Source organism: Aeromonas sp. R4-3 (assembly GCF_040908275.1).
GTDB lineage: Bacteria > Pseudomonadota > Gammaproteobacteria > Enterobacterales > Aeromonadaceae > Aeromonas > Aeromonas rivipollensis.
Genome location: NZ_JBFODK010000047.1, coordinates 1 through 56,293, shown reverse-complemented (window position 1 = coordinate 56,293; position 56,293 = coordinate 1). Strand labels below are relative to the sequence as shown.

The 56,293-nt window shown below is 62.2% G+C and carries 53 protein-coding genes, 1 tRNA gene and 1 riboswitch (1 of these 55 cut by a window edge); of the genes, 18 read left to right on the top strand and 36 right to left on the bottom strand.

From position 1 onward, the window contains the following. The 13 genes from ybgF to ruvA all read right to left on the bottom strand — a co-directional run. Positions 1–438, bottom strand: partial view of a tol-pal system protein YbgF gene (gene ybgF / locus AB5Y91_RS14470; protein ID WP_162520034.1) — the 5' portion only. 369 nt of this gene lie to the left of the window's left edge; only the first 438 of its 807 coding nucleotides appear in the window; it begins with the start codon at positions 436–438; the stop codon falls past the left edge of the window. Between the two features lie 158 nt (positions 439–596). Beyond that, on the bottom strand, positions 597–1,121 hold the full coding sequence (gene pal / locus AB5Y91_RS14465; RefSeq protein ID WP_005331552.1) for a peptidoglycan-associated lipoprotein Pal: 525 nt from the start codon (positions 1,119–1,121) through the stop codon (positions 597–599). Between the two features lie 50 nt (positions 1,122–1,171). Then, positions 1,172–2,497, bottom strand: coding sequence for a Tol-Pal system beta propeller repeat protein TolB (gene tolB, locus AB5Y91_RS14460; protein WP_041206742.1), 1,326 nt, complete (start codon positions 2,495–2,497; stop codon positions 1,172–1,174). A 93-nt stretch (positions 2,498–2,590) separates the two neighbouring features. Then, positions 2,591–3,724, bottom strand: a complete 1,134-nt coding sequence (gene tolA / locus AB5Y91_RS14455) for a cell envelope integrity protein TolA (RefSeq protein WP_368170116.1) — start codon at positions 3,722–3,724, stop codon at positions 2,591–2,593. Positions 3,725–3,729: 5 nt separating this feature from the next. Continuing rightward, on the bottom strand, positions 3,730–4,176 hold the full coding sequence (gene tolR, locus AB5Y91_RS14450) for a protein TolR (protein WP_005331545.1): 447 nt from the start codon (positions 4,174–4,176) through the stop codon (positions 3,730–3,732). After that, a complete protein-coding gene (tolQ, locus tag AB5Y91_RS14445) occupies positions 4,177–4,866 on the bottom strand; it encodes a protein TolQ (RefSeq protein WP_025325802.1) in 690 nt (229 codons plus the stop codon). Beyond that, on the bottom strand, positions 4,856–5,263 hold the full coding sequence (gene ybgC / locus AB5Y91_RS14440) for a tol-pal system-associated acyl-CoA thioesterase (protein WP_005331541.1): 408 nt from the start codon (positions 5,261–5,263) through the stop codon (positions 4,856–4,858). The genes tolQ and ybgC overlap by 11 nt, the downstream gene beginning before the upstream one ends. A 208-nt stretch (positions 5,264–5,471) precedes the next feature. Next, positions 5,472–5,783 (bottom strand): cyd operon YbgE family protein, encoded by a 312-nt coding sequence (locus AB5Y91_RS14435; protein ID WP_111913291.1) that lies wholly within the window; start codon positions 5,781–5,783, stop codon positions 5,472–5,474. Then, positions 5,770–5,886 carry a cytochrome bd-I oxidase subunit CydX gene (gene cydX / locus AB5Y91_RS14430; protein ID WP_005331536.1) on the bottom strand — a complete coding sequence of 39 codons (117 nt, stop codon included), beginning with the start codon at positions 5,884–5,886 and terminating at the stop codon, positions 5,770–5,772. The genes AB5Y91_RS14435 and cydX overlap by 14 nt, the downstream gene beginning before the upstream one ends. A 14-nt stretch (positions 5,887–5,900) precedes the next feature. Continuing rightward, on the bottom strand, positions 5,901–7,037 hold the full coding sequence (cydB, locus tag AB5Y91_RS14425) for a cytochrome d ubiquinol oxidase subunit II (protein WP_042650005.1): 1,137 nt from the start codon (positions 7,035–7,037) through the stop codon (positions 5,901–5,903). A gap of 12 nt (positions 7,038–7,049) precedes the next feature. Further along, the gene (cydA, locus tag AB5Y91_RS14420; protein ID WP_171275470.1) at positions 7,050–8,606 is read right to left on the bottom strand and encodes a cytochrome ubiquinol oxidase subunit I; all 1,557 of its coding nucleotides are present in this window, start codon (positions 8,604–8,606) and stop codon (positions 7,050–7,052) included. A gap of 938 nt (positions 8,607–9,544) precedes the next feature. After that, complete coding sequence (gene ruvB, locus AB5Y91_RS14415; RefSeq protein ID WP_025325798.1) at positions 9,545–10,555, bottom strand: Holliday junction branch migration DNA helicase RuvB; 1,011 nt, start codon at positions 10,553–10,555, stop codon at positions 9,545–9,547. Positions 10,556–10,630: 75 nt separating this feature from the next. Then, on the bottom strand, positions 10,631–11,245 hold the full coding sequence (gene ruvA, locus AB5Y91_RS14410; protein ID WP_043128860.1) for a Holliday junction branch migration protein RuvA: 615 nt from the start codon (positions 11,243–11,245) through the stop codon (positions 10,631–10,633). Positions 11,246–11,470: 225 nt separating this feature from the next. Here ruvA and AB5Y91_RS14405 point away from each other — a divergent pair, with 225 nt between their 5' ends. The 5 genes from AB5Y91_RS14405 to AB5Y91_RS14385 all read left to right on the top strand — a co-directional run bounded on the left by AB5Y91_RS14405 (position 11,471) and on the right by AB5Y91_RS14385 (position 16,547). After that, positions 11,471–13,480, top strand: a complete 2,010-nt coding sequence (locus tag AB5Y91_RS14405; RefSeq protein WP_368170115.1) for a methyl-accepting chemotaxis protein — start codon at positions 11,471–11,473, stop codon at positions 13,478–13,480. Positions 13,481–13,613: 133 nt separating this feature from the next. Further along, positions 13,614–15,338: a proline--tRNA ligase gene (locus AB5Y91_RS14400; RefSeq protein ID WP_368170114.1), complete on the top strand. Its 1,725-nt coding sequence runs from the start codon at positions 13,614–13,616 to the stop codon at positions 15,336–15,338. A 195-nt stretch (positions 15,339–15,533) separates the two neighbouring features. Next, positions 15,534–16,016, top strand: coding sequence for a PolC-type DNA polymerase III (locus AB5Y91_RS14395; RefSeq protein ID WP_368170113.1), 483 nt, complete (start codon positions 15,534–15,536; stop codon positions 16,014–16,016). Beyond that, entirely contained in the window at positions 15,899–16,162 is a 264-nt protein-coding gene (locus AB5Y91_RS14390; RefSeq protein WP_368170117.1) for an exonuclease domain-containing protein, read from the top strand. Before AB5Y91_RS14395 ends, AB5Y91_RS14390 begins: the two co-directional genes overlap by 118 nt. Before the next feature lie 253 nt (positions 16,163–16,415). Then, positions 16,416–16,547, top strand: a complete 132-nt coding sequence (locus tag AB5Y91_RS14385) for a hypothetical protein (protein ID WP_289986906.1) — start codon at positions 16,416–16,418, stop codon at positions 16,545–16,547. A gap of 95 nt (positions 16,548–16,642) precedes the next feature. Here AB5Y91_RS14385 and AB5Y91_RS14380 read toward each other — a convergent pair whose 3' ends face one another. From AB5Y91_RS14380 to AB5Y91_RS14370, 3 genes are all read right to left on the bottom strand, one after another. Next, positions 16,643–17,323 carry an SDR family oxidoreductase gene (locus tag AB5Y91_RS14380; protein WP_106884923.1) on the bottom strand — a complete coding sequence of 227 codons (681 nt, stop codon included), beginning with the start codon at positions 17,321–17,323 and terminating at the stop codon, positions 16,643–16,645. Between the two features lie 65 nt (positions 17,324–17,388). After that, entirely contained in the window at positions 17,389–18,018 is a 630-nt protein-coding gene (locus AB5Y91_RS14375; RefSeq protein WP_106884924.1) for a TIGR04219 family outer membrane beta-barrel protein, read from the bottom strand. Between the two features lie 92 nt (positions 18,019–18,110). Further along, on the bottom strand, positions 18,111–18,551 hold the full coding sequence (locus AB5Y91_RS14370; RefSeq protein WP_368170112.1) for a copper chaperone PCu(A)C: 441 nt from the start codon (positions 18,549–18,551) through the stop codon (positions 18,111–18,113). Between the two features lie 89 nt (positions 18,552–18,640). Here AB5Y91_RS14370 and AB5Y91_RS14365 point away from each other — a divergent pair, with 89 nt between their 5' ends. Beyond that, positions 18,641–19,396: an enoyl-CoA hydratase-related protein gene (locus AB5Y91_RS14365; RefSeq protein WP_368170111.1), complete on the top strand. Its 756-nt coding sequence runs from the start codon at positions 18,641–18,643 to the stop codon at positions 19,394–19,396. On the opposite strand, the gene AB5Y91_RS14360 is transcribed toward AB5Y91_RS14365, so the two are convergent. After that, entirely contained in the window at positions 19,389–19,817 is a 429-nt protein-coding gene (locus AB5Y91_RS14360; RefSeq protein ID WP_106884927.1) for a DUF2753 family protein, read from the bottom strand. The genes AB5Y91_RS14365 and AB5Y91_RS14360 overlap by 8 nt on opposite strands. Positions 19,818–20,112: 295 nt before the next feature. Here AB5Y91_RS14360 and AB5Y91_RS14355 point away from each other — a divergent pair, with 295 nt between their 5' ends. Then, positions 20,113–20,778 carry a CatB-related O-acetyltransferase gene (locus tag AB5Y91_RS14355; protein WP_163138179.1) on the top strand — a complete coding sequence of 222 codons (666 nt, stop codon included), beginning with the start codon at positions 20,113–20,115 and terminating at the stop codon, positions 20,776–20,778. A gap of 36 nt (positions 20,779–20,814) precedes the next feature. On the opposite strand, the gene AB5Y91_RS14350 is transcribed toward AB5Y91_RS14355, so the two are convergent. Next, the gene (locus tag AB5Y91_RS14350; protein WP_368170110.1) at positions 20,815–21,522 is read right to left on the bottom strand and encodes a ParB-like protein; all 708 of its coding nucleotides are present in this window, start codon (positions 21,520–21,522) and stop codon (positions 20,815–20,817) included. 173 nt (positions 21,523–21,695) lie between these two features. Between AB5Y91_RS14350 and AB5Y91_RS14345 the strand changes: the two genes are divergently transcribed. The 4 genes from AB5Y91_RS14345 (at position 21,696) to AB5Y91_RS14330 (ending at position 25,919) form a co-directional block, all read left to right on the top strand. Continuing rightward, positions 21,696–23,300 (top strand): ABC transporter substrate-binding protein, encoded by a 1,605-nt coding sequence (locus AB5Y91_RS14345; protein WP_368170109.1) that lies wholly within the window; start codon positions 21,696–21,698, stop codon positions 23,298–23,300. A 109-nt stretch (positions 23,301–23,409) separates the two neighbouring features. Continuing rightward, positions 23,410–23,709, top strand: coding sequence for a hypothetical protein (locus AB5Y91_RS14340; protein ID WP_025325786.1), 300 nt, complete (start codon positions 23,410–23,412; stop codon positions 23,707–23,709). A gap of 167 nt (positions 23,710–23,876) precedes the next feature. Continuing rightward, positions 23,877–25,436, top strand: a complete 1,560-nt coding sequence (locus tag AB5Y91_RS14335; protein ID WP_368170108.1) for a methyl-accepting chemotaxis protein — start codon at positions 23,877–23,879, stop codon at positions 25,434–25,436. A gap of 150 nt (positions 25,437–25,586) precedes the next feature. Continuing rightward, a complete protein-coding gene (locus AB5Y91_RS14330; RefSeq protein WP_368170118.1) occupies positions 25,587–25,919 on the top strand; it encodes a hypothetical protein in 333 nt (110 codons plus the stop codon). 51 nt (positions 25,920–25,970) lie between these two features. Here the strand turns inward: AB5Y91_RS14330 and AB5Y91_RS14325 are convergent, their stop codons facing one another. Continuing rightward, a complete protein-coding gene (locus AB5Y91_RS14325; protein ID WP_368170107.1) occupies positions 25,971–27,191 on the bottom strand; it encodes a DEAD/DEAH box helicase in 1,221 nt (406 codons plus the stop codon). 188 nt (positions 27,192–27,379) lie between these two features. Beyond that, positions 27,380–27,880, bottom strand: coding sequence for a thiol peroxidase (gene tpx, locus AB5Y91_RS14320; protein WP_042044238.1), 501 nt, complete (start codon positions 27,878–27,880; stop codon positions 27,380–27,382). 223 nt (positions 27,881–28,103) lie between these two features. Between tpx and AB5Y91_RS14315 the strand changes: the two genes are divergently transcribed. After that, positions 28,104–30,536, top strand: coding sequence for a zinc/cadmium/mercury/lead-transporting ATPase (locus AB5Y91_RS14315; RefSeq protein ID WP_368170106.1), 2,433 nt, complete (start codon positions 28,104–28,106; stop codon positions 30,534–30,536). A 194-nt stretch (positions 30,537–30,730) separates the two neighbouring features. On the opposite strand, the gene pulA is transcribed toward AB5Y91_RS14315, so the two are convergent. Beyond that, positions 30,731–34,798 carry a pullulanase-type alpha-1,6-glucosidase gene (gene pulA, locus AB5Y91_RS14310; protein WP_368170105.1) on the bottom strand — a complete coding sequence of 1,356 codons (4,068 nt, stop codon included), beginning with the start codon at positions 34,796–34,798 and terminating at the stop codon, positions 30,731–30,733. A gap of 266 nt (positions 34,799–35,064) precedes the next feature. On the opposite strand from pulA, the gene AB5Y91_RS14305 reads away from it, so the two are divergent. Then, on the top strand, positions 35,065–35,478 hold the full coding sequence (locus AB5Y91_RS14305; protein WP_111913645.1) for a hypothetical protein: 414 nt from the start codon (positions 35,065–35,067) through the stop codon (positions 35,476–35,478). A gap of 27 nt (positions 35,479–35,505) precedes the next feature. Here the strand turns inward: AB5Y91_RS14305 and dmeF are convergent, their stop codons facing one another. Beyond that, positions 35,506–36,477, bottom strand: coding sequence for a CDF family Co(II)/Ni(II) efflux transporter DmeF (gene dmeF, locus AB5Y91_RS14300; protein ID WP_368170104.1), 972 nt, complete (start codon positions 36,475–36,477; stop codon positions 35,506–35,508). A 69-nt stretch (positions 36,478–36,546) separates the two neighbouring features. Here dmeF and AB5Y91_RS14295 point away from each other — a divergent pair, with 69 nt between their 5' ends. From AB5Y91_RS14295 to AB5Y91_RS14285, 3 genes are all read left to right on the top strand, one after another. Beyond that, on the top strand, positions 36,547–36,822 hold the full coding sequence (locus AB5Y91_RS14295; protein WP_106884936.1) for a metal/formaldehyde-sensitive transcriptional repressor: 276 nt from the start codon (positions 36,547–36,549) through the stop codon (positions 36,820–36,822). A 183-nt stretch (positions 36,823–37,005) separates the two neighbouring features. Continuing rightward, positions 37,006–38,202 (top strand): amino acid aminotransferase, encoded by a 1,197-nt coding sequence (locus AB5Y91_RS14290; RefSeq protein WP_234677326.1) that lies wholly within the window; start codon positions 37,006–37,008, stop codon positions 38,200–38,202. A 113-nt stretch (positions 38,203–38,315) separates the two neighbouring features. Continuing rightward, entirely contained in the window at positions 38,316–39,242 is a 927-nt protein-coding gene (locus AB5Y91_RS14285) for a LysR family transcriptional regulator (RefSeq protein WP_171275449.1), read from the top strand. A gap of 15 nt (positions 39,243–39,257) precedes the next feature. Here AB5Y91_RS14285 and AB5Y91_RS14280 read toward each other — a convergent pair whose 3' ends face one another. The 7 genes from AB5Y91_RS14280 to AB5Y91_RS14250 all read right to left on the bottom strand — a co-directional run bounded on the left by AB5Y91_RS14280 (position 39,258) and on the right by AB5Y91_RS14250 (position 46,060). Beyond that, on the bottom strand, positions 39,258–39,581 hold the full coding sequence (locus tag AB5Y91_RS14280) for a DUF1820 family protein (RefSeq protein WP_368170103.1): 324 nt from the start codon (positions 39,579–39,581) through the stop codon (positions 39,258–39,260). Between the two features lie 118 nt (positions 39,582–39,699). After that, positions 39,700–40,587: a YjjW family glycine radical enzyme activase gene (locus AB5Y91_RS14275; protein ID WP_368170102.1), complete on the bottom strand. Its 888-nt coding sequence runs from the start codon at positions 40,585–40,587 to the stop codon at positions 39,700–39,702. After that, positions 40,577–42,103 carry a YjjI family glycine radical enzyme gene (locus AB5Y91_RS14270; protein ID WP_368170101.1) on the bottom strand — a complete coding sequence of 509 codons (1,527 nt, stop codon included), beginning with the start codon at positions 42,101–42,103 and terminating at the stop codon, positions 40,577–40,579. Before AB5Y91_RS14270 ends, AB5Y91_RS14275 begins: the two co-directional genes overlap by 11 nt. 115 nt (positions 42,104–42,218) lie before the next feature. Beyond that, a complete protein-coding gene (locus AB5Y91_RS14265) occupies positions 42,219–42,560 on the bottom strand; it encodes an AzlD domain-containing protein (protein WP_106884948.1) in 342 nt (113 codons plus the stop codon). Between the two features lie 2 nt (positions 42,561–42,562). Beyond that, positions 42,563–43,276 carry an AzlC family ABC transporter permease gene (locus AB5Y91_RS14260; RefSeq protein WP_368170100.1) on the bottom strand — a complete coding sequence of 238 codons (714 nt, stop codon included), beginning with the start codon at positions 43,274–43,276 and terminating at the stop codon, positions 42,563–42,565. A gap of 120 nt (positions 43,277–43,396) precedes the next feature. Beyond that, positions 43,397–43,873, bottom strand: coding sequence for a murein L,D-transpeptidase family protein (locus AB5Y91_RS14255; RefSeq protein ID WP_106884950.1), 477 nt, complete (start codon positions 43,871–43,873; stop codon positions 43,397–43,399). Positions 43,874–44,209: 336 nt separating this feature from the next. Next, a complete protein-coding gene (locus tag AB5Y91_RS14250) occupies positions 44,210–46,060 on the bottom strand; it encodes a M3 family metallopeptidase (RefSeq protein WP_368170099.1) in 1,851 nt (616 codons plus the stop codon). 293 nt (positions 46,061–46,353) lie between these two features. On the opposite strand from AB5Y91_RS14250, the gene AB5Y91_RS14245 reads away from it, so the two are divergent. Continuing rightward, on the top strand, positions 46,354–48,027 hold the full coding sequence (locus AB5Y91_RS14245) for a methyl-accepting chemotaxis protein (protein WP_368170098.1): 1,674 nt from the start codon (positions 46,354–46,356) through the stop codon (positions 48,025–48,027). Positions 48,028–48,290: 263 nt separating this feature from the next. Continuing rightward, a riboswitch (cyclic di-GMP riboswitch) is annotated at positions 48,291–48,376 on the top strand. Between the two features lie 65 nt (positions 48,377–48,441). Continuing rightward, positions 48,442–49,860 (top strand): N-acetylglucosamine-binding protein GbpA, encoded by a 1,419-nt coding sequence (gene gbpA / locus AB5Y91_RS14240; protein ID WP_368170097.1) that lies wholly within the window; start codon positions 48,442–48,444, stop codon positions 49,858–49,860. 66 nt (positions 49,861–49,926) lie between these two features. On the opposite strand, the gene cbl is transcribed toward gbpA, so the two are convergent. From cbl to AB5Y91_RS14205, 7 genes are all read right to left on the bottom strand, one after another. Further along, a complete protein-coding gene (cbl, locus tag AB5Y91_RS14235) occupies positions 49,927–50,874 on the bottom strand; it encodes an HTH-type transcriptional regulator Cbl (protein ID WP_025325756.1) in 948 nt (315 codons plus the stop codon). Positions 50,875–50,991: 117 nt separating this feature from the next. Beyond that, positions 50,992–52,059: a sulfate/molybdate ABC transporter ATP-binding protein gene (locus tag AB5Y91_RS14230; protein WP_163147409.1), complete on the bottom strand. Its 1,068-nt coding sequence runs from the start codon at positions 52,057–52,059 to the stop codon at positions 50,992–50,994. 74 nt (positions 52,060–52,133) lie between these two features. Beyond that, positions 52,134–53,027, bottom strand: a complete 894-nt coding sequence (cysW, locus tag AB5Y91_RS14225; protein WP_111913669.1) for a sulfate ABC transporter permease subunit CysW — start codon at positions 53,025–53,027, stop codon at positions 52,134–52,136. After that, a complete protein-coding gene (gene cysT, locus AB5Y91_RS14220; RefSeq protein WP_025325753.1) occupies positions 53,024–53,863 on the bottom strand; it encodes a sulfate ABC transporter permease subunit CysT in 840 nt (279 codons plus the stop codon). Before cysT ends, cysW begins: the two co-directional genes overlap by 4 nt. Before the next feature lie 279 nt (positions 53,864–54,142). After that, positions 54,143–54,718 carry an RBBP9/YdeN family alpha/beta hydrolase gene (locus tag AB5Y91_RS14215; RefSeq protein WP_368170096.1) on the bottom strand — a complete coding sequence of 192 codons (576 nt, stop codon included), beginning with the start codon at positions 54,716–54,718 and terminating at the stop codon, positions 54,143–54,145. Positions 54,719–54,757: 39 nt separating this feature from the next. Continuing rightward, the gene (locus AB5Y91_RS14210; RefSeq protein ID WP_139439621.1) at positions 54,758–55,759 is read right to left on the bottom strand and encodes a sulfate ABC transporter substrate-binding protein; all 1,002 of its coding nucleotides are present in this window, start codon (positions 55,757–55,759) and stop codon (positions 54,758–54,760) included. Between the two features lie 279 nt (positions 55,760–56,038). Further along, positions 56,039–56,115 (bottom strand) — tRNA-Asp (locus AB5Y91_RS14205). Between the last annotated feature and the right edge of the window lie 178 nt (positions 56,116–56,293).

Below are 56,293 nucleotides of genomic sequence, written 5' to 3'. Positions count from 1 at the left end.
GTCCTGATTGGTCGAGTAGTTGGCCGCGGCGGCTGGCGTCGTGGCGCCGGCTGCAGGAGTCGCGGGCGCTGCGGCGGCAGGCTGGCTGTTGGCCACCTTGTCGAGCTCCTGATAGAGCTGGCGCTGACGCTCTTGCGACTGCTCCATCTGGTAGGTCTGCTGCTCCAGCTGACCACGCAGTTCGGAGACTTCCCCTTGCAGGGAGTCGACCTGTTGCTGCAGCTCGGCCTGCAGGCGCAGACGGGCGTTCAGGGTGCGCTCCAGCAGGGCGACTCTGTCTTCCAGGCTGCCCGTGGGCACTATGGCACCGTTGTTGCCGCTAAGGACAACCCCACCACCCGAGTCACCGCCCAGATCGCTGACAGGAGCCGCCGCATGCGCATTCAGAGCAACCAATACGGCCAGCGCAACAACAGCTTGCTTGTACACAGATTTCATTCGGATCAAACCTTAGCGTTTAGTGCAAATAAAACGGCCAGCGCCATAGTCGCTCGCTTATACAGATTTCATTCGGATCAAACCTTGGCGTTTAGTGCAAATAAAACGGCCATCGAAATGGCCGCTTGCATATAAACGAACTTCGTTCGGTTCAAACCTTAGTAAACCAGAACCGCACGGCGGTTTTTGGCAAAGGCGTCCTCGGTGTGGGACAGATCCAGTGGCTTCTCTTCGCCATAGCTGACGATGGAGAGCTGTTCGGCCTGCACACCCAGGGTTTGCAGATACTTGGCAACGGCCTTGGCACGACGCTCGCCCAGGGCGATGTTGTATTCCGGAGTACCGCGCTCATCGGCGTGGCCTTCGATCAACACCTTGACGCTCGGACGCTCACGCAGGTAGCTGGCATGGGCATCCAGCAGGTCGGCGTACTGACCCTGAATGTCGTAACCATCGTACGGGAAGTAGATCACGTTATCGCGCTGCAGAGCTTCGAACTTCTGACGCATCTGCTCTTCCGGGGACAACATGCCGTTGGCGCCACCGGTTTGTACACCGCCCATGCCGTCGGTCATGCCAGACTCGGCGCCAGCGGCGTCGGAGTCGGAAGAAGAACTACAGGCAGCCAGGGTGAACAGTGGCAGTGCGATGGCCAGACCCTTGAGCAGTTTATTGAGTTGCATGCTATTTCCTTAAACCTTTATAACAAAACAAAAAACAATCGATTTTTTTATCAATTCAAGAAGGGCGACCAAGCTGGTGCACGAATTTCACCGCTACTGGTCGGAAGCACTGCCTTGAAGCGACCATCGGTCGACACCAACGCAAGACTCTTACGACCCTGATAGATGGTGGCATAAATGATCATGCTGCCATTGGGAGCCACACTTGGCGACTCATCGAGAGCACTCTGGGTCAGTACCAACATGGCTCCGTTTTCCATATCCTGGCGAGCGATGCGATATTGTCCCTGAACCCGGGTCACCACCACCATGGACTTGCCGTCCGGCGTGATGGATGCACCCTGGTTGGAATCCCCTTCCCAGGTCATCCGGCGAGTGACGCCAGTCGCCAAATTTACGCTATAAATCTGGGGTTTGCCACCACGTTCAGAGGTGAACAGCAAAGTTTGACCGTCCGGCATCCAGGAGGGTTCGGTGTCTATGGTACGGTTATTTGTGACTCGAGTGAGTTGCTTGCTAGCAACATCAACAACATAGAGATCAGGCTGCCCATCTTTGGACAAAACAATAGCCAAACGGCGACCATCTGGTGACCACTCGGGGGCACCGTTGATGCCACGGAAACTGGTGATCAGACTGCGTTGCTGGGTATAGATGTCCTGCACATAGATCTCGGACTTCTGGTTCTCGAAGCTAACATAGGCCAGCTTGCTGCCATCCGGCGACCAGGCCGGTGACATCAACGGCTCGCGGGAGCGCAGCAGGGTCTTCTCGTTGTAGCCATCGTAATCGGAGATACGCAGCTGGTACGGGAACTGGGTGCCCTGCTGGACGGAGACATAGGCCAGTCGGGTCAGGAAGGCACCACGCTCACCGGTCAGGCGCTCGTAGACAATGTCGGAGATGCGGTGGGCGAACTGGCGCATCTGGGCACCCGGTATGGTCGCCATGCGGCTGTCGAGGATGTAACCATTCGCTTCGCCGCCCTGGGTCTTGGCCAGCTGGCCCTTCAGAACGTCGACCAGCTCGAAGTTGATCTTGTAGGTGCCATCACCTACCGCCGCGATGGAACCGACCACCACGGCCTCCACACCCTGGGACGCCCAGGGGGCGAAGTTGATCTCGCCACTGCTGCTCGGAGTCTGCGGCATCTGACCACGGGCCAGCGGCTTGAACTTGCCGCTGCGCATCAGGTCGTTGGAGACCACCTCGGCGATGTCCTGTGGCAGTTGACCATTGCCCTCCCACTTGAAGGGGGCTATGGCGATGGGGCGCGCACTGTCAATACCGCCGGTGATGACGATGTCCAAGGCCGCCTGAGCGCTCTGGCCTAGCAGAAGGCAGCCAACCAAAGCAAAAAACACTTTTCTTATCATGGCTTAAATACTCTGTTCCAATAAAAATGAGAGGTGAAATTCCTTTATCAGCAGATGCTGCCAACCACGGTCAATGACCCCGTTTTATCACGTCTAGATGCTAGGTTCTAACTTGAGGTTAAGTTCCTTCAACTGCTCGAATACCGCCGGATCCTTCGGCACCGGCAACTGATTCGCCTTCAGCACAGCCGCCTTGCCGGAGCGGCAGACCGCAGGGTCACCCTGGCCGTTGTCCACCGAGATGACGAAGCCGGTACTGGCCAATTTGACACCGATAGTACAGGTTTTGCCCCGCATGGTGGGATCCAAAATCATATAGCGCTCCACCGTGGCGGCGATGAGGGCGGCATATTTCTGGGCTTCCCCCTGAGCCGCAGCCGATGCAGCCTGGCTGCGGGAATTGGCCTCGGCCTCCAGCTGCTGCTGCATCATGGCTTCCATCTCTTTCTGCAACTTGGCCTCCTCGGCCGCCTTGCGCTTGCGCTCTGCCTCTATCTTGGCCTTCTTGTCAGCCTCGGCCTTCGCCTTCTTGTCTGCGTCAGCTTTTGCCTTCTTGGCGGCTTCATCTGCAGCCTTTCTCTCTGCCTCAGCCTTGGCCTTCTTCTCGGCTTCCGCCTTGGCTTTCTTCTCAGCCTCGGCCTTGGCCTTCTTGTCGGCTTCAGCCTTCTTGGCCGCATCCGCCTTCGCCTTGGCTTTCTCTTCGGCCTGCTTCTTCTCCAGCTCTTCTTTCTTTTTCTTGAGCGCCAGCGCCTTGGCAAGTTCCTCTTCCTGGCGCTTGGCTTCGGCCTGCTTGGTCTTCTGCGCCTCCAGCTTGCGGGCTTCCTCGGCCTTCTGGGCCTGCTCTTCCGCCTGCTTCTGCTCGGCTACCTTCTTCTGCTTCTCGGTCTCGGCCTTGCGGGTGGCCTCCTCGGCCTCCTTGCGCTTGGTCTCGGCGATGCGCAGACGCTCCTGCTCCTTCGCCAGCTCGCGCCGGGCCTGATCGGCGTCTTCCTTGTCCTTCTCTTTCTGCTGCTGGGCAGCCTTGGGCTGAGCTTTCTGCTGCTGGATCTGCTGTGCCTGTTGCTCCAGGAACTCGCTGTCCAGCATCACTGCATTGACGATCTGTCCCTTCGACTCGGGGCGCTTGGGCTTGCTGAAGTCGACACCGACCAGCAATATGATGCCGATGATCAGATGCAGCAGCAGCGACGCGACGAGATAACCGGAAATACCACGCTTCACATCCATCTCCGTCAGTTCACCGGATCCGTCATCAGGCCAACCTGAGGCACACCGGCTTTCTTGAGGGCCACCATCAGCAGGATCACCTCTTCGTAACGCACGGACTTGTCACCCGCCACCACCACGGGAGCGTTCTGGTTGATGGCCAGATAACCCATCGCCTTCTCGGTGATGTATTGCTGCATCGCCTCGGGCGTGCCACTTGGCACTGGCTCATCATCCGCCTCACCGGCCTTGATGACGTACTCACCCTCGGTGTTGACGCTGACGATGAAGGGGGGCTTGGCGTCCTCGGGCAACTGCTCGGACTCGGCCTGGGGCAGGTCCACCTTGACCCCTTGCGTGATCACCGGCGTCACCGCCATGAAGATGATGAGCAGCACCAGCATGACGTCGATATAGGGCACCACGTTGATCTCGGCGACCTTCTTGCGCCGGATCCGCTGATAGGTTTGCATTTACTTGTCACCCTGCTGCTGTGCAATCTGACGGTTCAGTATGGTGGTGAACTCGTCCATGAAGTTGGCGTAGGCGTTCTCCAGCTTCTCTACCTTGTTGGTGAATCTGTTATAGAAAATAACCGCGGGAATGGCCGCGAACAGACCCATGGCGGTGGCGATCAGCGCCTCCGCGATGCCCGGTGCCACCATCTGCAGGGTCGCCTGCTGCACCTGACCCAGTGCAATAAAGGCGTTCATGATGCCCCATACGGTACCAAACAGGCCGATATAGGGGCTGATGGAGCCGACGGTCGCCAGCACTGGCAGGTTGGATTCCAGCTCGTCCACCGCACGGGACAGCGAGACACGCATGGCACGATAGGTACCGTCCATCACCGCATCCTGGCCACGAGCGCCGGCCTTGAGCAGGCGGGCATACTCCTTGAAGCCGGAATAGAAGATGTCTTCCATGCCTTCGATGTCATCGCGGCGGGAAGAGGACTCCTGATAGAGACGGTTGAGGTCGACGCCGGACCAGAATCTGTCTTCAAACTGCTCCGAGGCGAGGTTGGCCGCCTTGATGACCTTGGAACGCTGGATGATCAGCGCCCAGGAGACGACCGACATGCCCATCAGGGTCATCATGACCAGTTTCACCAGCAGACTGGCTTGCCAGAACAGACCAATAAACGAAATTTCAGCGTGCACTTAACAGCACTCCCTTGATTTTTTCAGGTATTGCAACAGGTTTCATTTGCGGATGACTGACACAGGCAATCTGTACCATGGCCTGGGTGATCAGTCGTCCATCAGCCGCCAGGATCTGCTGTGAAAAGCGCATGGAAGCACGTTTCACTTCAGTCACTTGCGTCAATACGGTCAGCAGTTCATTGAAGCGGGCCGCGGAGCGGAAATCGATCTCGGTGCGACTCACCACGAAGGCGATCCCCGCCTGCAACAGGACATCTTGCTCGATGTCGCCGGCGCGCAGGAACTCGGTGCGAGCCCGTTCCATAAACTTGAGATAATTGGCGTTGTAGACGATGCCTCCGGCGTCTGTGTCTTCGTAGTAGACACGTACCGGAAACTCAGAGACTTCCCCCATAAAAATCTGTGATCCATTCGACAGTCAGATGGGGGGCTATCATAGCGCAGGGCTGAATAGGAAAGAAGCAGGGGGAGACAGGGAAATCCCATCTCCCCCTGTTTTTTATGGCAGGCAATAACGGCCGATCCGCCGGGGGCAAAACCACGGCCGCACTGCGGGGTACAAAAGCAGAGGGAGGCAGAAAATGTCTGGCCTCCCTCAGTGTTTATGGCAGGTAATACCCGCTGGTCAGCCAGAGCCCGTACAACAGGCTTGGCAAGGCGAGCCAGGGGAAAAACAGCAGGCGGCCAACCAGGCTGCGGGGGTGGAACCCCAGTCCGTGCATGACGCCGCAGCAGACCGCCCACATCAGCCAGGGGGCCAGCCAGAGACCGTGGTCACTGGTGTTGGCGGCCACCAGATTCGGTGCCTGCAAGATGGCGACGCCCAGCAGGGCCGCCGCCAGCAACATCAGACCTTGCCATGGCTGGCGCTCCAGGGGAGCGGCCAGCCGGGCGAGCCTGTCACTTGTCTTCATCGATCTGACGATCCAGGTTCTCGGTGTGCTCCAGCCAGAGCGCATTGATGATCCCAAACGCACAGGCCAGCAACAGCCCCAGGATCCAGGTGAAATACCACATATCAGGGCACCTTCTTAGTAGAGCGATTGTTGGTTGTCTTCGATGTGCTTGTTACTCACCCGGCCAAACATCTTGATGTAGGTCCAGATGGTGTAAGCCAGCACTGTCGGTACGAAGACGACTGCGACTACCGTCATCACCTTGAGGGTGTTGAAGGAGGCGGTGGCATCCCACATGGTCAGGCTCTGGGACGGCTCCAGGCTGGAGGGCATCACGAACGGGAACATGGAGAAGCCCGCGGTCAGTATGATGCCGGCAATGGCCAGGGAGGAGAACAGGAACGCCATCCAGCCCTTGCCCAGCTTGGCCGCAAGCGCGGTCAGCAGGCTCATCACCAGACCCAGCACGGGGGCGGCAATCATCCAGGGGTAGAGGTTGTAGTTCTGCATCCAGGCACCGGCCTGCACCACCACTTCCTTGTGAAGCGGGTTGGTGACGGCGTCGGTGGCGACGGCGCCCACGATCACATAGCCATCCATGCCGCTCACCCAGACACCGGCCAGGGCAAACAGCACCAGGGTCAGCAGGGAGAAGATCATGGCGGCGGTACGGGAGCGGGCCAGCACTTCACCTTCGGTCTTCATCATCAGCCAGGCAGCGCCCTGGGTCACTATCATGAACAGGCTCACCAGACCGGCCAGCAGGCCGAACGGGTTGAGCAGGCCGAAGAAGTTGCCGTGGTAGGTCAGCATCAGGAACTGGTTGAAGCTGAACGGTACCCCTTGCAGCAGGTTGCCGAAGGCCACCCCGAAGATGACGGGGGGAATGGCACTACCGGCGAACAGCGCCCAGTCCCAGCTGGTGCGCCACTGGGCGCCTTCCTGCAGGGAGCGGTACTTGAAGCCGACCGGACGGAAGAAGAGCGCCATCAGGGTCAGGATCATGGCGATGTAGAAGCCGGAGAAGGCCGCCGCATAGACCATGGGCCAGGCTGCGAACAGGGCACCGCCCGCGGTGACCAGCCAGACCTGGTTGCCTTCCCAGTGCGGCCCCATGGTGTTGAGCATCACTCGACGCTCCACATCCTTCTTGCCGACGAAGGGGAGCAGGGCACCGACCCCCATATCGAAACCGTCGGTGATGGCGAAGCCGATCAGCAGCACGCCGACCAAGACCCACCAGACCAGACGCAACATTTCGTAATCAAACATGGGTTACTCTCCTTATGCCTTGCTCTGTTCGAAGTGGTACTTGCCCGTCTTCAGGCTGCTTGGGCCCAGACGCGCATACTTGAACATCAGGTACATCTCGATGATCAGCAGTACGGTGTAGAACAGGCAGATCCCGATCAGGGAGAACCAGATCTCGGACGCAGGGATATTGGATGCGGAGACTGAGGTCGGCAGCATCTCGGCTATGGTCCAGGGTTGGCGACCGTACTCGGCGACAAACCAGCCCGCCTCGATGGCGATCCAGGGCAGCGGGATGCCGTACAGCAGCGCCTTGAGCAACCACTTGCGCTCACCGATCTTGTGGCGAGTGCTGTCATAGAAGGCCAGACCGATCAGCACCAGCATCAACATGCCGCAGGCAACCATGATGCGGAAGGCGAAGAACAGCGGCAGTACCTGCGGGATGGAGTCATCCACGGCGGCCTTGATCTGATCGTCAGTCGCGTCGGTCACGTTGGCGGTGTAACGCTTGAGCAGCAGACCGTAGCCCAGATCCTGCTTCACTTCGTCGAAGCGAGCGCGGGTCTCTTCTGACTTGTCGCCGGATTGCAGCTTGGTCAGCAGATCGTAGGCTGTCATGCCGCTGCGCACGCGCACTTCATGCTCGCTCTTCAGATCCTTGAGACCGGTCACCTGACCGTCCAGGGAACGGGTCGCTATGATGCCGAGGGCATAAGGGATCTTGATGGCGTAGTCGGTGCGCATCTCTTCCTGGTTCGGAATGCCGAACAGGGTGAAGGATGCGGGAGCCGGCTCTGTGTTCCACTCGGCCTCGATGGCCGCCAGTTTCACCTTCTGCACTTCCCCCGTCTCGTAGCCTGACTCGTCACCCAGCACCAGCACGGAGAGGATGGAGGCCATGCCGAACGCGGCCGCGATGGCGAAGGAGCGACGGGCGAAGGCCACATCACGATTCTTCAGCAGGTAGTAGGAGGAGATGCCCAGCACGAACATGGCGCCCGTGGTGTAGCCCGCCGCCACTGTGTGGACGAACTTGACCTGAGCAACCGGGTTGAACACCAGATCGGCGAAACTCACCATCTCCATCCGCATGGATTCGAAGTTGAATTCGGCACCGACCGGGTTCTGCATCCAGCCGTTGGCGACCAGGATCCAGAGGGCGGAGAGGTTGGTCCCAAGAGCCATCAGCCAGGTTGCCGCCAGATGCTGGCGCTTGGTGAGGCGATCCCAACCGAAGAAGAACATGCCGACGAAGGTGGACTCCAGGAAGAAGGCCATCAAGCCTTCGATGGCCAGCGGGGCCCCGAAGATATCGCCGACATAGTGGGAGTAGTAAGCCCAGTTGGTACCGAACTGAAACTCCATGGTGAGCCCGGTGGTAACCCCAAGGGCGAAGTTGATACCAAACAACTTGCCCCAGAACTTGGTCATGTCCCGGTACACTGTGTTGTTGGTCATCACATAGACAGACTCCATGATCGCCAGAATGAAGGCCATTCCCAGCGTCAGGGGTACAAACAGGAAGTGATAAAGGGCCGTCGCAGCGAATTGGAACCGCGATAGGTCTACCACATGCTCAGCAATCATGATGTTTCCTCACCGATTATTGGCACGGCTATTTTAAGTTTTAAGGACAAAGCTTCCATTGGAAGTCCCCGAATGGTCGATCACCCCTCGCGGACTGACCGGATTCGACTGCCACCACATTAACAACAAGGCAATATAGAGGAACAAAAAAAGCTAATGTTTAACATCTGGTAAACATTAACTGCAGTTCTATTCTCGCCTATAATGATGGCTGTTTTATATCATCTTTATTTGATTGAAATCAATGTAAACCCATCATCAATACATGCCTTTTCAAGGTAACTTACAAGCCGTTTCCCATTAATTTTGGGAGCTTGCTCACAAAAAACATTAAACCGTAAATACTTGATTTAAATCAATTTTAACTCTCGTCAAAATAGTTTCAATTCTGTTAATCAAATAGACAAGGTGAGCAGGCTCACCCTTATCAATCCGGTATTTCAAGAATGATGCAGGCCATCATGAAATCAATTTAAAACCAGCAAAAACACATGTTTATGCGGATTGGCCCGCCTCGCAAAATCATTAATTTATCTAATCCGAAACACATAGATTTTCTTGTTTGTCCGGCCCGGCAAGAGCTCCTACAATGCGCCTCGCAGTGAGGGCACACCTCTGGATACAGGCCGGTCATTCCGGGTTCCCGGTACGTATTCGATGAACATTTCGAACCTGTTTGTTGGGATTAATGATGAAAAAGTTTGTTGCCAAGACCATCCGTTACTACAAGCTTTCGTTCGTTCAACTCTATCAAATGAACCGACTCTGAGGCCTCGCGACGGCTCCTTTGTGTTTTCCCGACCGGTCTGCAGACGCACTCACTGTCTGTGAACATCCATCCTGAATTGTCTTTGCCCACCGCATCCGCCGTGGGCTTTTTTTTGCCCGGACAATAAAAAACCGCCCTTGGAGGCGGTTTGTCGTTCAAAAGGCTGCTTTTACTGCTCATCTGGCCGTTGCAGGCCAAAGTGCGCATAAGCTCTCGGTGTCGCGATCCGCCCTCTGGGTGTACGTTGCAGATAGCCTTGCTGGATCAGATAAGGCTCCAGCACGTCCTCTATGGTGTCCTTCTCTTCCCCTATGGCGGCGGCCAGGTTGTCGAGACCCACGGGCCCCCCCATAAACTTGTCGATGACGGCTAACAATAGCTTGCGGTCCATGAAGTCGAACCCCTCGTTGTCCACATCCAGCATGTCCATGGCACGGGCCGCTATGGGTCCATCAATGCGGCCATCGGATTTCACCTGGGCGAAATCCCGCACCCGTCTTAACAGACGGTTAGCAATCCGCGGGGTCCCCCGGGAGCGGCGAGCCACCTCCAGCGCACCGTCTCCCGACATGTCGAGCCCGAGGCAGCGGGCGCTGCGGGAGACGATGTCGGTGAGATCCTTGACGTTGTAGAACTCGAGACGTTGGACGATCCCGAAACGGTCACGCAAGGGGCTGGTCAGGGAGCCGGCCCGGGTGGTGGCCCCGATCAGGGTGAAGGGAGGCAGATCGAGCTTGATGGAGCGGGCGGCAGGCCCCTCTCCTATCATGATGTCGAGCTGGTAATCCTCCATGGCCGGATAGAGCACCTCCTCCACCACAGGGCTGAGGCGGTGGATTTCATCGATGAAGAGCACATCGTTCGGTTCGAGGTTGGTGAGCAGCGCGGCGAGATCCCCCGCCTTCTCCAGCACGGGGCCCGAGGTGGTCTTGATGTTGACCCCCATCTCGTTGGCCACTATGTTGGCCAGCGTGGTCTTGCCGAGCCCGGGCGGGCCGAAGATCAGCAGATGATCGAGGGCCTCCCCGCGCTGGCGGGCGGCCTCGATGAAGATCTCCATCTGGTCGCAGACATGATCCTGCCCGGTGTAATCCGCCAGCTTCTTGGGCCGGATGGCCCTGTCGATGACCTCGTCCTCGCGGGCGGCACCGGCCGAGATGAGACGATCCGCTTCAATCATGCACTACCTCACGCTCTGCATCCCCGTGGTCACAGTAGAGTGACCCGGGATGGTCCGCTTGCTTCATTGTCATCCTCACACCAGGCTGCGCAGGGATTCACGGATGATGGCTTCCACCGACATGCCCTCGCTGGCCACCTTGGCCACGATCTGGCTCGCCTGCTGCGGCTTGTAACCGAGCGCCACCAGGGCGCTGGCAGCCTCTTCACTGGCATCGGGGGCGCGCAGCTGGCTCTCCTGGGCGGGCAAGCTGATGGCGGCAGGGGAGAAGAGATCGTGGCTGACCCAACCCTTGAGGCGGTCCTTCATCTCCACTACCAGCCGCTCGGCGGTCTTCTTGCCCACGCCGGGCAGCTTGACCAGGGAGCTTATCTCCTCGCGCTCGACGCTCATCACGAACTGGGTGGCCGTCATGCCGGAGAGGATGGCCAGCGCCAGTTTGGGGCCGACCCCGTTGGTCTTGATCAGCTCGCGAAACAGCGCCCGCTCCTGCTTGTGGTTGAAGCCATAGAGCAGCTGGGCATCTTCGCGCACCACGAAGTGGGTGTGAATGACAGCTTCCTTCCCGAGCTCGGGCAGATCATAGAAGCAGCTCATGGGCATGTGCACTTCATAACCCAGGCCCCCCACTTCGATCAGCACCTCAGGGGGTTGTTTCTCGATGATGACGCCTCTCAAGCGACCGATCATGTTCTCTTCCTCGCCACGCAGACTCTTGCAAATTGGGTCATAGCATAAAGAATAACTGGATAAGTATCCAGCATAGGGCCATGGAGGACAGCAAGGGAGGCTGTCTACCCTGATACTCTCTGCGCAGATATGGGCAGTCACTTTATTTCCCACCGGGAATGGCGCATCTTGGCCATTGAGCGAACACTCAGTGGGCTTGTTCGGAACCAGGGAAGGTCCTGCATCATGAAAATTGTCACGACATCGAATCTTGGGCTCACTATCTTGCTCGGCTGCACACTGGGCATGGGGGTGATCGGCTGGTATGGCAGCCAGCGGCTGGCCGATTTGCTCTCCTATGTGCTGGGTGCCGCCTGGCAAACGGCCGATGGCGCCATGGAGGGATCCATCGAGCTGGGCAATCAGTCGCTCTATATCCAGAAAATGCTCAGAGGCATGCCCCTTGACGAGCCCGAGCTGCAACGGGCCAGACAGGCAGCCACCGACGCCTTGCGACGGGTGGAGCAAGGCAAGCTCATCGATGCGACTGCGCTCGGCACCCTGAACTTGCATGAGCAGGCCTATCAGCAACAGCAGGAAAAACTGCTGACGCTCTACCGCACCTTTACCGGTGTTGATCGGGCGCTGCGCGCCAGCTCGGAGCGCATGTCACGCCTCTCGACCCAGCTGGAAGTGATCGGTGATGGCGCGGTGGAGAGCCTCACCCGGTCACCGGATGAGGCCATCAGCTGGAATGGCGGCCTCGCCACCCGCTGGCAGGCGGCCGACGGCGGTATGGAGGCCAACATAGGTTTCCTGCGTCAGCTCTATGCCCTGGAGAAGATGCAGAGTGAAGGCCCCACCCCCGCCATCCAGGCCGAACTGGCCGAGGCCACCCGCTTCTACCAGGAGGCGGTCGACGGCATGCTGGCGACCGGCCTGTTCGATGTGCCCGGTGAAGGGGAGTTCGCCGGCCAATCCCTCGCCACCCAGTATCGCGCCCTGCTGGCCGACAACACCCGCCTTAACCGTGAATGGATCTCCGCCCTGACCGATTACCAGAGCCAGCTGGCTCGTTACGACAGCAGTGCCGAACAGCTCAAGCAGGCGCTGGTCGAGGTCGAGGCCAAGGGGGATGCCACTGTCGAGGATCAGGTAAATCAACTCAATACCATCATCGGCCATACCAGGAACCTGATCCTGGGCGCCCTGGTGTTGAGCCTGCTGATTGTCGCCCTCTGCGGCATCTGGCTGGTGCGCACCATAGTCCGCCCCCTGTTGCAAGTTGACCGGCGCATGCAGGACATAGCCGCGGGCGATGGGGATCTCAATGCCCGCATCAACCTCAAGCGAAACGACGAGCTGGGCTCGCTGGCCGGCAGCGTGGATCGCTTCATCGAGAAACTGCAGCAGATGATCAGTGCCACCATGGACAACAACCAGCACATCAACCAGCACGTGCACACCTCGGTCAACCGAGTCGAGGCCATCAGCCAGAGCAGCCGTCAAACCGCCAAGCATGCCCAGGCGCTACACCATGACAGCGAGCAGATGGTGCGGGTCGCCACCTCTATCTCTGACAACTGCGGCCTGGCCGCGCACAATGCCAACGAGGTCCGCCAGCTCACCGCAGAAAGCAGTCAGTACGTGACCTCCGCCAGCAACGGCATGCAGCGCGTGGTGGTGGAAGTGGGCGAGTGCGCCACCGCCATCAATGCCCTCAAGGAGCAGGCTGGCCAGATTGGCCAGATCATCTCCACCATCAGCAACATCTCGGAGCAAACCAACCTGCTGGCCCTCAACGCCGCCATCGAAGCCGCCCGGGCTGGTGAGATGGGTCGCGGTTTTGCCGTGGTGGCCGACGAGGTGCGCACCCTGGCCAACCGCACCGCCGCCTCCAGCGCCGAGATAACCGAGGTGATCAGCAGCATCCAGCAGCAGACCGAACAGGCCTATCTGATGATGCAACGCAACCTGAAAACCGTGGAATCAGGCATGGCGGATTCCGACAACACCAGGCAGATCCTGTTCAAGGTAGAGGAGGCCATCGACCAGTTGGCGGACATGGTGCAACAGGTAGCGGATGCCACCAGCCAGCTCTCCCACACCCTGAGCCACACCACCGACAAGGTCTCGGACATCAGCCTGCAGGCCCAGACCGGTGAGCAGGAGGCGCAGGAGTGCCTGCAGCTCGCCTCCTCCCTCCATCAGGCCAGCTTGCAGCAGCAGCGACTGCTGTCACAGTTTCGGGTCTAGCGCAGGCGGGGGCCCGCCCCCGCTTTCTCCCGCTGTGCAAATTTAGCCCTTGGGCAGCAACGCCCGGCCTGTTAAAATTCCGCACTTGAAATTTTCCAGGGCCCCGCGCCCGTTCTAGCTAAGGTCTACCGCGATGCGTACCAGCCAATATCTGCTTTCCACTCTCAAGGAAACCCCCTCCGACGCTGAAGTCATCAGCCACCAGCTGATGCTGCGCGCCGGGATGATCCGTAAACTGGCCTCCGGCATGTACGCCTGGCTGCCAACCGGTCTGCGGGTACTGAAAAAGATCGAGAACATTGTTCGCGAAGAGATGAACAATGCTGGTGCCATCGAAGTCTCCATGCCGGTGGTGCAACCCGCCGAGCTGTGGCAGGAGTCCGGCCGCTGGGATGACTACGGTCCCGAGCTGTGCCGCCTGACCGACCGCCACAACCGCCCCTTCGTGCTGGGCCCGACCCACGAAGAGGTGATCACCGCCCTGGTCCGTTACGAAGTGAACAGCTACAAGCAGCTGCCGCTCAACCTCTACCAGATCCAGACCAAGTTCCGTGACGAGGTGCGTCCCCGTTTCGGCGTGATGCGCGGTCGCGAGTTCCTGATGAAGGATGCCTACTCCTTCCACATCGACAAGGCCTCGCTGATCGAGACCTACGAGAAGATGCACGCCGCCTACTGCGCCGCCTTCACCCGCATGGGTCTGAACTTCCGTCCGGTGCAGGCCGATACCGGCTCCATCGGCGGTACTGGCTCCCACGAATTCCAGGTGCTGGCCGAGAGCGGTGAAGACTTGATCGCCTTCTCCGATACATCAGATTACGCCGCCAACATCGAGATGGCCGAAGCCCTGGCACCCGTTGGCGAGCGCGCTGCCGCAACCAAAGCTCTGACCAAGGTTGCCACCCCGGCGGTGCACACCATAGACGAAGTGGCCGCCTTCCTGGCCGTGGCCCCGACCGCCATCGCCAAGACCCTGCTGGTACTGGCGGAAGCGGATGAGCACGGCAAGCAGGCTGTCATCGCCCTGGTACTGCGTGGCGACCACGAGCTGAACGAGATCAAGGCCGAGAAGCTCCCTGGCGTGGCTAACCCGCTGACCTTCGCCAATGACGAGCAGATCAAGGCTGCCGCCGGTTGCGATGCAGGTTCCATAGGCCCGGTCGGCTTTGCCGGTCGCATCATTGCCGATCGCAGCGCCGCCCATCTTGCCGATTTTGTCTGCGGTGCCAACGAGACCGGCTTCCACCTGACCGGTGCCAACTGGGATCGCGACATCGCCACTTATGAAGTGGCCGACCTGCGCAACGTGGTGGAAGGCGACCCCAGCCCCTGCGGCCAGGGCAAGCTGCTGCTCAAGCGCGGTATCGAAGTGGGCCACATCTTCCAGCTGGGTACCAAGTACTCCGAAGCCATGAAGGCCAGCGTGCTGAACGAGGGCGGCAAGTCCGTCACCATGGAGATGGGTTGCTACGGCATAGGTGTGTCCCGTCTGGTGGCGGCCGCCATCGAGCAGAACAACGACCAGTACGGCATCATCTGGCCGGAAGCCATAGCCCCGTTCGAAGTGGCCATAGTGCCGATGAACATGCACAAGTCCGAGCGCGTCGCCGAGCAGGCACAGCAGTTCTACGCCGAGCTGAAAGCCGCCGGTGTGGACGTCTTGTTCGACGACCGTAAAGAGCGTCCGGGCGTGATGTTCGCCGACATGGAGCTGATCGGTATCCCGCACGCCATCGTCATCGGCGACCGGGGTCTGGACAACGGCGTGGTGGAGTACAAGTGCCGCCGCACCGGCGAGAAGCAGGAAGTGGCCATTGGCGACATCATCGCCATGCTCAAGGCCAAGCTGGGTCGCTAATAGCGCCTGCTAATTCTGCTTTTCGTTTTCGATAAAAAGGCCCCGGGTGTGAATTGCACTCGGGGCTTTTTATATGTTGCCTGTCTCTGCTGTTCATCACAAAAGCAAGGGTCCAGCAGCATCTCGATATTGCGCTGTACATGAAGTAGCAGATTTTCTAGACTGACGTTCTTTATCCAGATTGCCCGAGAGATTATGTCCACTGCCTTAGCCAATACCGTCGTCGTGCTCGATTTCGAGACTACCGGGCTCTCACCAGGACAAGGTGATAGAGCGATCGAAATTGGCGCCGTCCGGATTGAAAACGGCCACATCAGTGAACGTTTTTCGGCGTTGATGAATCCTGGCTTTAACGTAAGCAGCTTTATTGAGCAATATACCGGGATCAGCAATGCCATGCTGAAACAGGCGCCACCTTGCGGCGAGGTGATGGCGGACTTCGTCGAGTTTATCGGTGATGATAATCTGGTTGCCCATAATGCCTCCTTCGACAAGCGCTTTCTGGATGCTGAAATAGAGGACTGTCGGCGCACTATCCTGGGCAGTTCGCCTGCTCCTTGCTGCTGTCGAGACGGTTATTCCCCGAGGCGCCGAACCATAAATTGGCTACCTTGGTGCAATACCAGAATTTACCCAATGACGGGGTATTTCACCGCGCCTTGGCCGATGCTGAAGTGACGGCGCATCTGTGGCTCGCTCTGTTAAAGGAATTAGAGTGCCGGCATGGCATTTTCAACCCTGATTTTGAATTGCTGCTAACCCTTGGTAAAAAATCAAAGCATGCAGTTCAGTCTTTCCTGCAGGGATATGCGACTAAAAAATGATTCACTCAGGTACGATTAACCCCACCAGAATTTAAATATGATTCCGTATGGGGCTGGATGAAACATTAAATGTTGGAGTGGTAAGTTGCGATAACGCATTATAAAAACAGGTGCTTTTGTCATTTCACTCTAAACGTTTATTTTTACACCTTGATAATGCCAACCTTAATTAATACATTACAATGCCGGCCTTAAAATATATCAATCATTCCCACATCCCATTGCACGACATATTACCCATATCCCGCTGGCGATGCCCCAGAGCATCGGCGATCGCAGCCTGGACAACGGCGTGGTGGGGTACAAATGCCGCCGCACCGGCGAGAAGCAGGCAGTAGTGATCAAAGAGATTATCGCCATGCTCAAGGCCAAGCTGGGCCGTTAATTCCACTCCCTTGCCACCATAAAAAAGCGCGCCTGATGGCGCGCTTTTTGTTTCTGCTTTCGTGAACGACGGGAGCCGGATGGCAGGACACTGCCTCAGGCGTTGCGACCGATAAAGAGATCGGTCACGTGGCAGCTGCTTCTCGCCTCCAGTGCATCCAGCATGTAGGCCGCCGCGTCTTCCGGTGTCATGAAGCTGCTCGGGTCCACATGGTCCGAGTTGTCCCAGAATTCGCTGCGGATCCCGCTCGGGTAGAGGTTCACCAGCCGCAGGGGCGAGCCCTTGAGCTCGGCCCGCAGGGACTCCAGAAAGCCGCGCATCCCCCATTTGGAGGCGCAGTAGAGGCTCTCGTTGGCCTTGCCGGTCTGGGCAGCGGAGGACAGCACATTGGCCAGCACCCCGCCTTGTTCGCCGATGAGGCGCACCGTCTGCTGGGCCACCAGTATGGTAGAGACGAGATTGCTCTCCACCACCCGGCGCACCTGCTCGGCGGTGTAGACACCGACAGGGCCGAATTCCCCGACGCCGGCACAGTGGATCACAAGGGAAGGCAAGCCGCCCCAGGCCACGGCGGCCCCGAAGGCCATCTCCACCTCTTCGTGGTGGGCCAGATCGGCGGCGATGCCGACCACGGCGCTGCCGAGCCGCTGCTCCTGCTCCTGCAACTTGTGATAACGGCGCCCCATCATGGAGACTCTATGACCGCGCTCAACCAGTCCGATTGTCAGAGCGCGCCCAAGGCCGGAGCCCGCGCCAGTCACTATGATATGGCCCATTATCTCTCCTCCTCACCCTTGCCCGTCAAACACGCCCGAGTGGCGCATCGCCACCCTTCGTCAGATTAGAAGGTGAATTCGCCACCGATGAACCAGCCGTCGATGGTCTGGTCGACGCGATCGAAGTCCATCTCGGCTTCACGCCAGCCGGCACGGATCTTGAGCGGCACTGTGGAGAACTTGTAGGAACCACCCAGGCGGTAGTCATAGTTGTCGGCATCCTGCACCCGCAGATCACCAAAGGCGGCAAAGCCGGTACCCGGGATGCGCACTTCACCACCGGTGTAGGCCATCAGCACGTCCTTGTCGTAGGAGTAGTGCTGGGTGTTGAAGTCGCCATCGTAGCGACGACCGGTCAGACCCAGATCGAGCTGGAACAGGTCGTTGTTCATCAGGCGGTAGTAGAGGCTCAGATCATAGGCCAGCAGATCGTTGCTGAAGGAGCCGCCGCTGGTGCTGAAATCGGACATCTCGAACTTGGCGTTCGGCAGCAGGAAGATGCCGTGTTCCAGTTGCAGGTAGCCGCTCCAGTTGTAGTTGTCGTCGTAGCTGCCATCGGCACCGACGCCGCTGACCTGGCCGCCCCCCTGGGAGTTCCACATATCGGCACCCGCCGCGAAACGCCAGTCATCGGCGGCCATGGCTGCATGGCTGAACAGGGCAATCAGGGTGCCGGCAATCAGGGTCTTCTTCATTACATAGCTCCATTATGGACTGGAAAGACCATCATTTTACCCGGTGAGCAAGGAATACCTAGAGTAAAAAGCTGAACAAGCGTCCATTAATGTCAGTGCTGCATGCCCTTCATCGGCTCGACCGGCTTCACCGGCAGGCTCAGGCTCAGGGTTTGACCATCGTCCAGGGTCAGGGTCAGGGGGAAGGGTTTGTCCTCTGAGAGAGCCCCCACCTCGAACAGCATGATGTGGAGGCTGCCGGGTTTGAGGACGGCTTCCCCCCTGGCCGGGATTTCGATGCTCTCCACCTGGCGCATCTTCATGACGCCGTTCTCGTGCAGATGGGTGTGCAGCTCGGCACGGCCCGCGTCAGAGGAGGCTGCCGCAGTCAGGGTCACAGGTTTGTCCGCGTCATTCTTGAGCACCATGAAGGCCGCCGTGTTGGGCGACCCCGGGGGGAGCAGGCGCACATAACCGTCGACGGCCTCGACCTTGGCCAGTGCGGGAGCAGCCAGGAGCAGGGCCAGGCTGGAATAAAACGCACGTTTAAACATGGTTGAAATCCTTTTATGATGTTGTTAAACGAAGCAAAGCTTACCCCTGTGGCAAGCTTTTGGCAGCCCCCGAACACAAGGATTCAGACATGGCCCTCACAATTCTGGCCGAGCAGCAGGATGGCTTGCTCCTCCTGACCCTCAACCGGCCGGACAAGCGCAATGCCCTCAACACCGAGATGTACCTGGCCCTCACCCTGGCCTTTCAGCAGGCCGCCCTGGACGAGAGCGTGCATGTGGTGTTGCTGCAAGGGCAGCAGGAGTGCTTCACCGCAGGCAATGATCTCGCGGACTTCATGGGCAAGAGCAGTCTGGAAGCGGATGACCCCATCTTGCAGTTCCTCCACACCCTGGCCGACTTCACCAAGCCGGTGATCGCCGCCGTGGGCGGCCCGGCGGTGGGCATAGGCACCACACTGCTGCTGCACTGCGATCTGGTCTATCTGGGAGAGAACGCCCGGCTGCAACTGCCCTTCGTCGAGCTGGGGCTGGTGCCGGAGTTTGCCTCAAGCCTCTTGCTGCCCCGCGCCGTGGGCCACCTGAAGGCAGCTGAGCTGCTGTTGCTGGCGGAGGCCATAGACGCCGGGGAGGCGCTACGGCTCGGGCTGGCCAACCGGGTGCTGGCGGTGGAGGAGCTGCTCCCCTTCGCCCGGGCCCAGGGGGTGAAGCTCGCGGCCAAAGCGCCCAAGGCCCTGCTAAAGAGCAAGGCGCTGCTCAAGCAGGAGCTCAGGCAGGCGGTGCATTTCGTCATCGATCTGGAGGCCCGCGCCTTCTCCCTCGCCCTGCAAGGGGAGGAAGCCCAGAACCGCATCGCACGGCGGCTCGGGCGCACAACCGCTAGTTGAGGCGGAAGCGGCCTATCAACTCGCAGCCCTGCACCTTGTCCTGCACCTGGATCAACCTGGCGATCTCGGGGTTGGGGTGGCGCTTCAAGAAGGAGAGCAGGGCGGCGCGGCAGCAGCCCAGCTCGCTGATGAGAGACTCGCACTCCCGATTCGGGCACTGGGGCACCAGGGCGGTGACCAGCTCGGAGGCGAGCTTGAGGTAGCGCAGCTCATAGGCGGGCTCTTCCATGGCGCGCCAGAAGTCGGCCATGCGGTGACAGGTGGCGACCCGCATGCTGGCCAGTTCGTCCAGATCCCCGGACGCCAGCTCATACACCTCCCCCAGGGCCTGCTGATAGAGGCAGATGGCCGTGCCCAGTGCCCCCATGCCAAGGGCATTCTCCGCCTCCAGCATGTAACGCTGCCAGTTCTGATTCGTCATTGTCCTCTCTCCTGCCGATACGAGTGGAGCCTGTATCATGGCTAATCGAGAATAAATATCAACCAGACCCTTTGTGCAGGTTTTGACCAACTCCTCCCCCCCTGCTCCTTGGCATCGCCCTCCCCATCCCTTACCATCTGGCCTCTTCTGTCGGGAGCCCTTCCTCATGCAACGACCCCGTTCATCCCAGGCGCTGGGCTGCTCCACCCTGTGCGTGCCCCGCCTGCTGGTCTGGATCTATTAGCTGCGCCGAACCGCGCATCCAATACCTATCCATTCAACGAGGAACATAGCCATGACCATCTGCCAACATTGGTCGCAGGTCGAATACCTGCACCTGACGGTGACCAATCCCAACATCTGCCTCAAGGGGCGACACAGCTACTACTCGGGGGCCTGGGACGGCCCTTTCGAAGAGGAAGCCGTGCGCTACCTGCACGGCGACAGCTGGAGCCGCTCAGCCGACACCGGCTGGGAGCCGCTCTGGCACATAGACAGGCTCCATCTCGGCGACTACGTGCAAATAGCCGCCGGGGTGAAGATCATCATGGGGGGCAACCACACCCACAACCCGGCCTTTATCAGCACCTATCCGTTCGCCGAGGTGGCGGCGCTCAAGCGCAGCTACAGACCCGCGGGCGATACCCGCATCGGCAATGACGTCTGGATCGGCATGGAAGCCATGATAATGCCGGGCGTCACCATAGGGGATGGCGCCATCATAGCCGCCCGGGCCCTGGTCAATCAGGATGTGCCGCCCTATGCCATGGTGGCGGGTACCCCGGCCAGGGTGGTGCGGATGCGCTTTGGCGACGATGATATTGCCCGGCTGCAGGCGCTCGCCTGGTGGGATTGGCCGGATGACAAGGTGCAGGCCCTGCTGCCGCTGATCCAGCAAGGAGAGGTGGCCCTGCTGGAACAGGCCGCCGCCCGCTGGCAAGGGGCCTGCCAGGGATTGTGACGAGGGGGCGCCTGGGCGCCCCTTTTTTCTCCCGCGTCAGCTGCCACTGCGTGGCGGGTTGAGGCGACACTGCTTGCCGGGATAGCCGGGCAGGGCACTGGCCTTGCTGTTGCAGGCCAGGCGCTTGGCCTCGGCGAGGCGCTCCGCCAGATTGGCGGCATTGACCGGCTGCCAGGCCATCTGCTGGCCGAGCCAGCTGGCCCAGGCGAACTCGACGAAGTAGACCTGATCCTGCTTGCTGAAGTAGCCCGCATCCTGCAGCAGGCCCGCCAGAGTGCGGTAGGGATAATCCGGCAGATCCCTGATGTGGCCGGGCAGCTGTTCCGGGGTGAGCGGCTGGCCCCGCTCATCCTTGAGCCAGGCCCAGTGGTTGTTCTGCATCTGGCTCCAGAAACTGGCCCCGTCCTGCAAGCGGGCGATCACCTTGACCCTCGCCTCCTTCACCCCCAGCTGCCACAGCGCCTTGGTCAGGTGGTGCCTGTCCACCAGCCAGTAGCCGCCATCGGGGGCGATGACCACGGGTATCTCTTTCTTTTTCATCAGCTTGTCGAGTTGCTTCTCGCTCTTGTCCGCCAGTTCAGCCACTGTGGTGTCGACCTGCAACTGCCCCACCCCGCCCTGAGTCGGATGCAGTTGATCTATGCTCACCTCGCACCAGCTCCCCACCTGGCTGGTCTTCTCGCAAGGGGCCAGTGCCCAGGCACCCTGGCTCAGCACACAGGCCAATAACATCCATACTCTCATCGTTTGCTCCTCTTGCCCGCGCTCGGGCGGGCGTACATAGGGTTGCAGCCCCGGATATCATGGGACTCACGCTGGCGGTCTGACCAGCAAAGGGGATATCATGATTCCCCGTCTGCCGGCGATGAATTCTCGCCGAGTTTTCTCCTCGCTTCACACAATTTGAAGGATTCGCCATGAGAGGATGGAGCCCCCTGCTGGCCCTGCTGGGCTGTGTCTGTGTCCAGGCCGCCGATGTGCCGGCCGGAACCCAACTCGCCGCCGAACAGGCCGTCGTGCGTCATCTCAAGGACGAACCGGCCAGCCTGAGCCCCCTCAAACTGGTCGGCCTGCCCGAGTTGCAAGTACTCAGAGATCTCTATGAGGGGCTCTTGACCCAGGGGGCGGACGGCAAGGTGCTGCCCGGTGTGGCATCTCGCTGGGATAACGAGGGGAACCAGAAATTCACATTCCATCTGCGGCCGGATGCCCGCTGGTCCAACGGGGATCCGGTACGCGCCAGCGACTTCGTCTATGGCTGGCGCAAGCTGGTGGATCCCGAAGAGGCGGCCACCTTCGCCTGGTTTGCCCAGCTGGCCCACTTCGACAAGGTGGACGAGATAGTCGAGGGCAAGCTGCCTCCCGAGGCGCTCGGGGTGCAAGCCCTGGATGACCACACCCTGCAGGTGACGCTCTCCCAGCCGGTGCCCTACTTCCTGAGCCTGCTGACCCACCCCAGCCTCTCCCCCCTGCACAGGGCCAGCATGGAGCAATATGGCAACCAGTGGACCCAGCCGGGCAAGCTGGTCGGCAACGGTGCCTTCGTCCTGAGCCACAGGGTGGTGAACGAGAAGCTGGAGCTGACCCCGAATCCCTATTACTGGGATCGCGCCCATACGGTGCTGACCCGGGTCACCTTCGTCCCCATCAATCAGGAGAGTGCCGCCACCAACCGCTATCTGGCGGGGGATCTGCACATCACCGAATCCTTCCCCAAGGAGCAGTACCACAAGCTGATGAAGCAGATCCCGGGGGAGGTTTATACCCCGGAGCAGCTCGGCACCTATTACTATGCCTTCAACACCCAGCGGGCTCCCCTGAACGACGTGCGGGTGCGTCAGGCGCTCTCCTACACCATCGATCGGGCGCTCATCGCCGACAAGGTGCTGGGCACGGGTGAAAAACCCGCCTACCACTTCACCCCGGACGTGACCGCCGGGTTCGTCCCCAAGCCCAACCTGCTCTCCACCAGCAGCCAGCAGGCACTGGACGAGAAGGCCAGGGCGCTGCTGACAGAGGCGGGCTATGGCCCGGACAAGCCCCTCAAGCTCACCCTGCTCTACAACACGGCTGAAATTCACAAGAAGATGGCGCTGGCCATCGCCAACCTGTGGAAGCAGAAGCTGGGGGCCCGGGTCGAGCTCACCAATCAGGAGTGGAAAACCTACCTCGACAGCCGCCAGAGCGGCCAGTTCGAGGTGATCCGCTCCTCCTGGGTCGCCGATTACAACGACCCTTCCGCCTTCCTCGGTCTGTGGGGATCCCACCACAGCGGCAACATGGCCCGCTTCGCCAACCCCGGCTACGACGCCCTGCTGACCCGGGCGGCCAGCAGCCAGGATCCCGCCGAGCGGGCACGCCTGTTCGACGAGGCCGAGACCATATTGCAGGAGGAGGCGCCCATCGCCCCCATCTACCAGTACACCAACGCCCGTCTGATCAAGCCCTGGCTCAAGGGCTATCCTATCAACAACCCGGAAGACGTGGCCTACAGCCGCCAGCTCTACCTGGTCAAACACTGATCCCTCGGGGGCCAGCCCGGCTGGCCCCCTCTTCGCACTGTACCCATTCAAGTTCCCGGCATAAAATGCCGCCTCTCTTCGTCCATCAGTCCGTTAGATAGATCTCCCTATGCGTTGTCTGCTCCTGCTTGCCCTGTTGTTTGCCCTCCCGGCCAAGGCCGCCGATGAAAGCCAATGCCGCCAGGCCTTCCTCGAATGGATGCTGAGCCAGCAGAAGCAGTTCAGCGATCGCAAGGCCAGCAAGATGGAGCGGCGCAACGCCGAGCGGGCCATCGATCAGGCCCGTGACGAGTTCGCCAAGCAGGAGAGCTTCTGCCAGGCCATGGCCTGGGTCTCCCGCGATCAGAGTCAGGATCCCCGCTTCAAGCCCCGGACGGGGGAGATCCACGACTTCACCCCCCGCAGTTGAGCCCGCCCTGAAGTCGCCCTTCATCTACTACTTTTTTCAGTCGTCATAGTGTTGATTTATTGACCCAAGCCAAGATGGCCACTTGGGTCGCCCCTACAATGAAGCCGTAACAACAACACACAATAAAAACAAATTTATCAGTTACTTGGCTCATTCAGGATGCGCACATGACCACCACCCGGCAAGAAGGGGAGATCCGTTTCCCCGATCACATATCATTGATTTCGACCACGGACCCCAGCAGCCACATCACCTATGCCAACCAGCACTTCTGCGACGTGGCCGGCTACAGCGCCACCGAGATGGAAGGGGTTCCCCACAACCTGGTACGCCACCCCGACATGCCAAGGGCCGCCTTCGCCGACATGTGGCAGCGGCTGCAGCAAGGCAAGAGCTGGATGGGGCTGGTGAAGAACCGCGCCAAGAGCGGCCAGTTCTACTGGGTCAATGCCTACGTCACCCCCATCCTCAACGAACGTCAACAGATCATCGAGTACCAGTCGGTGCGCACCCGCCCCCAGGATCACGACATCGCCTGGGCGGAGCGGCTCTATGCCCGGATCCGGGAGGGCAAGGCACTGCCCTGGCAGAGTCGCTTCACCCTGGAGCCGGGACAACTCAGCCTGCTGCTCTCGGGCACCGCCCTGGTCGGCATGGGGGCCAGCCTGATCACGGGCCAGGTTGCCTGGGGCGGGCTCACCCTGCTCTGCCTGCTGGCCCAGATGGGGCATGGCTGGCACCTGCAACAGCGGCTGGCCCGGCTGCTGGCCATGGCGGGGGAGGAGCTGGGCACGCCCCTCTGTCAGGTGCTCTATGCCAGACGGCGGGACAGCCTGGCGGCCATCGAACTCTTGCTGCGCATGAAGAAGGCGGAGCTCAGGGCCGTGGTGGGGCGCAGTGCCGACACCAACCAGCAGATACTGCAGGCGGCGGAAGATGACAGGGGACATATCCAGACCATAGACACCCACCTGCAGCAGCAGCGGGCCCAGAGCGAGCAGCTGGCCGCCGCCATCACCCAGATGAGCCAGTCGATCCGCGACGTGGCCGACAACGCCCATCAGGCCAACGCCCTGGTGAGCGAGGTGCAGCAGGTGTCAGCCAGCGGCCAGCAGGCGCTGGCGACCACCCGTGCCTCGGTCAACCAGCTACACCAGGAGCTGGATGCCAGTCAGGGGGTGTTGGCGCGCCTGACCCAGGACAGCCAGAAGATCAGCGGGATCCTGGAGGTGATCGGGCAGATTGCGGATCAGACCAACCTGCTCTCCCTCAACGCGGCCATAGAGGCGGCACGGGCCGGCGAGCAGGGGCGCGGCTTTGCGGTGGTGGCAGACGAGATCCGGGCGCTGGCCCAGAAGACCCGCAGCTCCACCGGCGAGATCAGCGACATGATAGGGGCGCTGCAGCAGAGTACCCGGCAGCTCTCCGACGGCATGACCCAGGGGGCCCAGACCTCTGTCCTCTGCCAGCAGCACATGGGCGCCACCGCCGAGGTGCTCGACCAGATCAACCAGATGCTGGCCCAGGTGACCCACACCAGTGACGAGATAGCCCAGGCCGTCAGCCAGCAGGCGGATGTGACCAGCACCCTGGACCAGGGCATTCACCAGATCCATCAGCTGGCCAGCCACACCGCAGACAACAGCAGGCAGGCCCTCGATGGCATCACCCTGCTGGTGGAGCGGCTGCAAAACCTCTCCCGCCTGATCAATCAGTTCCACGACTGAGCTTGCCCCCCGTGTAGCCTGGCGCGTCTCTGGACGCGCTGCCCTTTCCCCTCCCGACACGCCGCTGACCCCTTCATCTCCTTGTCACGAAAATCTGGGTGAATGGATCCCGTTCCCCAGCTCCCGGCGAGCCTCGACAAGGATCTCATGATGCCCAAGCCTCTCGGTTATGCCGCCCTGCTAAGTATGCTGTTGCTGCTCCATCTGACCTGGCAGGAGCCCTCTCCCGGCGGGGTATGGCAAGGGTGGGAAGAGGCGCTGCAGGGAAGCCTGAGCCGCCACTTCCCCCGGGCCGAGGTCAGCATGGCGCTCTGGCTGCCAGCGGAGCAAGGTGCCCGCTATCAGCAGCAGTTGGCCGAGCTGGAGCAGCAGTTGGCGGCAAGCCGGGACACCATGGGCGCCGCACGCTGGCAGCAGCACAGGGCGGCGGTGCTCGGCCAGTGGCGACGGGACTTCTTCGGCCAGGAGCAGGACCAGCGCTGAGTGACACTCATGAGCCGGGATCGCTATCGGCTCATGGAAGAGGTCAGTTCGTCAGGCCTTGCCCTTGAACTGCTTGACGCTGCGCTTGGCCTGGGTGCGGCGGTTCGCCTGCTTGTCCCTGGGGGCTCGCTTGCCTTCCCCGCTCGCAGGCTGGTCGGTGACCGGGAAGCCTTCAAGCTCGGCCAGCGGCAGCTCACGACCGGTCAGGGTGCGGATGGCCGCGAGGGTCTCGGCCTCCCCATGGCAGACCAGGGAGAGGGCGAGGCCTTTCTGTCCGGCGCGGGCGGTGCGGCCGATGCGATGCACATAGACAGGGGCATTGGCGGGCAGGTCCAGGTTGATCACCACAGGCAGCGCCTCCACGTGGATGCCGCGCGCCATCAGATCCGTGGCCACCAGCACCCGCACCCTGCCCGCCTTGAAATCGGCAAGCGCCTGCTCCCGCACCACCTGATCCTTCTCCCCGTGCAGGGCCGCCACCGCTATGCCCGCCTTGGCGAGCTTTCTGGCCACGGCGTCGGCATCGTCCCTGGCGCTGATGAACACCAGCACCTGAGGCCAATCCTGCGCCTTGAGCAAGCTGATGAGCGCCGGCACCTTGCTGCTCTTGTTGACCAGATGGAGCCGCTCCTCAATCTCGCTCACCAGGCTGTTGAGGGGAGTTGCCTCGATGCGCACCGGGTTCGTCAGCAGGCCGGTGGCCAGGGTCTCGAGCTCGGTTGGCAGGGTGGCGGAGAACAGCAGGTTCTGCCGCTCCGTCGGCATGGCGTTCATCAGCCACTGGATATCGGGCCAGAAGCCCATCTCCAGCAGGCGATCCGCCTCATCCAGCACAAGGGTGCGCAGGTGGCTCAGTCCCAGCAGCCGCTGGGCCAGTAAGTCCCGCAGCCGCCCCGGGGTCGCCACCAGCAGTTGGGGCCCCAGGGCCAGCTCGCTCTGTTGCTGCTCCTGGGCCACGCCGCCGCACAGGGTCAGGAGACGCAGCCCCAACGCCTCGGCACCGCCCTGCAGCGCGGCGCTCACCTGGGTCGCCAGCTCCCGGGTCGGCACCAGCACCAGCCCCTGTACCCGATCGGAGGTCGCGTCCAGCCCCTGCAGCAGTGGCAGGCCGAACGCCAGTGTCTTGCCGCTGCCGGTCTGGGCCAGCGCCAGCAGATCCTGGCCCTTCAGCGCCGCCGGAATGGCAAGCTGCTGGATGCGGGTCGGGGTGTGCAATTCGGCAGGCAAGGCGGCCAGCAGGGCGGGATCGAGGTGGAGTTCGTTAAAGGTCATGGGGCTACGCGGCAGGAAGAAGTGGGAGGCGAAGTCTAGCCAGCCTGACCCCATAAGTAAAAGGTCGGTGAGAAGAAGTGGGGGTATATGGGCCAGCGAGTCTGTTCACCTCAACCCTGAGGGCCACGGCGCCCGCAATAAAAACGGCCTGCATCAGCAGGCCGTCGGCAATCAGGGCAAGACGAAACTTACAGGGCGGCCAGGGCGGCGGCGTAGTTCGGCTCGTCGGCCACTTCGGCCACCAGCTCGCTGTGCAGCACCTTGTCGTTTTCATCCAGCACCACGATGGCACGGGCAGCCAGGCCCACCAGGGGACCGGAGGAGAAGGCCACGCCGTAGTCCTGCAGGAAGGAGACGCCACGCAGGGTGGAGAGGTTCACTACCTTGTCCAGACCCTCGGCGCCGCAGAAACGAGCCTGGGCGAACGGCAGATCGGCGGAGATGCACAGCACCACTGTGTTGTTCAGGGCGCTGGCCTGCTCGTTGAACTTGCGCACAGAGGTGGCGCAGGTCGGGGTATCGACGCTCGGGAAGATGTTCAGGATCTTGCGCTTTCCGGCGAAGGTCGCCAGGGTCGCATCGGACAGATCGCCAGCAACCAGGGAGAAGGGCTTGGCCTGCTCACCGGCAACGGGGAAATGGCCGGAGACGGAGACGGGGTTGCCTTGCAGGGTGACGGTATTGCTCATGTTAGGTCCTTGATTATCGATGGGGGATCCAGGGTTCCCAGTATAGGCCCAGCGGCAGGGGACAAACACCCGCTAACAAGAGGGATTTGTTGCCGCCCTGTCTCGCCCGTCCCGCTGAGATGGTGCAAAGAGGGGCTTGACCTTGGACTTAACACCAAGGTTTACACTGGGCTCAGACATTAGGGATCCCGCAGGGGCGGGATCCACTCAAGAGGGACTCATCATGAGCAAATCCTGCTGCAGCCATTCCCATGCCGCCCCCATCAAGGCCATCGGCAAGGCCGCCCCCCATCAACACGAACACGGGCACGACAGCCACTGCTGCGACAATGCGGCCCCGGTCAGCTGCTGCGCCGGTACGGCCTCCCATGCCCATCAGGAGCAGGGGGTAAACGAATCACCGGGGGATGAAGAGCCCCCCAGAGGAAGTTGCCAGAGTCAGGGTTGCTGTGACTCGCAGCCGGCTCATGACCATAGCGACCATGCTGGTCATGATCATCAGTCGGTCGCCGACAGCCCCGAGCCCCTGGCTTCGCCGACCCAGAACAGTCGCCGCCACAGCTGGCAGGTGCTGGGGATGGATTGCCCCAGCTGCGCCCGCAAGATAGAGACCGCCGTCGGTCGGGTGGCTGGCGTGCAGCAGGCCCGCGTGCTGTTTGCCACCGAGAAGCTGGTGGTGGATCTCGCCCCCGGCCTCTCCCCCGACCCCGTCACCGCCGCCGTGCTTGCCGCTGGCTTCCGGCTCAAGGGCGAGGCCAGTGCCAAGGCCGCCGATGACAAGCATCGCAGCCCCTGGCTGACGACACTGAGCAACTTGTTCGGCAAATATGGGCAACCCCTCTCCCTGGCCGCCCTGATGTTGGTGGCGGCCCTGCTGCCGGCCCAGTTCGGCCAGCCGCTCTTTACCCTGGCGACACTCTGGGGGCTCTGGCCCGTCGCCCGCAAGGCCTGGGCCCTGACCAGAAGCGGCTCCCCCTTCGCCATCGAGACCCTGATGACGGTGGCAGCGCTCGGCGCCCTCTTCCTCGGCGAGACCGCCGAGGCGGCCATGGTGCTGCTGCTCTTCATGCTGGGGGAACACCTGGAGGCCTACGCCGCCGGTCGTGCCCGCGCCGGGGTCACCGCCCTGATGGCCCTGGTGCCCGACCAGGCGCTGCGCATTCGTACCACCGCAGAAGGTGAAAGACGGGAAGAGGTGGCGGCCGACGAGCTGCGCCCGGGCGACATCATCGAAATCGCCCCCGGCGCCCGTCTGCCGGCCGACGCCCGCCTTATCGATGCCCTTGGGGCCTTTGACGAGAGCGCCCTGACCGGCGAGTCCATCCCGGTGGAGCGCCGCCAGGGTGACAAGGTGCCCGCCGGCAGTCTGGCGGCGGATAGAGTGCTGCGCCTCGAGGTGGTCTCCGAGCCCGGCAACAACGCCATCGACCGCATCCTGCACCTCATCGAGGAGGCCGAGAGCCAGCGCGCCCCCATAGAGCGCTTCATCGACCGCTTCAGCCGCTGGTACACCCCGGCCATGATGCTGGTCGCCCTGCTGGTGATGCTGGTACCGCCGCTCGCCTTCGGCCAGGGCTGGGATGAGTGGATCTACCGCGCCCTGGCGCTGCTGCTCATCGGCTGCCCCTGCGCCCTGGTGATCTCCACCCCGGCGGCGGTTACCTCGGCGCTGGCGGCGGCAACCCGCCAAGGGGCCCTGATCAAGGGCGGTGCGGCCCTGGAGCGACTGGCCCAGGTCGACACTGTCGCCTTTGACAAGACAGGCACCCTGACCCTGGGCAAGCCGCAGCTGACCGAGCTGACAAGCCTGGATGGCCGACCGGAGGCAAAACTGCTGGCCCTGGCCGCCGCCATCGAGCAGGGCTCCCACCATCCCCTGGCCCGCGCCGTGGTGGCTGCCGCGAGCGAGCAGGAGCTGGCCCTGGCCAACGCCCGGGATCTGCGCGCCCTCCCCGGCATGGGGGTAGAGGGGCGCATCGACGGCGCCCTCTGGCAACTGCTGGCCCCGAGCCGGGTTCCCGCTCTGGGCGAGGCGCTCAAGGGGCAGATCGCCGCCCTGGAACGCCAGGGCAAGACGGTGATTTTACTCTGCCGGATGGGAGAGGCCCCCAGTGCCCTGCTGGCGCTGCGGGACCAGATCCGGCCGGAAGCGGCTGCGGCACTGCAAGAGCTCAAGGGCCTGGGGCTGCAGAGCATCATGCTGACCGGGGACAACCCGCGCGCCGCCGAGGCCATTGCCGGTGAGCTCGGCATGGAGTGGCGGGCCAGCCTGTTGCCGGAGGGCAAGGTGGAGGAGATAGCCAGGCTCGCCAAGACGCGCAAGGTAGCCATGATAGGGGATGGCATCAACGACGCCCCCGCCATGAAGCGGGCCAGCATCGGCATCGCCATGGGGGGTGGCACAGACGTGGCGCTGGAGACCGCCGATGCGGCCCTGACCCACAACCAGCTCGGCGGCCTGGCCGCCATGATCCGGTTGTCCCGCGCCGCGCTCGCCAACATCCACCAGAACATAGCCCTGGCGCTGGGGCTCAAGGCCATCTTCCTGATCACCAGCCTGCTCGGCATCACGGGTCTGTGGATAGCCGTGCTGGCCGATACCGGCGCCACCGCCCTGGTCACCGCCAACGCCCTGCGACTGCTGCGCAAGCGCTGAGGTTCAGCCAGCAACACAAAGCCGTCACCCCGGGGTGACGGCTTGTCTCTTCCCTCCCCCCCATAACTGCAAAGAAAAAGCGCGGCGGCCCTCTGGCAGTCGCGCTTTGCTTACTCTCTCGGGGTTATCCCACCCTTGGCGAGGTGGAATTCAACCCGGGGCTGCCGAGCCAGTCCCGGGCTCGATGGGAAGGCTTACTTGGCGCTGCACTCCTGTACTATCACTGTGCCCACCTCGCCAGAGGTCTTGGCCGGATCGACCTTGACCAGGAAGCTCCACAGGCCCTGGGCCAGAGTCATGCTGTTGTTGCCCATGCCGCCATCGCCGTGCTGCAGCGGATAGGACTGCTCGGGCTCCAGCGCGATCAGGGTGCCACCGGCATCCTTGACGAAGAACTGCTTGCTCCAGTTGCCGTCATCGTTGGCAAACTTGAAGTCAAAGTTGCCCCCGTAGTTGAAGGCGGCCTGATAGATGGCGAGGTTGCCCTCCATCCCCTTGTAGCTCAGCTGGTAAGCCGGTTGCGCGTTCCAGTCGCTCAGGCTGCCGCGAACATAGAGCGGGAAGCCCAGCGGGTTGCCCGCCACAGTATCCAGCACCTTGCAGCTCTGCACCGGCTCTGTGTAGCTGACGCTCAAGGTCGGCTTCTCCTTGTTCATGGCGGTGAAGACGAACTTGTAGCTGCCCGCCTTGTCCAGCGCCAACCCGACGTTGCCCGTTGAACCACCAGCACACAGGGTCAGCGGCGTGCCCACCACCAGCTTGTCACCGGCGTTGCAGCTGCCGTAATTGATGTTCCAGCCAGCGTCGGCCACCTTCAGCTCGGTGTTGCCAAGCTGATCCGCCGTCACTTCAGCGCTGAACTCGTACATGAAGTTGCTGGTGAAGGTCAGCGGGTTCTTGTCCCCGAAGCTGGTATCCAGGAAGCCCTTCATGAAGAGCGCCGTGTCACCGAAGGGGGGCAGGGTGCTCAGGTCAGTCTTCTTGCCCACCGGCAGGCCCGCGCCCTGGGCACCACTCTGCGGCTTGATGAAGACGGCGGCAGACCAGGCTCCGAGGGTCAGCTGGCCGTTGTCATAGCCGGCGCCACTGGCGATGCTGTCGACCCCGCGATGCTTGCCACTCAGCACCATGCCGGAAAGATCGATGGGCTGATCGTTGCCGTCACGGAAGTCGCCGATGCTCTGGGGGGCATTGGTGGCGTTGATCATCACCACCAGGCCGTCGATGGCGGTATCCAGATCCGCACCCGCGCTCGCACCGTCATCCACGCTCATCACGATGAGGCCGGGCACCTGATCCGGCCCGGTGTTGCGGAAGTCGACCCGCTTGATCACCTCAGCCCCGCTGCCAAGACGCAGCAGACGGGAGGATTGACGCAGCTCGGACAGCTCCTGGTAGAAGCTCACCATCTGCGCCATCTCGGCCGACCCCGGCGTGGCGTGCTGGCCGAGCACCTGCTCGATCAGCGCGTAGTTGGCCTCGTCCTTGTCCTTGCGCGGCAAGCCCTTGTCGAAGTTGTTGTCGCCGAGGGTGTAATCGACTCGGTTGTACCAGTCGCCGGAGTCGTAGCTGTCACGCTCCATGGACTTGGAGCGCAACAGCTCGACCCCGGCGTGGGTGAAGGGGATCCCCTGACCCAACATGGCGGTGGCCAGCGACACCCCCTGCATCCGCACCAGATCGACCCCTCCCCGCGCCTTGTAGACCAGGTTGTCGAACAGGGTCTGGTTGTCATGCTTGTCGACGTAGTTCTGAACTTCGGTCGGATCCTGGGCATAACCTGCGGCCTGACCGTTGTAGTCGATGTCGGCGCCCTTCTTCGGCACCCCGTCCTTGTCGGTCAGCACGAACTCCTTGAGGTTGCCCGCCATGCCGAGGCGCACCAGATCTGACTGATGCAGGGCGGTGGCGAGATCCACGCCGTCCAGCTCGTTGGCATCCACCAGGGCGCCGTTGCCGAAGCCCTGGGTCTTGCGAATGGCCTCGCCGCCGTCGAACGGGCTGCCGCCGCGCACCGCATCCCGCAGTCGATCGGAGAAGGAGCCGATGCCGGTGCCGGCCAGGTGTTTCTGGGTCGCCTGCACGAAGCGCTTGTCATCCTGCACTTCGCCGAAGTTCCAGCCCTCGCCGTAGAAGTACATCTCGGGATTGACCTTCTTCACCTCGGCCAGGGCCTGCACCATCTGATCTTTCGGGTGATGACCCATGAGATCGAAGCGGAAGGCATCGATCTTGTAGTCCCGCGCCCAGGTCACCAGAGAGTCGTCCATCAGCTTGGCGAACATGGCGTGTTCAGGCGCCGTGTTGGAGCAGCAGGTGGAGTTCTCGACCGAGCCGGTCTCGGGATTGAGGCGCTGGTAGTACCAGGGCACTATCTTGTCGAGCACGGATTTGGGCCCGAGGCCGGCTTCGTTGGTGTGGTTGTAGACCACGTCCATCACCACGTTCATGCCGATGTTCTGCTTGATGGCCATGACCATCTCGCGGAACTCCTTGATCCGGGCCGTCCCCTCCGCATTGGTGGCGTAGGAACCTTCCGGGGTGGTGTAGTGGTAGGGGTCATAACCCCAGTTGAAGGAGTCCACCCCGCGCAGATAGCCATACAGCTCCTGCACCACAGGATTCTCCTTGCTGTCGCTGGCTTGCAGATCTTCCAGCACCGCCGCAATGGTCTCACCGCCGCCGCAGTGGCTGGCGAACCTGGAGTTCTTGACCTCGGCATTGACCTCGCACAGCTTGCTGAAGTCATCGCCGATGTTGGCCACCTTGGCCGGATCCTCGTTGACGGTGGCGATGTCGAACACCGGCAGCAGATGCAGGTGGCTGACGCCGCTCTTGGCCAGGGACTTGAGGTGGGTGACGGGGACGCTGTCGCTGTCGGTCAGCCCGAGGAACTTGCCGCGGTGTTCGGCCGGAGTGGAGTCGTCATTGCCGGTCAAGTCCCGGACATGAGCCTCATAGATGGTGATGTCGGCGGGATTGGCCTGGCTGTGGGGGGCCTTGAGGCTGTCCCAGCCCTCGGGTTTGAGGGCAGGATCGTCGAGATCCACCACCTGACTGAACTCGGAGTTCATGGCCAGGCTCAGGGAGTAGGGGTCTGTCACCTGGTAGGATTCCAGCTTGCGGCTGACCGGATGATAGACCTCGACGGCATAGCGATAGTACTTGCCCACCAGGTCGCTACCGCCCTGCAGGCTCCAGCTGCCGCTGGCTTCGTCTTGTGTCATGGCGCGCTCGCCGAGGGCCTTGTGCTGCTCGTCAAAGAGCGCCAGCTTGACCGACCTGGCGGTCGGTGCCCAGAGCCGGAAGGTGACGTTGCCCCCTTCCACTATGGCGCCATAGGCCAGCTTGGTGGCGGCATCGGCATAGAGGGCATCGAGGGCACCGGCGCTCTGCACCAGGGTAGCTCCCTGCAACACGCCCTCGTCATCCGTGCCTATGGCCACCAGTTCCCCCTTGAGCAGGGGCTTGAGATCCGCGCCCGATGGCAGGGCGAAGGCGGCGGCATCCTTGAGGTGCGGGTACTTGGCCTGCTGCGAGGCCGAGAGGCTGGTCGGGGTCAGCTTGATATAGGGGAAGTCGAATACCCCTTCGGCATTGGCGGTGATGGTGCCTGATTCGGTGTGGTAAAGGCGCACATAGGGCTTGTCCTTGCCCCCTTGCCAGATCAGGGTGTTGCCGTCGATGAGGTGGGCACTGGCCCCCGCCACGCCGAAGGCGGCGGTGAAGGCCTCGGCACGGCTGCCGAAGATCTCGTTCTTGCCCGCGACTATGGCCACTGTGCGATCCGGGTGATCGCTGAAGATGACCTCCATGTTGGCGCCGGTCAGGTTGGCCAGATCGCCGTTGCGCGCGATGAAGTTGATGCAGCCCTCCATCTTGGCCAGCGGCACCACCCAGGCCGGGCCGAAGCTGTCCGCATCGGCTGGAACATTCGCCTTGCTGTCCCAATCGTCATAGCTGGGAACCTTGGTCTTATCGATGGCGCTGCAGGCATCGTTGTTCCACAGGTGCAGGCTGTGGCTGGCGAAGGGCCCTGTGATACCGCGCGCCGCGCTGCTCTGGGTATCCACCAGGGCGATCACGGCCTCATCGGGACCGGCCACCAGCAGCTCGGCCGGGGGCTGGACGTTGGGAAGACGAGCGACGGGCTCATCCTGAGGGGTGGGGGTAGGAGTCGAAGAACTGTTGTCGTTACAGCCTGACAAAAGCGCGAGCAGTGAGGCTGTTACCAGCGCCACTTTGGTCTTTTTCATATCCATTTTTTTATAATTCCCGCTGTAGTTGGTCTCGATACTCGAGGTACCCGGTCGTAGCCGAGCGATGCCATATTAATCAGCGGAGATTGTTGTAAATGTGAGCAACAAGGCAAAAAAAACCAATCCGTTTCAACAAGATAACGTTTTCATAACGAAAATTGGATCGCGCTCACAGACCCGCCCCGGCTTTGGGCCCATACCAGCAGAGAGAGGGGTTCATGCCGGAAAAATCAATTTCCGTTCAAATGGATAGCAAGGAGTCATGGCCTATGAAACGGATCGAGGAGCAGGCAAAACGGCTGGATCAGGAGTATCAGGGGATTGCCCAGCTGTTCCACCAATTTTGCCAGCAGGCCGGGGGGCTCGCCGAGCAGTATCACTTCTTCAGCTGGCCCGATTACGAAGAGACGCCGCCCCTCTGCCGGGCCTTCACCCTGCTGGGTGAGCCGCGCGAGCTGCGGCTGCGCTGTCAGCCCGGTGAGCGGGGAACCCTGGTCGGCATCATCCAGATCCTGGATGACGAGGGAAAGACCCACGCCAGCCTGGGCTTTCGCGCCGACGGCCACCTGCTGCTGGAGCCGGGTCGACTGCTGGATGATCCCCCTGGGTTGCTGCTCAAGCTGATGCTGGGCTCGCTCTGGCAGGATCAGGCCAAGGGGGAAAACGAGCGCCCGCCACACTGAGGTCAGGTGCCGGGGCCCTGGCTGGCCTCATCCCTGCGCTATCTCTATGGTCAGGTGCACCAGCTCCTCGTGGATGGCGAGCCGTTCGCGGATCGCCTGGGCCGGGACTGGGACCGCCATCCGCAGGGAGAGCACGGCCGCATACTGCACCTGCCCCACCCGCCAGACGTGCAGATCGCGGATCTCGGCGTCAGGCAGCTCGGCTATCACCTCGCGGATCTCCGCCACCAGGGGAGCGTCCATCTCCGCATCCAGCAGCACCCGCCCCGTGTCCCGCAGCAACCCCCTGGCCCAGACAGCCACCAGCACGGCCCCCACTATGCCCATCAGGGGATCCAGCCAGTCGGCCCCCCACAGCATGCCCCCCACCAGGGCGATGATGGCCAGCACAGAGGTGGCCGCATCCGCCAGCACGTGGAGGTAGGCGGCACGCAGGTTCAGATCCTGATGGCCGTGGTCGTGGGGGTGAGCATCATGGTCGTGACCCTGGTGATGATCGTGATGATGAGCGTGGCCGTGGTGATGAGCATGACCGTGATGATGGTCATGATCATCCCTGAGCAGCCAGGCGCAGGCCAGGTTCACCAGCAGGCCGAGCAGGGCGATGCCGATGGCCTGCTGATAGTGGATAGGGCTGGGATCCAGCAGCCGGGCCACCGACTCGAACAGCATCAGGCCCGCCACTCCCACCAGCAGCAGGGCGCTGCTGAAACCTCCCAGCACCTCTATCTTCCAGGTACCGAAGCTGAATCTGTGATCCCGGGCGAAGTGGCGGGCGGCGCGATAGGCCACGACGGAGAGGCCGAGGGCCAGGGCATGGGAGCTCATGTGCCAGCCATCCGCCAGCAGCGCCATTGAGTTGTAGAACCAGCCGCCACCGATTTCCGCCACCATCATGATGAGGGTGAGCAGCACGGCCCAGCGGGTCTTGCGCTCCGCCAGCGGATTCCCCTGATGCACGACGGGTTGATGGCAGTGGAATGAGAGCAGGGATGACATGGATTTCTCCTGTGGGCCACGATGAAATATACTATACCCCAGTATAGTTTTATTGTGCGAGAGGATCCCATGTCACACACGGTTCACGACAAGAAGAAGCTGTTGGCCAGGGTCAGGCGCATCAAGGGACAGACAGGTGCGCTGGAGAGCGCCCTGGAGCAGGAGACAGACTGCGCCGCCATCTTGCAGCAGATAGCCGCCATCCGCGGCGCCGTCAACGGCCTGATGCTGGAGGTACTGGAAGGCCATATGCGCGAGCATTTAGGGGCGCCGGAGGCGACCCCGGCCGAGCGACTGGAGGATCTGGATCAGGTGGTGAGGGTACTGCGCTCCTATCTGAAATAACGCCGGCAGGTGCGGGGCAGATAAGCTGCCCCCACTCTGCAGCACACCACCCTCTTTACAGCAGAGCGGCTCCAGTCCACCGCTCTCCACCCCTTTCAGACTTGAGCCCTCGCCCGCTTTACGCCATCATGACCGCCGATCATTGATCGCCATACTCTGGATTCCACTTCGCAAGGACCCCCCATGTTTGAACACGTCGATGCCTATGCTGGCGACCCCATACTCACGCTCGTCGAGACCTTCCACAAAGACACCCGCGAGCAGAAGGTGAACCTGGGGATCGGCCTCTATTACGACGAGCAGGGCCGCATTCCGCTGCTGCCCTCGGTGCAGCAGGCCGAAGCCCAGCGCGCCGCGGCGCCGGCGCCGCGCCCCTATCAGCCGATGGAAGGGGCCGCCAACTACCGCACCGCGGTGCAGCACCTGCTGTTTGGTGCCGACCACGAAGCGGTCAAGGCGGGACGTATCGCCACCATCCAGACCATAGGCGGCTCCGGCGCGCTGAAGATCGGTGCCGATCTGCTCAAGCGCTACTTCCCGACCTCCGAGGTGTGGGTCAGCAATCCCACCTGGGACAACCACAAGGCGATGTTCGAGGGGGCCGGCATCAAGGTGCACGACTACCCCTACTACGATGCGGCCACTGGCGGCGTGCAGTTCGATGCCATGATCGACTGCCTGAGCACACTGCCGGCCAAGAGCATAGTGCTGCTGCACCCCTGCTGTCACAACCCGACCGGGGTGGATCTCTCCCGCGCCCAGTGGGACCAGGTGATCGCGCTGGTGGTCGAGAAGAACCTGATCCCCTTTATGGACATCGCCTATCAGGGCTTCGGTGACGGGCTGGAAGAGGATGCCTACGCCATCCGCGCCATGGTGGCCGCCGGTGTCAGCTTCTTCGTCAGCAACTCCTTCTCCAAGAACCTCTCCTTCTACGGCGAACGCTGCGGCGGCCTGTCGGTCATCTGCCAGGATGCGGAAGAGGCCAGCCGGGTACTGGGCCAGATGAAGGCCACCGTGCGTCGCAACTACTCCAGCCCCCCCACCCATGGTGGTCAGGTAGCCGCAGCCGTGATGAGCCAGCCCGAACTGCATGCCCTCTGGGTCGGCGAGGTGACCGAGATGCGCACCCGCATCAAGGCCATGCGCCAGAAGCTGTTCGAGGTGCTGAGCGCCAAGGTGCCGGGCCGCGATTTTGGCTACTTCATCAGCCAGCGCGGCATGTTCAGCTACACCGGCTTCACGCCGGAGCAGGTGGACCGCCTGCGTGAAGAGTTCGCCGTCTATCTGGTGCGCTCGGGCCGCATGTGCGTGGCGGGCCTCAACAGCCGCAACGTCGACTACGTAGCGGACGCCATGGCCGCCGTGCTCAAGGGTTAATCCCCATGCCCCGCTCAGGCGGGGCTTTTTGTTTGCTCCGTCTGGAGGGGCAATACCGGCTGCCAGACGCTCCCCTCATCCTCGCCCGCACGGGCTTCATCCCGGGAGGTTTTATGGATCTCATCGCGCTTTCCCGCCTGGGCGGTCGTCATCTGGTCACCCTGCACCTGCTGCTGGACACCCAGAGCGTCACCCGCAGCGCCGAGCGCCTCTGCACCACTCCCTCCACCGTCAGCAAGACCCTCAACCAGCTGCGGGATCTGCTGGGGGATCAGCTGCTCTACCGTCAGGGCAACCAGTTGCTGCTCACCCCCTTTGCCGAGCGGCTCGGCCCCAGCCTGCGCCGACTGCTGAGCGAACTGAACGGCCTCACCAGCCCGGAGGGCTTCAACCCCGCCAGCTGGCAGGGGGAGCTGAATCTGGCGATGCGCGAGAGCAGCATGATCTGGCCCATGGGGCCCGTGCTGGGGACGTTGATGCGGGAGGTACCCGGGCTGGTGCCCGTCATCTGGAACAAGGATCAGCAGGGACTGGCTGCGCTGGCGGCGGGCAAGCTCGACTTCGTGATCCTGCCCCACGATCAGAGCCAGCCCCTGCCCAGCCAGCCTGGCCTGGTATGGGAGACGCTGCGGGAAGACAAGCTGGTCTGCCTGCTGCGCGCGGATCATCCGGCGCAGGATCAGCCCTGGGATCTGGATGCTTACCTGAGCTGGCGCCATATCCTCATTCGTGACAGCGAGCTGGCCGACCCCTTCTTCGAGCAGAGCCTGGCCCAGCGCCAGGTAAGGCGCCAGATTGGTGCCACCCTGCCGGACTTTGGCAGTGCCACCGCCCTGCTGCGCCAGAGCGATCTCATCCTCACCGCCATCGAGGGCTGGGCCGGGCAGGCCGAGCCGTCCGGGCTGGTGAGGCGGCCCGTCCCGTTCGACTATGGCGCCGTGACCCACAGCCTGGTGTGGTACGGCCCCCTGGGGGAAGATCCCGCCCTGCACTGGTTCCGCCAGCGGATCCTCCAGCTCGCCCGGGAGCTGGGTGCCTGAGAGTGCCCGGGGGGCTCAGGGCTTCTTGGTGTAGATGGGGCTCGGGAAGGAGGCGACGTTGTTGCCCAGCTCAGTGATGCGGGCCGCCCCCTGCTTGCGCACCTGATCGATGCGCAGCACCTGGTGCATGGGGATCAGGGTGCGGTTGACGTCGGCAAACTCACTCTTGAGCTTCTCGTGGCTGGGATCGACGATGAGCGCAGTGTGGTTGTCCCACACGAAGTTCGCTATCTCGATGAAGCCGAACAGCTGGCCCTGATTCACCTCCTTGACATAGACCTCGTAACGCTCGTTGTGACAAATAAACTGCACTCGATATAAGGCGTTGGTTTCACTCATGGGTATCTGTTGATGATGGGCGGTTTTCCCATTCTAGCCGCCACTTTCCGCGCACCAAATAGACAGACATCACAGTTGCGTCATATCGGGACTCAGGAGGAAAAACATGCCGGCCTCGTCACAATGGCGGCAGGGAGATTGGGCCAAATCCTTTCACCTTCAATGCGTTGGACAGCCCATCCAGCTCGTCCATGGCGGCCTCCTGCCAACCCGTCGCCTCTTCGCGCACCCCGTGGTGGCGAAACCCGTTGAGACGGATGGGGACGGGTCCCAGGCTCTGCAGAAAGCTGACCAGGCCCGCCTCCAGCTTGCCATCGGCATCGATGAAATCAGTGCGCCCCGGTACATGGAGCAACCGTAATTCCGCCAGCTTGCCCACTCGTGCAAGCAGTTGCAGCGACGCCAGCACCCGCTCCCGACCCTGACCGGTGAGCGAATGATGCACGGAGTCGCGCCATCCCTTGAGATCGATCATGGCACCGTCGAGTACCGGCAGCAGCCGCTGCCAGCCCGCCTCACCAAGGGATCCGTTGCTGTCCAGCAGGCAGCTCAGGTGGGCCAGATCCGGCGCCCCCTTGATGGCCGTAAACAGGTCGATCACAAACGGCAGCTGGGTGGTCGCCTCGCCGCCGGAGACGGTGATGCCGGTGAGCAGCGGGCCGTAGCGGCGCAGCAGGGCCAGCACCTCGGCCACCGACATCTGGTGGGTCTTGGGGCTGGCGCTGCGGGGACAGGCATCCAGGCAGCGGTCGCAGTGGGTGCACAGAGACGCCTGCCAACGTACCCTGCCATCAATGAGAGTCAGGGCGCCGCTCGGACAGCCGGGCACGCAGTCGCCACAGTGATCGCACAGCCCTATGGTGTGGGGGTTGTGGCAGCCCGGGCAGCGAAAGTTGCACCCTTGCAGGAAGAGCACCAGCCGATTGCCCGGCCCGTCCACGCAGGAGAAGGGCAACCAGCGGCTGACAGTCGCGGTGCGCCCCCCCTTGTCATCCTCAGTAGTCACACAGGCTAGCCTCTAGGCCCAGCACCCGCGGCGCCCGCTGGCGAATGCCGGTCAGCTCGCTCGCCTCGGCGCCAAGACAGGTGGTCTGCAACCGCGAGCCTTCGGCGGCGAAGCGAGCCACATTGCTCTTGCGGATCATGTAGCCGGTCACCCGCACCAGATCGCTGTCCGCCACGTTGGCACTGAATTCGCGCATGCCGAGGGCAAAGGCCCCCTTGCAGAGCTGCAGCAGCGCCTGCGGGTTCTGGCGTATGGTGGGATCCAGGGTCAGGATCTCGCTGATCCCGGAGTGGTAGTAGCCGTGGTGCGGGGCCAGGGCCAGCAGGTGGCTGGCGGGATCCGGCTCCTCCCCATAAGGGATGCGTACCCCGGGAGTGACCCCCTTGTCCAGGCTGAGCCCGCCCTGGGAGTGCAGCAGGGCACGCCCGCCCCAGGCGTGGTGCTGGGGTCGGGCTGTCACCCAGGCCGAGAGCCGGGCCGAGATGCGATGGCCGAGCTGGTTCGCCCCCTCGTCGTGGCCATAGCGCCCGGCCAGCCCCTCTTTGTCCATCAGCAGGTTCACCGCCTCCGCCATGCCATGGATGCCGAACATGGGCACGAAACGCCCCTCCTCGATCAACCCCTCCTCCACCAGGAAGCTGGCGAAGAAGCCGGACTCTTCGTGCAGGAAGGCGGCCCTTGCCTCGATGAGGCGGGAGGCCTGCTCGCAGTAGTGGGGCAGCCAGCGCGTCATGAACTCCTCAAGGTCGGCGCTCTGCTCGGCCATCCCCTTGAGGGAGAGGCGCACCAGGGTGTTGGCGCCGCCCCCCAGGGGCAGTGCGTTGTAGCAGCTGACGATGCCAAAGCCCCGCTCGTCGAAGGTCTCCCTGTGGATCGGGTAGTTGACTATGTGAGGCTTGCCGCACAGGGCTATGTTCTGCACCCCCTGCATCAGCAGGCTGTCCGGGGTCGATGCGGGATCGTGAAACAGGCTGAGGTTCGGCGCCACCTGCTTGAGTTCGCCGTCGATGCGCAGGATCAGGCGGCAGATCCTGTTGTCATCCGGGCCTATGTTGACGTGCATGAAGGCGTCCGGCAGCACCCTGTCCAGGTAGATCCAGAAGCCTTTCAGCTTGCGATGGAGGGTCTCGTCATCCAGCTCACCGACGAAGGGCAGCAGCAGGTGATCGAGGCGCCCCAGCCAGACCGGCATGCCGGTGACCGAGGGCACATGGTGATAGAGGATGCGCAGGGCATCCAGGGCCTCGTCAAAATCCCGTGGTGGCGCCAGCTCCAACCAGGGGGAGCCCTGACTCAGGAACTTCTCATAGTCCGGCAGCACGTAGCGCGGCTTGTAGGGGGCATGTCCCTCGAACATGTCGCAGAGCACCCCTTGCGCCATCGCCTCGGCCACCTCGGCAGGCAGCGCGGGATAGGGCAGCGCATTCTCGGCGGCGAGGGCCAGGGCATGGCTCTTCTGAGCCGGGGAGAGCAGGGGGTCGCGCACTATGCGCTGGCAGCTGGCGGTGAGGGACATGGGAAACTCCTTGGCGGATGATTCCTAAATCCTCACACTTGAGAGGCCTTTTTTGAAGTGACATTCATAACATAACGGATGTCTGATAGAGACATCCGTTAGGCGGGATCACGGCTCAACCCAACCCGGGCAGCAGCGCCGCCAGTCCCCCCTGCCAGCGCAGCAGGAAGAAGCCCCCCATGCCGACCACCACCACCACCAGGGTCGGCAGCCGCAGCAGGGTCAGGGCGGTCACCAGCAGGGTGGCAGCCAGGTAGTCGGGATCCCAGTCCAGCCCCTTGCCCGGCTCATAGCTGAAGACGATGGGCAGCCAGATGGCGGTCAACACCGACTGGGCCGAGAAGCTGAGGAAGGCCCCCATCTCGGCACCGGGCTGATAGCGGGTCAGCCGCGAGAAGAAGGCAAAGCGGTTGAAGAAGGTGATCAGGGCCAGCAGGCCAATCATCAGCCAGCCCATGGTCATCTCCTCATCCGGTGCAATACATAACCCACCACCATGCCGGCCAGGGCCGAGATGATGATGTGGATCTCCGCCAGCAGCGGCTTGGTGAGCAGCGCAGTGCCGCCGCTCACCACAGTCGCCGCCACCATGGGCAGGTTCTTCATGGCGGGTATGGTCATGGCGATGAAGGTGGCGGCGATGGCAAAGTCCAGCCCCATCTTGTCCAGCCCCTCTATGTACTGGCCGGCGGCGATGCCGAGCAGGGTCGCCAGGTTCCAGAACAGGTAGAACACGAAGCCCGCGATCAGGGCATAGGCGGGGTTGAAGACGCCGCCGCGCTCCCTGTCCTTGAGTGCCACCGCGAACATCTCGTCGGTCAGGAAGAAGGCGAGGCTGGCACGCCAGCGCAGGGAGAGCGGCAGCACGTCCCGGCGGAAGGTGAAGCCATAGAGCAGGTGCTGGGAGGTGATCACCATGGTGGAGCCCATGATGGGCAGCAAGGGGGTGCCCGCCCCGAACAAGGTGGTGGCCGAGAGCTGGGCGGCGCCGGCATAGACCAGCAGCGACATCAGCTGGGCCTGCACCGGGCTCAAGCCCGCCTGCAGCGCCAGGGCGCCGCACAAAATCCCCCAGGGGATGACGGAAATGGAGAGGGGGAGAATATCCAGGGTGGCGCGCCACCAGAGCGCACCCATGCGCTCGGGCGCGGCGATGCGGGTTCCTGACATCATGGGATCATCCTTGTGACTTCCAACGCGAGCCGGAAAAACTAGCACGGCGCGGGAGGGGCTGTCACGCCATCCAGGGAGGAAATAAAACGCCCGCTGGGCAGCGGGCGTGAACGGCGAGGATCAGGGCTCGATGACGATGGGAGTGCCAGGCTCGATGGCGTTCCAGATCTCGTCCATCTCGTGGTTGAGCACGGCGATGCAGCCATTGGTCCAGTTGGACGGCTGCACCCGGCGATCCCCCATGCGGTTGAGCTGACCATGGATCATGATCATGCCGCCCGGACGCACTCCCAGCTCATTGGCACGCTTGATGTCGTCCAGATTCGGGTAGTTGATGTGGATAGCCTTGTAGAAGCCGGAATTACTCTTCTTGTAGTCGAGGGTGTAACGCCCTTCCGGGGTACGCTGATCCCCTTCCTGCTGCTTGTGCCCCTTGGGTGCAGGACCCAGGGCGACCCAGTAGCGCTTGACCGGCTTGCCATCCTTCATCAGGGTCAGGCTATAACTCGACTTCTTGACCACCACCATGTCGGCGGACAGGGTGGCAAAACTCAATGCGGGCCACAGCCCCAGCAAACACAACAATACGGCTCTCAATTTCCATCCCTCGACAAGCCTTCAGGGCTTTGTATTTAGCTAATCATCTGAATGTCGCCACTCTCTGGCGGCGAGCGAGCGCCATGATATGGGATCGCCGTGAATACTCAATATATCCAGAGAAACATATCTGTGACCCGCCTCCCCAGCGCTCAGCCAACGCCTCTGCGCATCACCATAATTAATAGCCAAAACAGATAGATGGCGCAAAAAACAGGCGCATCTTGCGCACCGGCTCACACCGTGGCAAAGATCCCGTCCCGCCTCGGCAGGCTTGCTTACCGCTGACATGAGCAAGCCCTGCCGATGGGCAGGGCTTGCTGTTCGAGCAGCGCCTCACCGGGCGGTGGCGGGCTCGCGCTGATAATGCTGGCGGATCCAGGTCTCGAAGTCGGCCAGCATGCTGGCCTCCGACTCGCTGTTGTCGGCAATCAGCTCGGCGCCGTGCATCACCCGGATCTGGGCATCGAGCGGCGTTCCCTCTCCTGCCGACGGGCGCTGGCTCGCCGCCGTCATGCAGGCTTCGGCCGTTGCCCACGCCTGCGCCACGCTCTGGTTGCACGCCTCGGCCAATGGCACGGCACTGAAGCCTTCGCCAGTGAGGCTGCGTAGCGTCTCGTCATGGGTCATGCCGTTGCCCGGCCCCCAGTAGTGAGCGGCCAGATCCGGCCCTATGCGCGGGTTGTCGGTGAGGTAGCCGTCGCGCGCAAGGAAGTAGGCGCGGGTCTGCTCCACCGCCATCAGCGCCAGCAGATAGCCGTGGTAGGCGCAGGCCGACTCCTGATTGAGCAGGTGCGGAATGGCCAGCAGCGGGCGCGGGCTCTCCACCCCCAGGATCTTGCGCTCCCACTGGCGGGCCAGTGCCAGCACAGCCTCTGGGGTGCGCTCTGCGTCAGCCATGGCGTAGAGATCCCGCTCGAAGTAGGCCACCAGCGCTATCTGGCGCTCATTGAAGGCGCGAAACGGCTGGCGCGCCTCTATCATGGCCCTGATGAGCGAATCGGGGATCGCCTCCCCCGCCGCGTTTCTGGCGTAGCGTTTGAGCCAGTCGGCGTCGTCCAGCAGGCTGTCGCAGAACATCGACTGGGTCTCGGCATAGGCCATGGAGGTGGGCGGAAACTCCTGGGAGAAGCAGGGGGCGTTGCCGGTCACGTTGGCAAAGTGGGCCGCATGGCCGCCTTCGTGGAACAGGGTGTTGAGGCCACTCCAGCCGCTGCCCACCTGGGCCGGATCGGCCAGGCTGGTGAAGTTGACCACGGCGGGCACCCACTCCCCCTCCTGCCAGAAGCTAGGCACAGGGCCATGGCAGAAGCCGTTCTCGTATTTCCCCTCCCGGGTCAGCAGATCCAGGGTCAGGGTGGCGCCGCGATACTGGATGCCGAGGCGGCGGAAGCTCTGGACCCAATCCTTCAGCGCCCGGGAGAAGGGCACATAGGGGTCGAGCTGGCGGGTCACGTCGCCGCTCACGCTGTAGCGCAGGTTGTGGGGCAGCAGCGCCGCCTCCCCCTTGGCGGCTTTCAGCTCCGCCAGGCTCTGGTGCACCCGCTGCTCGGTGCGGGCAATAAAGTCGTCGAGCACGGCAAACAGCTGCTCCGGGCTCATCTGCTCGTTCTTGTGCACCTTGTAGTCGAAGTAGTCGTTATAGCCCATGGCCCGGGCGAAGCGGTTGCGCAGGGCCACCACCTCGAGAAAGCCGTTGCCGACCACCCACTGCTCCAGGCGGTGGAACATGGCGAGCGCACTCTGGCGCACCGCCTCGTCGCTACTGGCGGCCAGCGCCGTGCTGGCGGCGGGCAGGCTGCCGGCCACTTGTTGGCCCTGCTCGTCCAGTAAAGTCAGCTTGAGCCCCTTGCGGTGGGCGAAGAGATCCGCCTCGGCGGCCACCAGCTCGTCCATCAGGGCGGCGGCGGCCGGATCTTCGATGACGTTGCACTCGAAGAAGGCAGCCCAGCCCGCCAGACCCCGCTTCAGATCCGCCCCCTCGGCCTGGGCCAGCACCTCCCGCAATGCGGGCAGCCTGGCCGGATCGGCACAAAACGCCTTGTAGGCCTGCTCGGCGGCGGTGAAGCCAGCCTGATCGTCGCTGGTGCCCATGTAGGTGGACCAGAAGAGATCCTCCTTGCGCCTGTGTACCCGCAGGTAGTCGGCATTGAGCTGGTTCAAGTAATTCCTGGCAATGGAACTCATAAATTCCCTCTTTTTATGGGGCGGCCACAGGGGCGCCCACTCCTTTTTGGTGAAATGCCAACTCATTCACACTTCTTGCAAATAGAGCCGACAAATGGTGCGCCGGGATGCGCCAGACCACGCTACCAAAAGCGAGGGTTTCTGTCTGCTGGCTATACTGGTTGCCAACACACTCAATTGGCAACCAACCATCACAACCCTTTGAAAGTTAAATAAATGTTAAACACAAAACAATCAAGGCCAGCCAGCTGACTGGCCCTCACCAGATCCGTACGGGAAAGAAGGAAAAGACTATGTTCAAGCTCGGTGATATCGCCGTGAGTCGCAAACTGATGCTGCTGCTCTCGGTGGCGCTGGTCGGCTTCATCGCACTGCTGCTCATCTCCGCCAGTGCCCTGCATCGCAACCTGATGAGTGAGCGGGAAGCCAGATTGCAGGCGGTGCTGGATCTCGCCATGAGCCGGATCCAGACCCTGGCCGCCCCAGAGGCCCAGGCGCAAGCCAAGGCCATGCTCGACGGCATGCGCTTCGATGGGGACAACTACCTGTTCGTGCTGGATGAAAACCGCCACGTGGTGGTGCATCCCGCCAAGCCAGAGCTGGTCGGCCAGCAGATGGGCGGGACGCCCGCCGAATCCCACTGGCAGCGCATGGTGGATCTCGGCAAGGGCGGCCATCAGGGTCGCCTGGAATACCAGTGGCTCTCTCCCTCCGGCGAGGCGGCCCAGAAGATGTCGCTAGTGGCCGGCTACCAGCCCTGGGGCTGGATCCTGGGCTCCGGCCTCTTGCTGCAGGACATAGAGGCCACCATCTGGTCCCAGTACCAGCTGATGGGGGGCGCCACCCTGCTGGTGATCCTGCTGATGGGGTGGTTGGGGGTGGCCATCAGCCGCTCCATCGTCAACCCGCTGGCGGAGATCAACAGGGCCATGGCCCAGGTGGCGGCCGGGGATCTGGTGGTCAGCATACCCGTGCATGGCAAGGATGAGCTGGGGGCCGTCGCCCGCTGTACCAATCAGGGGCTGGACGCCATTCGCCGCGCCCTGCTGGAGGCGAGCCAGGGGGCCCGCAACGTGGCGGATGCCGCCCTGCGCATCGCCGCCTCCGCCGAGCAGACCAACCAGGCGGTCAACAGCCAGCGGGATCAACTGGCCCAGCTCGCCACCGCTATGAACGAGATGAGCGCCACCATCTCGGATGTGGCGGGTCACGCCGAGAACACGGCCCGCGACACCCAGGACGCCACCAGCGAGGCCGGGCTCGGCAACCAGGACGTCCACGCCAGCGTGCACGGCATCCAGGCGCTCGCCACCGAGGTGGAGCAGGCCACCCATCAGGTCAATCGGCTCAAGGAGGGAGTGATGCAGATAGGGGAGGTGACCGCCGTCATCAGCGCCATCTCGGATCAGACCAACCTGCTGGCTCTCAATGCCGCCATAGAGGCGGCCCGGGCCGGCGAGCAGGGCCGCGGCTTCGCCGTGGTGGCCGACGAGGTGCGCCAGCTGGCGAGCCGTACCCGCCACTCCACCGAGGAGATCCAGAGTACCATCACCCAGTTGCAGCAGCGGGCGGTGACCGCCGCCAGCGCCATGGATGCCAGCCGCAAGCTGGCGGAGAGCAGCGTCGGCCAGTCCGAGAAGGCGGGGCAGGATCTCTCCCTCATCGTCAACCACATCCAGCACGTGAGCGACATGGCGACCCAGATAGCCACGGCGGCGGAACAGCAGAGCATGGTGGCCGAGGAGATGAACCGCAACGTCAGCGGCATCAATGACTCGGCCCTGGAGATGTCCCAGGCCGCCTCCCAGCTGGCCCAGGAGAGCGAGCTGCTGGCCGGACTTTCGCGCAGCCTGGACGAACGGCTGGCGGTGTTCAGGCTCGGCAATGCCCTCCCCCGGGATCTGGTGACCGGGGAGGCCCCGCGCCCCTCGTCCTCCCGCCGCACAGACCAGTACCCGCACCACTGACCGTCTGACACAGTCCCATCCCCTGCCGGCCTCGCCGGCAGGGGATTTTTTCATTGATGAAAAATGTCGCAATTTTGCATCTTTTGACGGAGCGGGCGAAGTAAAACCAAACTTGATGAATTAAATATAATTTTAAAAACAGAGAGTTAAGTGATTGCTCTACTCCGATGAGGTCAAGCTGTTAAGTTTTACACTTAATAATTTAATCAAAAGAAGCCATCATGGTTGCGCCGTCCTCAAGGGCGGCACCCTGACCTTTTTATGTAGTCATTTGGCAAACTGGTTGAAAGGCCAGGACGCAAAGCCTCCGGTCTAAAGACATGTCGTCCAGGATAGCGGGGTTGCCACACTCAGGTGTGTCACGGGGAACTCCCCTGCCAACTTGACTGCCCACATCACCGAACAGAGGAATGTATGGCAGCAATAATCCAACTCAATCATGTGGCCGCGGCGCTGGCGCTGCTGGCCAGCGGCGGCGTGCTCGCCCACGGTTATATCAGCCAGCCGGAAGGGCGCAACTATCTGTGCAAGACCGGCGGCAACAGCCAGTGTGGCGCCATTCAATGGGAGCCCCAGAGCCTGGAGGCGCCGTCCGGCTTCCCCGATGGCGGCCCCGCCGACGGCCAGATCGCCTCGGCCGGGCATCCGCAATTCGGTGAGCTCAATGCCCAGACCAGCGATCGCTGGACCAAGCGCAATGTGCAGGCCGGCCCCTTCGCCATCAGCTGGACCTTCACCGCCAACCACGTGACCCGCAACTGGCGCTATTACCTCACCAAGCAGGATTGGAACCCGAACCAGCCCCTGACCCGTGACGCCTTCGATCTCAATCCGTTCTGCGTGATCGACGGCAACATGGTGCAGCCCCCCAAGCAGGTCACCCATCAGTGCACCCTGCCGGCACGCACCGGTTATCAGGTCATCCTCGGGGTCTGGGAGGTGGGCGATACCGCCAACAGCTTCTACAACCTGATCGACGCACGCTTCGACGGTGGCACCCAGCCGCCGCTGACCTGGAGCCAGGGCGGGACCATCTACCCCTCCATCGATCTTGCGGCAGGTGACAAGGCCAAGACCCGGGTGTTCGATGCCAGCGGCGAGCGTGCCGACCTGCAGACGGTGCTGACCATAGCCAGCGCCGAGCAGGGCCAGAAGAACAACTGGGCCCACGCCCTGGCAGGCAAGATCAATGCCGAGCAGACCCAGATCCGCGCCGGCCAGCAGGGGGCCGATGGCCAGTTCAACCCCGTCTACGGCCAGAACCCCATCTACCTGAAAGCCGGCAGCAACCTGCAACGGGTCGAGATCCAGCTCGAGCAGCAGCAACCGCCGGTGGGCAACAGCATCAACGTGAGCGGCCTGGCGAGCGACTACCAGCTCGACAACGGCAAGGTCACCCTGAGCTTCACCGTCACGGCGCAAGGGGATCTCGCCGTCACCAATACCCTGTATGACCATGACGGTGTCGCCAAGGGCCAGAGCGGGGCAGACATCAAGGACAGCAGCCAGAGCTTCACCATGGAGGCCACGGGTCTGAGTGCGGGCCACCACCAGCTGGTGATAGAGGGCAAACCCAAGGCTGGGGGGGAAGTGGTGCAGCAGACCCTGGATCTGATGTTCAAGGATCCGGCCGGTGGCGACTACCAGTTCAGCTTCCCGGAAGGGCTCAAGTCCTATACGGCCGGCACCAGGGTATTGCAGCCGAAGAATGGCAAGGTCTATCAGTGCAAGCCCTTCCCCTACAGTGGTTGGTGCAGCCAGTGGTCCAGCACGGCCACCCAGTATGAGCCGGGCATAGGCTCCCACTGGCAGGAAGCCTGGATCGCACAATAACGCTGTCGCAGTGACATCAATAAAACGGGGAGCCCATGGCTCCCCGTTTCTCATGCGCCGCTCGGCTCAGATCTGGTAGTCGAGCAGGGGCTCGTTGCTCATGGCCCTGGCCTGGATCTCCGCCAGCGCCAGCTCTGGGTTGCAGAGCTGGATGAACTGCCAGGTGAAGTTGTGCTGGAACTGCCCCTGCTTGAGGCCGATCCAGGCGGTGTGCGGCGCAAACAGCCGGCTGCCGTCGAGCTGCACCAGCCCCTTGTCCCGCTGGGGATCGAACGCCATGTCCGCCAGTATCCCCACCCCCATCTCCAGCTCGACATAGGTCTTGATGACGTCGGAATCCTGGGCGGTCAGCAGGATCTGCGGATGTATCCCCGCCTCGGCGAAGGCCTCATCCACCCGCACCCGGCCCGTCAGGCCCGCCTGATAGGTGACTATGGGCCAGTGTGCCAGCGCCGCCAGGGTCAGTTCCCGCTCGGCGGTGAGCGGGTGCTGCTCCGGTACCACTATGTTGTGGTGCCAGCGATAGTAGGGAAACGCGACCACACCTTCGCTCTTGTCGAGCTGCTCGCTGCTGATGCCAATGTCCACCTCGCCGGTCTGCACCAGCCGCACTATCTCCTCCGGACTGCCCTGACGCAGCTCCAGTTGCACCAGGGGGAACTGCTCGCGAAACGCCTTCACTACCCGGGGCAGGGCATAGCGCGCCTGGGTGTGAGTGGTCGCTACCAGCAGCCGCCCGGAATCCCGGTTGGCAAAGGTGCTGGCCAATTTGCGGATATTGTCGGCGTCCCCCAGGATACGCTCGGCGATCACCAGCAGCTCCTTGCCCGGCTCCGTCATGCCGAGCAGCCGCTTGCCGTAACGGATGAAGAGCGCGAGCCCGAGCTCCTCCTCCAGCTCGCGGATATGGCGGCTGACCCCGGACTGGGAGGTAAAGAGGGCATTGGCCACTTCGGTCAGGTTGTAATCCCGCCGCGCCGCTTCCCGGATAATGCGTAATTGCTGAAAATTCACCTCATCGCCTCCTGCGCTGAGTGGCGGTGGATGCTGCCACCGTCCTCTTGTTATTGGGCGACCGGATCAGGATCCGGCTGCAAGCCTGAAAATGGGTCTCGCCTTGGGGGCTCGTCTTCAAATCTGGTAGTCGGGATAGAGCTGCGCATGCCGGGCCACCAGGCGCACCCCCTGGCCGGGGGCGAAGGCACGGGCGGCCTCCTTGCTCAGCTCGGCCTCGTAGTGAGCTCCCCTGGTCTCGCCATCCCCGCGCAACTCCACCCGGATCCGCGGCCCCATGGGCAACAAGCGGGTGATGGTGGCGCTGATGCCTCCCGGTGCATCCGCCGGCAGTATCTCCAGCTCGTGGGGGCGCACATAGGCAATGGCAGCACTGCCCTGTGCCAGCTGGGAGCTGATGGGCCCCCCCAGCTGCTGCTCACCTATGCCGAGCCCCTGCCCGGCCACCCGGCCGCGGAACAGGTTCACGCTGCCGAGGAAGCTGTGCACAAAGGCGGTGGCGGGCTGGTCATAGACCTCGGCCGGGGTGCCGATCTGCTCGACCCGCCCTGCGTTCATCAGCACCACCCGATCCGCCACCTCCAGCGCCTCCTCCTGATCGTGGGTCACGAACAGGCTGGTGACGTGCAGCTCGTCGTGCAGCTCTCGCAGCCAGCGGCGCAGCTCCTTGCGCACCTGGGCGTCGAGGGCGCCGAAAGGCTCGTCCAGCAGCAGCACCTTGGGCTGCACCGCCAGGGCGCGCGCCAGGGCGACTCGCTGGCGCTGACCACCGGAGAGCTGGGTCGGATAGCGTCCGGCCACGTGGCTGAGCTGCACCAGATCCAGCAGCTCCTTGACCCGGGCTCGGATAGCCGCCTCGGCCGGTCGCTCGGAGCGCGGCTTGACCCTCAGGCCGAAGGCCACGTTCTCGAACACCGTCATGTGTCTGAACAGGGCATAGTGCTGGAACACGAAACCGACATTGCGCTCGCGCACGTGGAGATCAGAGGCATCCTCGCCGCGGATGATGACGTTGCCACTGTCGGCCTGCTCCAGCCCGGCGATGATCCGCAGCAGTGTGGTCTTGCCGCAGCCGGAGGGGCCGAGCAGCGCCACCAGTTCACCGTCGTGAAAATCGAGGTTGATGTCGGCCAGGGCCGCGTACTGATTGAAATGCTTGTTGAGTCGTTGAACCTGAATGCTCATGGCTGCCTCTCTAAACCGTTAAACCGGATTCATGGTTATCCGGGCTGACCTGCCAGCAGGCAGGCCAGGCCATATCAATGGGACTGGGTGGGCTGAGCGCGCAGCCGGGCCAGCAGGGTCTCCCCCAGCAGGGTGAAGATCCCGAACAGGGCCAGCAGGCTCGCCACCGCGAAGGCGGCGCCGGTCTGGTACTCGTTGTAGAGGATCTCGATGTGCAGCGGCAGTGTGTTGGTCTGACCGCGAATATGGCCGGAAACCACGGAGACGGCACCGAACTCCCCCACGGCACGGGCGGTACAGAGCAGCAAGCCATACATCAGGCTCCAGCGGATGCCGGGCAGGGTGACCCGCCAGAACATCTGCAGGCCGCTCGCCCCCAGCATGATGGCGGCTTCCTCCTCTTCCGGACCACGGGCCTCCATCTGGGGCAGCAGCTCGCGTACCACGAAGGGCACAGTGATGAAGGTGGTCGCCAATATGATCCCCGGAGTGGCGAAGATGATCTTGATGTCGTGCTCGCTAAGCCAATCACCGAACCAGCCACGACTGCCGAACATCAGCACGAACATCAGGCCCGCTATCACGGGTGAGACCGAGAACGGCAGATCGATGAGGGTGATGAGCAGTTGCCGGCCCGGGAAGCGGAAGCGGGCTATGGCCCAGGCGGCGGCCAGCCCGAACAGCAGATTGAGGGGCACAGAGCAGAGGGTCACCAGGGCGGTCAGGCCGAGGGCGCTCAGGGCATCTGGCTCGCTGATGGCATGCCAGAAGAAGGCGAGGCCCGGACTCAGGGCCTGGATAAAGACGGTCGCCAGCGGCAGCAGCAAAAGCGCGGCGAACCAGCCCAGCCCGACGCTGATCAGCAGCCACTTGACCCAGACGGGCTCACGGGTCACGGCAGGCTGGCGCACCTGAGTGACAGGGGCCCCATCGAGGGCCAGGTCCAGGCTTGCGTTGGATGCATTCATATGCGGCTTCCTCCGATGCGTGCCCAGCTCCAGGCCTGCAACTTGTTGATGATCAACAGCAAAACAAACGAGATCAGCAGCATGACGGAGGCGATGGCCGAGGCCCCGGCATAGTCATACTCCTCCAGATGACTCATGATCATCAGCGGCGCGATTTCCGAAACCATCGGCAAATTTCCGGCGATAAAGATGACGGAGCCGTACTCCCCTACCCCACGGGCAAAGGCCAGGGCGAAGCCGGTGAGCAGCGCCGGTATCAAGGTAGGCCACAACACTCGCGCGAAGGTCTGCCAGCGATTGGCCCCCAGGCTGGCGGCGGCCTCCTCCTGTTCTGTCTCCGCCTCCCGCAGCACCGGCTGCAGGGTGCGCACCACGAAGGGCAGCCCGATGAAGGTGAGGGCGATCACCACCCCTATGGGGTTGTAGGCAAGCTCGATGCCAAAGGGGGCAACCCACTGACCTATCCAGCCGTTTGGGGCGAAGATGGCGCACAGGGCAATGCCGGAAACGGCGGTCGGCATGGCGAACGGCAGGTCGATGAGCGCATCCACCAAGCGGCGACCGGGGAAGCTGTAACGCACCAGCACCCAGGCCAGGATCAGCCCGAACAGGCTGTTGAGCAGGGCGGCGATAAAGGCGGCCCCGAAGCTGAGGCGAAAGGAGGCGAGCACCCGGGGGGAGCCTATCACCTGCCAGAACTCGGCTGCCGTCAGGTTGTTTACCGCGAATAGCACCAGCGCCGAGAGGGGCAACAGCACCAGTATGCTCAGGTAGAGCAGGCTGAAGCCCAGGGTCGGCCCCAGGCCAGGGAGGACGGAATAAGAACTTAATCGCATAACACATCCGTTTGTTATAAAAACTTTCGATACGCTGATTCTGCTCACGACCGCCAGGGACAACAAACACCAATAACGCCTTTGCTAAGCACTTTTTTGTCTAACAACGGCAAATCAGGGCTTTTAGAGCGATAAATATAAAAAAAGGTCTTTTATATAAATAAAAGACCTAACAAACGGAGCGGTGAAACCTGAGCTGCAAAGACAGTCACTATGGGATCAGGGTGGCGAGCCTGTCTGATATCTTGCGGGAACTCTCCTTGTCATATGAGTCGAGGATCAGCGGAAGCTGAGGGCCGCCCGCCTATCCCATTCGGTCGAGGTGGGATCCACCACCATCTCGGCCCTGTGATGAAGGGTGTTCAGCAGGTTGAGCCCCTGACGCCACTCCCCATGACCGGACTGGGCATTGATGTGGCCCACCTCGCCGGCATCGAACAGCGGCACCTGCCACTGACGACTCCAATACTCGGCACGTTCGAAGCTCATCCAGGGATCGTTGCGGCTGGCGATGAGCTGGGCGGACACCTTGATGGATCCCGCCAGCGCCTCGTCCGGGATGCCGAAGCGGGCCGGATCAGCGGGAGCCACTATCAGGATGGAGGAAACCTTGTCCGGTTGCAGCCGGGCGGCGGCAATCGCCGTCAGGGCGCCGAAGGAGTGGGCCACCAGGTGGACCCGGCTGCGGCGGCTTCTAAGCTTGCTCGCCAGCTTGGCACTCCAGACGGTGAGGTCCGGCTTGTCCCAGGGCAGGCCCAGCATCCGCTGCCACTGGGGAAATTGCTGGTGCCAGCGACTCTGCCAGTGATCCGGCCCACTGTTGTGCAGACCGGGAACCAGAAGGATCTTGTTCATCATGGTGCTCCTATCTGTTGTCACAGGGGCCAGTCACTGTTAGCGGCCCGGTTGGTAGATCTGGTCGAACAGCCCACCCTGGGCGAAGTGCTTCTTCTGTGCCTTGTCCCAATCCCCTTCCAGATCCTTGACGGTAAAGAGCGCCAGCTGCGGGAACTGGGCCGCCGTCTCCTTCAGGATCGCCGGGTTGCTCGGGCGATAGTGGTACTTGGCGATGATCCGCTGCCCCTCGTCGGAATAGAGGTAGTCAAGATAGCCCTTGGCGACCGCTTCGGTGCCGTGCTTCTTGGCAACCTTGTCCACCACGGCAACGGGAGGTTCGGCCAGGATGGAGACAGACGGCACCACGAGCTCGAACTTGTCGCTGGTTCCCGGCTGATTCAGCACCAGCAGGGCTTCGTTCTCCCAGGCCAGCAAGACGTCGCCGAGGCCGCGCTCGATGAAGCTGGTGGTGGCGCCCCGGGCGCCGGAATCCAGCACTTTCACGTTCTTGAACAGATCGCCGACAAACTGCCTGGCACCCTCTTCAGTGCCGCTCTTCTTCAGGGCATAGCCCCAGGCAGCCAGGTAATTCCAGCGCGCACCGCCGGAGGTCTTGGGGTTGGGGGTCACGATGGCGACATCCTTGCGAACCAGATCGCCCCAGTCCTTGATCTGCTTGGGGTTGCCCTTGCGCACCAGGAAGACAATGGTGGAGGTATAGGGAGACGCATTGTTGGCAAGGCGCCCCTCCCAATCGCTGGCGGTAAGACCCGCCTTGGCCACGGCATCGACATCATAGGCCAGCGCCAGGGACACCACATCAGCCTCCAGGCCATCCACCACGGCACGGGCCTGCTTGCCGGAGCCACCATGTGACTGGCTCACCACCACATCATCACCCGTCTTGGCCTTCCACTCCTTGGCAAAGGCGCTGTTGTATTCCTGGAACAGCTCGCGAGTCGGGTCATAGGAAACGTTGAGCAGGCGCACCTCGGCCGCATTGGCCTGGCCAAGTGCCAGCAGAGAGAGCAGGGTCAGGGCGGTCATTCGCAATTTCATGGTGATACTCCATATCGTTGGGTTGAGTACAGAATGCCGCCTTCCACATATATCAGGAAGAAAGAAAAAGCGCTTTGCTTATCTCTTTTACGCATATTAGGCCAACCGCCAACGCATACTCACTGCCGCGAACCAGCCCCCTGGTCGCCCAATTCGCCACTCATCACCGTCAGATTGCAGACACGAAAAAGCCCAGTCTGTTGACTGGGCTTGCTGGACTTAGATGCTGAAGGTACATAGCAAAAAGGCCTTCCCGTGAGGGAAGGCCTTTCAAATTAGTGGCGGAGCGGACGGGACTCGAACCCGCGACCCCCGGCGTGACAGGCCGGTATTCTAACCGACTGAACTACCGCTCCGCTGTCTGGTTAGCATTTTGCTAAATTGTCTGCCGTTTCAACGAGGTGTCATCCTCTCGGCCAATCATGCAATGTGTGCACAACTGTTTAATTGGGTGCCTGGCAGTGTCCTACTCTCGCATGGCGAATGCCACACTACCATCGGCGCTACCGCGTTTCACTTCTGAGTTCGGCATGG

Coding starts and splice junctions, on each gene's coding strand:
- pal (WP_005331552.1), bottom strand. CDS start 1,121: ATGCAACTCAATAAACTGCTCAAGGGTCTGGCCATCGCACTGCCACTG.
- tolB (WP_041206742.1), bottom strand. CDS start 2,497: ATGATAAGAAAAGTGTTTTTTGCTTTGGTTGGCTGCCTTCTGCTAGGC.
- tolA (WP_368170116.1), bottom strand. CDS start 3,724: ATGGATGTGAAGCGTGGTATTTCCGGTTATCTCGTCGCGTCGCTGCTG.
- tolR (WP_005331545.1), bottom strand. CDS start 4,176: ATGCAAACCTATCAGCGGATCCGGCGCAAGAAGGTCGCCGAGATCAAC.
- ybgC (WP_005331541.1), bottom strand. CDS start 5,263: ATGGGGGAAGTCTCTGAGTTTCCGGTACGTGTCTACTACGAAGACACA.
- AB5Y91_RS14435 (WP_111913291.1), bottom strand. CDS start 5,783: ATGAAGACAAGTGACAGGCTCGCCCGGCTGGCCGCTCCCCTGGAGCGC.
- cydX (WP_005331536.1), bottom strand. CDS start 5,886: ATGTGGTATTTCACCTGGATCCTGGGGCTGTTGCTGGCCTGTGCGTTT.
- cydB (WP_042650005.1), bottom strand. CDS start 7,037: ATGTTTGATTACGAAATGTTGCGTCTGGTCTGGTGGGTCTTGGTCGGC.
- cydA (WP_171275470.1), bottom strand. CDS start 8,606: ATGATTGCTGAGCATGTGGTAGACCTATCGCGGTTCCAATTCGCTGCG.
- ruvB (WP_025325798.1), bottom strand. CDS start 10,555: ATGATTGAAGCGGATCGTCTCATCTCGGCCGGTGCCGCCCGCGAGGAC.
- ruvA (WP_043128860.1), bottom strand. CDS start 11,245: ATGATCGGTCGCTTGAGAGGCGTCATCATCGAGAAACAACCCCCTGAG.
- AB5Y91_RS14405 (WP_368170115.1), top strand. CDS start 11,471: ATGAAAATTGTCACGACATCGAATCTTGGGCTCACTATCTTGCTCGGC.
- AB5Y91_RS14400 (WP_368170114.1), top strand. CDS start 13,614: ATGCGTACCAGCCAATATCTGCTTTCCACTCTCAAGGAAACCCCCTCC.
- AB5Y91_RS14395 (WP_368170113.1), top strand. CDS start 15,534: ATGTCCACTGCCTTAGCCAATACCGTCGTCGTGCTCGATTTCGAGACT.
- AB5Y91_RS14385 (WP_289986906.1), top strand. CDS start 16,416: ATGCCCCAGAGCATCGGCGATCGCAGCCTGGACAACGGCGTGGTGGGG.
- AB5Y91_RS14380 (WP_106884923.1), bottom strand. CDS start 17,323: ATGGGCCATATCATAGTGACTGGCGCGGGCTCCGGCCTTGGGCGCGCT.
- AB5Y91_RS14375 (WP_106884924.1), bottom strand. CDS start 18,018: ATGAAGAAGACCCTGATTGCCGGCACCCTGATTGCCCTGTTCAGCCAT.
- AB5Y91_RS14370 (WP_368170112.1), bottom strand. CDS start 18,551: ATGTTTAAACGTGCGTTTTATTCCAGCCTGGCCCTGCTCCTGGCTGCT.
- AB5Y91_RS14365 (WP_368170111.1), top strand. CDS start 18,641: ATGGCCCTCACAATTCTGGCCGAGCAGCAGGATGGCTTGCTCCTCCTG.
- AB5Y91_RS14360 (WP_106884927.1), bottom strand. CDS start 19,817: ATGACGAATCAGAACTGGCAGCGTTACATGCTGGAGGCGGAGAATGCC.
- AB5Y91_RS14355 (WP_163138179.1), top strand. CDS start 20,113: ATGACCATCTGCCAACATTGGTCGCAGGTCGAATACCTGCACCTGACG.
- AB5Y91_RS14350 (WP_368170110.1), bottom strand. CDS start 21,522: ATGAGAGTATGGATGTTATTGGCCTGTGTGCTGAGCCAGGGTGCCTGG.
- AB5Y91_RS14345 (WP_368170109.1), top strand. CDS start 21,696: ATGAGAGGATGGAGCCCCCTGCTGGCCCTGCTGGGCTGTGTCTGTGTC.
- AB5Y91_RS14340 (WP_025325786.1), top strand. CDS start 23,410: ATGCGTTGTCTGCTCCTGCTTGCCCTGTTGTTTGCCCTCCCGGCCAAG.
- AB5Y91_RS14335 (WP_368170108.1), top strand. CDS start 23,877: ATGACCACCACCCGGCAAGAAGGGGAGATCCGTTTCCCCGATCACATA.
- AB5Y91_RS14330 (WP_368170118.1), top strand. CDS start 25,587: ATGCCCAAGCCTCTCGGTTATGCCGCCCTGCTAAGTATGCTGTTGCTG.
- AB5Y91_RS14325 (WP_368170107.1), bottom strand. CDS start 27,191: ATGACCTTTAACGAACTCCACCTCGATCCCGCCCTGCTGGCCGCCTTG.
- tpx (WP_042044238.1), bottom strand. CDS start 27,880: ATGAGCAATACCGTCACCCTGCAAGGCAACCCCGTCTCCGTCTCCGGC.
- AB5Y91_RS14315 (WP_368170106.1), top strand. CDS start 28,104: ATGAGCAAATCCTGCTGCAGCCATTCCCATGCCGCCCCCATCAAGGCC.
- pulA (WP_368170105.1), bottom strand. CDS start 34,798: ATGGATATGAAAAAGACCAAAGTGGCGCTGGTAACAGCCTCACTGCTC.
- AB5Y91_RS14305 (WP_111913645.1), top strand. CDS start 35,065: ATGAAACGGATCGAGGAGCAGGCAAAACGGCTGGATCAGGAGTATCAG.
- dmeF (WP_368170104.1), bottom strand. CDS start 36,477: ATGTCATCCCTGCTCTCATTCCACTGCCATCAACCCGTCGTGCATCAG.
- AB5Y91_RS14295 (WP_106884936.1), top strand. CDS start 36,547: ATGTCACACACGGTTCACGACAAGAAGAAGCTGTTGGCCAGGGTCAGG.
- AB5Y91_RS14290 (WP_234677326.1), top strand. CDS start 37,006: ATGTTTGAACACGTCGATGCCTATGCTGGCGACCCCATACTCACGCTC.
- AB5Y91_RS14285 (WP_171275449.1), top strand. CDS start 38,316: ATGGATCTCATCGCGCTTTCCCGCCTGGGCGGTCGTCATCTGGTCACC.
- AB5Y91_RS14280 (WP_368170103.1), bottom strand. CDS start 39,581: ATGAGTGAAACCAACGCCTTATATCGAGTGCAGTTTATTTGTCACAAC.
- AB5Y91_RS14270 (WP_368170101.1), bottom strand. CDS start 42,103: ATGTCCCTCACCGCCAGCTGCCAGCGCATAGTGCGCGACCCCCTGCTC.
- AB5Y91_RS14265 (WP_106884948.1), bottom strand. CDS start 42,560: ATGGGCTGGCTGATGATTGGCCTGCTGGCCCTGATCACCTTCTTCAAC.
- AB5Y91_RS14260 (WP_368170100.1), bottom strand. CDS start 43,276: ATGATGTCAGGAACCCGCATCGCCGCGCCCGAGCGCATGGGTGCGCTC.
- AB5Y91_RS14250 (WP_368170099.1), bottom strand. CDS start 46,060: ATGAGTTCCATTGCCAGGAATTACTTGAACCAGCTCAATGCCGACTAC.
- AB5Y91_RS14245 (WP_368170098.1), top strand. CDS start 46,354: ATGTTCAAGCTCGGTGATATCGCCGTGAGTCGCAAACTGATGCTGCTG.
- gbpA (WP_368170097.1), top strand. CDS start 48,442: ATGGCAGCAATAATCCAACTCAATCATGTGGCCGCGGCGCTGGCGCTG.
- AB5Y91_RS14230 (WP_163147409.1), bottom strand. CDS start 52,059: ATGAGCATTCAGGTTCAACGACTCAACAAGCATTTCAATCAGTACGCG.
- cysW (WP_111913669.1), bottom strand. CDS start 53,027: ATGAATGCATCCAACGCAAGCCTGGACCTGGCCCTCGATGGGGCCCCT.
- cysT (WP_025325753.1), bottom strand. CDS start 53,863: ATGCGATTAAGTTCTTATTCCGTCCTCCCTGGCCTGGGGCCGACCCTG.
- AB5Y91_RS14215 (WP_368170096.1), bottom strand. CDS start 54,718: ATGAACAAGATCCTTCTGGTTCCCGGTCTGCACAACAGTGGGCCGGAT.
- AB5Y91_RS14210 (WP_139439621.1), bottom strand. CDS start 55,759: ATGAAATTGCGAATGACCGCCCTGACCCTGCTCTCTCTGCTGGCACTT.